General features: G+C 63.1%; 43 protein-coding genes (1 of these 43 cut by a window edge). 25 read left to right on the top strand and 18 right to left on the bottom strand.

The features are described from left to right. Nucleotides 1–453 precede the first annotated feature (453 nt). The 5 genes from istA to J2X42_RS20525 all read left to right on the top strand — a co-directional run bounded on the left by istA (nucleotide 454) and on the right by J2X42_RS20525 (nucleotide 5,777). Nucleotides 454–2,001: an IS21 family transposase gene (istA, locus tag J2X42_RS20545; RefSeq protein ID WP_310167769.1), complete on the top strand. Its 1,548-nt coding sequence runs from the start codon at nucleotides 454–456 to the stop codon at nucleotides 1,999–2,001. Then, nucleotides 1,998–2,789, top strand: coding sequence for an IS21-like element helper ATPase IstB (gene istB, locus J2X42_RS20540; protein WP_310167768.1), 792 nt, complete (start codon nucleotides 1,998–2,000; stop codon nucleotides 2,787–2,789). Before istA ends, istB begins: the two co-directional genes overlap by 4 nt. A gap of 151 nt (nucleotides 2,790–2,940) precedes the next feature. Next, complete coding sequence (locus J2X42_RS20535; RefSeq protein ID WP_310167767.1) at nucleotides 2,941–3,693, top strand: DDE-type integrase/transposase/recombinase; 753 nt, start codon at nucleotides 2,941–2,943, stop codon at nucleotides 3,691–3,693. Between the two features lie 341 nt (nucleotides 3,694–4,034). Beyond that, the gene (locus J2X42_RS20530) at nucleotides 4,035–5,177 is read left to right on the top strand and encodes a class I SAM-dependent methyltransferase (protein WP_310167766.1); all 1,143 of its coding nucleotides are present in this window, start codon (nucleotides 4,035–4,037) and stop codon (nucleotides 5,175–5,177) included. Between the two features lie 279 nt (nucleotides 5,178–5,456). Next, entirely contained in the window at nucleotides 5,457–5,777 is a 321-nt protein-coding gene (locus J2X42_RS20525) for a GYD domain-containing protein (RefSeq protein WP_310167765.1), read from the top strand. Nucleotides 5,778–5,846: 69 nt separating this feature from the next. On the opposite strand, the gene J2X42_RS20520 is transcribed toward J2X42_RS20525, so the two are convergent. The 7 genes from J2X42_RS20520 to J2X42_RS20490 form a co-directional block, all read right to left on the bottom strand. Further along, entirely contained in the window at nucleotides 5,847–6,803 is a 957-nt protein-coding gene (locus J2X42_RS20520; protein ID WP_310167764.1) for a lipid kinase, read from the bottom strand. Nucleotides 6,804–6,896: 93 nt separating this feature from the next. Then, the gene (locus tag J2X42_RS20515; protein ID WP_310167763.1) at nucleotides 6,897–8,147 is read right to left on the bottom strand and encodes an amidohydrolase family protein; all 1,251 of its coding nucleotides are present in this window, start codon (nucleotides 8,145–8,147) and stop codon (nucleotides 6,897–6,899) included. Continuing rightward, the gene (locus J2X42_RS20510; protein WP_310167762.1) at nucleotides 8,144–9,703 is read right to left on the bottom strand and encodes an ABC transporter substrate-binding protein; all 1,560 of its coding nucleotides are present in this window, start codon (nucleotides 9,701–9,703) and stop codon (nucleotides 8,144–8,146) included. Before J2X42_RS20510 ends, J2X42_RS20515 begins: the two co-directional genes overlap by 4 nt. Before the next feature lie 64 nt (nucleotides 9,704–9,767). After that, nucleotides 9,768–10,778, bottom strand: coding sequence for an oligopeptide/dipeptide ABC transporter ATP-binding protein (locus J2X42_RS20505; protein ID WP_310167759.1), 1,011 nt, complete (start codon nucleotides 10,776–10,778; stop codon nucleotides 9,768–9,770). Continuing rightward, a complete protein-coding gene (locus J2X42_RS20500; RefSeq protein WP_310167758.1) occupies nucleotides 10,775–11,830 on the bottom strand; it encodes an ABC transporter ATP-binding protein in 1,056 nt (351 codons plus the stop codon). Before J2X42_RS20500 ends, J2X42_RS20505 begins: the two co-directional genes overlap by 4 nt. Next, entirely contained in the window at nucleotides 11,827–12,780 is a 954-nt protein-coding gene (locus J2X42_RS20495; RefSeq protein WP_310167757.1) for an ABC transporter permease, read from the bottom strand. Before J2X42_RS20495 ends, J2X42_RS20500 begins: the two co-directional genes overlap by 4 nt. Then, nucleotides 12,777–13,694, bottom strand: coding sequence for an ABC transporter permease (locus J2X42_RS20490; RefSeq protein WP_310167756.1), 918 nt, complete (start codon nucleotides 13,692–13,694; stop codon nucleotides 12,777–12,779). The genes J2X42_RS20495 and J2X42_RS20490 overlap by 4 nt, the downstream gene beginning before the upstream one ends. 229 nt (nucleotides 13,695–13,923) lie before the next feature. Between J2X42_RS20490 and J2X42_RS20485 the strand changes: the two genes are divergently transcribed. Together J2X42_RS20485 and J2X42_RS20480 are read left to right on the top strand one after the other, a co-directional pair. Continuing rightward, nucleotides 13,924–14,628 carry a GntR family transcriptional regulator gene (locus tag J2X42_RS20485; RefSeq protein WP_310167755.1) on the top strand — a complete coding sequence of 235 codons (705 nt, stop codon included), beginning with the start codon at nucleotides 13,924–13,926 and terminating at the stop codon, nucleotides 14,626–14,628. Nucleotides 14,629–14,676: 48 nt separating this feature from the next. Next, a complete protein-coding gene (locus J2X42_RS20480; RefSeq protein ID WP_310167754.1) occupies nucleotides 14,677–15,663 on the top strand; it encodes an ornithine cyclodeaminase family protein in 987 nt (328 codons plus the stop codon). Nucleotides 15,664–15,686: 23 nt separating this feature from the next. Here J2X42_RS20480 and J2X42_RS20475 read toward each other — a convergent pair whose 3' ends face one another. Beyond that, entirely contained in the window at nucleotides 15,687–16,583 is an 897-nt protein-coding gene (locus tag J2X42_RS20475) for a 2-dehydropantoate 2-reductase (protein WP_310167753.1), read from the bottom strand. 239 nt (nucleotides 16,584–16,822) lie between these two features. Here J2X42_RS20475 and J2X42_RS20470 point away from each other — a divergent pair, with 239 nt between their 5' ends. Then, on the top strand, nucleotides 16,823–17,692 hold the full coding sequence (locus J2X42_RS20470; protein ID WP_310167752.1) for a DUF1295 domain-containing protein: 870 nt from the start codon (nucleotides 16,823–16,825) through the stop codon (nucleotides 17,690–17,692). Nucleotides 17,693–17,992: 300 nt separating this feature from the next. Further along, nucleotides 17,993–18,886: an ion channel gene (locus J2X42_RS20465; protein WP_310167750.1), complete on the top strand. Its 894-nt coding sequence runs from the start codon at nucleotides 17,993–17,995 to the stop codon at nucleotides 18,884–18,886. Nucleotides 18,887–19,118: 232 nt separating this feature from the next. On the opposite strand, the gene J2X42_RS20460 is transcribed toward J2X42_RS20465, so the two are convergent. After that, nucleotides 19,119–20,798, bottom strand: a complete 1,680-nt coding sequence (locus tag J2X42_RS20460; RefSeq protein WP_310167749.1) for a response regulator transcription factor — start codon at nucleotides 20,796–20,798, stop codon at nucleotides 19,119–19,121. Nucleotides 20,799–20,929: 131 nt separating this feature from the next. Between J2X42_RS20460 and J2X42_RS20455 the strand changes: the two genes are divergently transcribed. From J2X42_RS20455 to J2X42_RS20435, 5 genes are all read left to right on the top strand, one after another. Continuing rightward, nucleotides 20,930–21,316 carry a hypothetical protein gene (locus J2X42_RS20455; RefSeq protein WP_310167747.1) on the top strand — a complete coding sequence of 129 codons (387 nt, stop codon included), beginning with the start codon at nucleotides 20,930–20,932 and terminating at the stop codon, nucleotides 21,314–21,316. Between the two features lie 289 nt (nucleotides 21,317–21,605). After that, the gene (locus J2X42_RS20450) at nucleotides 21,606–23,159 is read left to right on the top strand and encodes a Re/Si-specific NAD(P)(+) transhydrogenase subunit alpha (RefSeq protein WP_310167746.1); all 1,554 of its coding nucleotides are present in this window, start codon (nucleotides 21,606–21,608) and stop codon (nucleotides 23,157–23,159) included. Continuing rightward, nucleotides 23,156–24,631, top strand: a complete 1,476-nt coding sequence (gene pntB, locus J2X42_RS20445; RefSeq protein ID WP_396134122.1) for a Re/Si-specific NAD(P)(+) transhydrogenase subunit beta — start codon at nucleotides 23,156–23,158, stop codon at nucleotides 24,629–24,631. Before J2X42_RS20450 ends, pntB begins: the two co-directional genes overlap by 4 nt. A gap of 196 nt (nucleotides 24,632–24,827) precedes the next feature. Beyond that, entirely contained in the window at nucleotides 24,828–25,775 is a 948-nt protein-coding gene (locus tag J2X42_RS20440; RefSeq protein ID WP_310167745.1) for an RNA polymerase sigma-70 factor, read from the top strand. A 50-nt stretch (nucleotides 25,776–25,825) separates the two neighbouring features. Continuing rightward, complete coding sequence (locus J2X42_RS20435) at nucleotides 25,826–26,581, top strand: SDR family oxidoreductase (protein WP_310167744.1); 756 nt, start codon at nucleotides 25,826–25,828, stop codon at nucleotides 26,579–26,581. Between the two features lie 156 nt (nucleotides 26,582–26,737). Here the strand turns inward: J2X42_RS20435 and J2X42_RS20430 are convergent, their stop codons facing one another. Then, nucleotides 26,738–28,396 carry a thiamine pyrophosphate-binding protein gene (locus J2X42_RS20430; protein WP_310167742.1) on the bottom strand — a complete coding sequence of 553 codons (1,659 nt, stop codon included), beginning with the start codon at nucleotides 28,394–28,396 and terminating at the stop codon, nucleotides 26,738–26,740. 519 nt (nucleotides 28,397–28,915) lie between these two features. Between J2X42_RS20430 and J2X42_RS20425 the strand changes: the two genes are divergently transcribed. Further along, nucleotides 28,916–29,350, top strand: a complete 435-nt coding sequence (locus tag J2X42_RS20425) for a hypothetical protein (protein ID WP_310167741.1) — start codon at nucleotides 28,916–28,918, stop codon at nucleotides 29,348–29,350. Between the two features lie 55 nt (nucleotides 29,351–29,405). Next, nucleotides 29,406–30,512, top strand: coding sequence for a DUF3039 domain-containing protein (locus tag J2X42_RS20420; protein ID WP_310167740.1), 1,107 nt, complete (start codon nucleotides 29,406–29,408; stop codon nucleotides 30,510–30,512). Here J2X42_RS20420 and J2X42_RS20415 read toward each other — a convergent pair. Further along, on the bottom strand, nucleotides 30,503–30,928 hold the full coding sequence (locus J2X42_RS20415; protein ID WP_310167739.1) for a helix-turn-helix domain-containing protein: 426 nt from the start codon (nucleotides 30,926–30,928) through the stop codon (nucleotides 30,503–30,505). The two genes, J2X42_RS20420 and J2X42_RS20415, sit on opposite strands and share 10 nt — an antisense overlap. A gap of 266 nt (nucleotides 30,929–31,194) precedes the next feature. Next, nucleotides 31,195–31,698 carry an Lrp/AsnC family transcriptional regulator gene (locus tag J2X42_RS20410; RefSeq protein ID WP_310167738.1) on the bottom strand — a complete coding sequence of 168 codons (504 nt, stop codon included), beginning with the start codon at nucleotides 31,696–31,698 and terminating at the stop codon, nucleotides 31,195–31,197. Between the two features lie 93 nt (nucleotides 31,699–31,791). Between J2X42_RS20410 and hisC the strand changes: the two genes are divergently transcribed. From hisC to J2X42_RS20390, 4 genes are all read left to right on the top strand, one after another. Continuing rightward, a complete protein-coding gene (hisC, locus tag J2X42_RS20405; RefSeq protein ID WP_310167736.1) occupies nucleotides 31,792–32,904 on the top strand; it encodes a histidinol-phosphate transaminase in 1,113 nt (370 codons plus the stop codon). 56 nt (nucleotides 32,905–32,960) lie between these two features. Further along, complete coding sequence (locus J2X42_RS20400) at nucleotides 32,961–34,373, top strand: amino acid permease (RefSeq protein WP_310167735.1); 1,413 nt, start codon at nucleotides 32,961–32,963, stop codon at nucleotides 34,371–34,373. A 318-nt stretch (nucleotides 34,374–34,691) separates the two neighbouring features. Next, on the top strand, nucleotides 34,692–34,901 hold the full coding sequence (locus J2X42_RS20395) for a hypothetical protein (protein WP_310167734.1): 210 nt from the start codon (nucleotides 34,692–34,694) through the stop codon (nucleotides 34,899–34,901). Nucleotides 34,902–35,081: 180 nt separating this feature from the next. After that, a complete protein-coding gene (locus J2X42_RS20390; RefSeq protein WP_310167733.1) occupies nucleotides 35,082–35,237 on the top strand; it encodes a hypothetical protein in 156 nt (51 codons plus the stop codon). A gap of 627 nt (nucleotides 35,238–35,864) precedes the next feature. Here the strand turns inward: J2X42_RS20390 and J2X42_RS20385 are convergent. Continuing rightward, complete coding sequence (locus J2X42_RS20385; protein WP_310167732.1) at nucleotides 35,865–36,818, bottom strand: hypothetical protein; 954 nt, start codon at nucleotides 36,816–36,818, stop codon at nucleotides 35,865–35,867. An 82-nt stretch (nucleotides 36,819–36,900) separates the two neighbouring features. Here J2X42_RS20385 and J2X42_RS20380 point away from each other — a divergent pair, with 82 nt between their 5' ends. Then, a complete protein-coding gene (locus J2X42_RS20380) occupies nucleotides 36,901–37,701 on the top strand; it encodes a hypothetical protein (protein ID WP_310167731.1) in 801 nt (266 codons plus the stop codon). A 692-nt stretch (nucleotides 37,702–38,393) separates the two neighbouring features. On the opposite strand, the gene mcrC is transcribed toward J2X42_RS20380, so the two are convergent. Next, nucleotides 38,394–39,443, bottom strand: coding sequence for a 5-methylcytosine-specific restriction endonuclease system specificity protein McrC (gene mcrC, locus J2X42_RS20375; protein ID WP_310167730.1), 1,050 nt, complete (start codon nucleotides 39,441–39,443; stop codon nucleotides 38,394–38,396). Continuing rightward, nucleotides 39,440–41,683: an AAA family ATPase gene (locus tag J2X42_RS20370; RefSeq protein ID WP_310167729.1), complete on the bottom strand. Its 2,244-nt coding sequence runs from the start codon at nucleotides 41,681–41,683 to the stop codon at nucleotides 39,440–39,442. Before J2X42_RS20370 ends, mcrC begins: the two co-directional genes overlap by 4 nt. Before the next feature lie 235 nt (nucleotides 41,684–41,918). Here J2X42_RS20370 and J2X42_RS20365 point away from each other — a divergent pair, with 235 nt between their 5' ends. Next, nucleotides 41,919–42,152: a hypothetical protein gene (locus J2X42_RS20365; RefSeq protein ID WP_310167728.1), complete on the top strand. Its 234-nt coding sequence runs from the start codon at nucleotides 41,919–41,921 to the stop codon at nucleotides 42,150–42,152. A 1,142-nt stretch (nucleotides 42,153–43,294) separates the two neighbouring features. Here the strand turns inward: J2X42_RS20365 and J2X42_RS20360 are convergent. Beyond that, entirely contained in the window at nucleotides 43,295–44,422 is a 1,128-nt protein-coding gene (locus J2X42_RS20360) for an XRE family transcriptional regulator (protein ID WP_310167727.1), read from the bottom strand. A gap of 370 nt (nucleotides 44,423–44,792) precedes the next feature. Beyond that, entirely contained in the window at nucleotides 44,793–45,452 is a 660-nt protein-coding gene (locus J2X42_RS20355; protein WP_310167726.1) for a helicase associated domain-containing protein, read from the bottom strand. A gap of 434 nt (nucleotides 45,453–45,886) precedes the next feature. Between J2X42_RS20355 and J2X42_RS20350 the strand changes: the two genes are divergently transcribed. Next, nucleotides 45,887–47,266 (top strand): DNA cytosine methyltransferase, encoded by a 1,380-nt coding sequence (locus J2X42_RS20350; protein WP_310167725.1) that lies wholly within the window; start codon nucleotides 45,887–45,889, stop codon nucleotides 47,264–47,266. A gap of 149 nt (nucleotides 47,267–47,415) precedes the next feature. Here the strand turns inward: J2X42_RS20350 and J2X42_RS20345 are convergent, their stop codons facing one another. Beyond that, complete coding sequence (locus J2X42_RS20345) at nucleotides 47,416–48,615, bottom strand: MvaI/BcnI family restriction endonuclease (RefSeq protein WP_310167724.1); 1,200 nt, start codon at nucleotides 48,613–48,615, stop codon at nucleotides 47,416–47,418. A gap of 186 nt (nucleotides 48,616–48,801) precedes the next feature. On the opposite strand from J2X42_RS20345, the gene J2X42_RS20340 reads away from it, so the two are divergent. After that, nucleotides 48,802–49,263, top strand: coding sequence for a very short patch repair endonuclease (locus J2X42_RS20340; RefSeq protein ID WP_310167723.1), 462 nt, complete (start codon nucleotides 48,802–48,804; stop codon nucleotides 49,261–49,263). Between the two features lie 789 nt (nucleotides 49,264–50,052). After that, on the top strand, nucleotides 50,053–53,308 hold the 5' portion of the coding sequence (locus J2X42_RS20335) for an ATP-dependent helicase (protein ID WP_310167722.1). Its footprint extends 32 nt past the window's final position; only the first 3,256 of its 3,288 coding nucleotides appear in the window; it begins with the start codon at nucleotides 50,053–50,055; the stop codon falls past the right edge of the window.

Raw genomic sequence — 53,308 nt, 5'->3', positions numbered from 1 at the left:
CGCGTTCGCCGGCGTATCACGCTCGACCTGGCACTACCGGCAGAGTCCCCGCGCACGGGTCCAGGACCCCCTCGGACAGTCTGAGCGCGCTTACCAGTCACGGATCAGCACCAATGATCGCGACCGGATTTGCGAATACATTCTGGAGGGCTGGACTGATCAGGTTTCCGTTGACCATTCCTACGCGGCTGCGTGGGATGCGGGAGTGATGTGTAAGCGGCAACTTTAAACTGACCGGAGACGGCAAAACTGATTGACCGTTCGCGGCAGTGGTTTTGACCAGCGGCGGCAAGCATTTTTGGACGGCAGCAGGCCACGGTGTGTGGCTTGGCGTGCTGGGATTCCCCTTTGTTCATCCCTCGTGTCGTTACGGGGAGAGCCCCTTCGTTCCGCGGTGAAATGGCGATGCCAATCGTCTGTATTTCACCTGTTGCGGGAAGGAAGGGGCTCGTTGTGAAGTCTCCAGGAGAGTTCATGGAAATTTTAGCTGCTTACGATTTGACCCGGTCATATCGGGATGCCGCGAAGATCTGCGGCGTCTCACACAACACGGTGCGTTCGTATGTGAAGGCCCGCCAGGACGGTGCGCAGGCGCCGGTGGCCCGGCAACGCGGCCGGATGACCGACCCGTTCCTGCCCCAGATGATTTCCTGGGTCGAGCAGTCCCGCGGGAAGATCCGCGGCGACGTGGTGCATGAAAAACTTGTAGCTTTGGGGTTCACCGGGTGTGAGCGGACGACCAGGACCACGCTGGCTGAAGTGAAGGCGAAATACCGGGCCCGGAACGTGCGCGTGCACCGGCCCTGGACTCCTGAGCCAGGTCTCTGGCTGCAGTATGACTACGGAGACGGGCCCGTCGTGGACGGGGTGAAGACGGTGCTGTTCGTGGCCTGGCTGGCCTTCTCCCGGTTCCGGATCGTGATCGCCTTGCGGGATAAGACCATGCCGAGCGTGTTCGCCGCCCTTGACCGGGCATTCAGGCTGATCGGCGGGGTCCCGACCTACATATTGACCGATAACGAGAAGACCGTCACGGTCGAGCACGTCGCCGGGATCCCGGTCCGCAATCACCAGATCGTGGCGTTCACCAAACACTACTCAACCTCGCTGCAGACCTGCCTGCCGGCAGACCCGGCCTCGAAGGGCGGGGTTGAGAACGCGGTGAAGATCGCCAAAGCCGACCTCGTCCCCAAAGAGACCAACCTGCTGCCCGAGTACCGGTCTTTCGGCGAATTGGAGGCGGCGTGCGAGGAATTCATGGAGGAGGTGAACTCGCGGGTGCATCGGGCCACGCTGGAAATCCCGAAGGACATGCTCCGGGTTCTCGAAGGGCCCAGGTTGCATCCGGTCCCGGCGACACCGGTGACGTCGAGTTTCGGCCACACCCGCCAGGTCCCTCCGAACATGCCTATGATCACGTTCCAGCAGTCCCGGTACTCCGTCCCGCACACCCTGATGGGTCAGATGGTCTGGGTGCGCGGGACCGAAACCGAAGTGATCATCGTCCACGTCGGGGACGCAGGCCCGGTCGAGGTCGCCCGGCACCAGCTCACCCGCCCCGGCACCCCCGCGATCATGGACGCCCACTTCCCCCCAGCCCCTGCCGGGGCCCTGGACCGGGTGATCCGCCCGACCAACAAGGCCGAGGAAGAGTTCCTGGCCCTCGGCGCCGGCGCCGCGCTCTGGCTCAAGGAAGCCGCCGCCGCCGGCACCGGAAAGATCCGGCACAAAATGGAACGAGCCGTCACCCTCGCCAAGGTCCTCGGCGCCGACGAGGTCGACAAGGGCCTTGGCTCCGCCGCGGTGCATCATCGCTTCACCCACGAAGACCTGCTCTCCATCGTCAACACCGCCAGCGGAACAGGCCACACAACCAGCACCACCCACACCGTCACCAACCAGGGCCAATGGCTGAGCCAAGGCACCAGCGGCTGGGCCAACTTTGGCATCACCCAGGCGGCCACCACCAGTGATGAGGACTTTGAAGGAGCCACCGAATGAGCGCGACAGCCCTTGCCCCCAGCACGCTATCGGACCCGGCGGTGGAGAACGTGATCGCACTGATGCGCACGACCCGGATGCCACACGCCCGCGCCGTCGTCGCCGACGTCCTGGCGACCGCGAAAGCCCAACGCTGGGACCCCACCGAAGTCATCCGCGTCCTGCTCGAAGCCGAAGCCACCGGCCGGAACGCCTCGATGCTCGCCACCCGGCGCAAACGCGCCGGATTCCCCACCGGTAAAACCTTCGACGTCTGGGACGAAGCCCTGTCCACCCTTCCCGCGGCAACAACATCCTTCCTGCGGACCCTGGAATGGGTGCGGCGGCGGGAGAACCTGATCGCCTGCGGGCCCTCCGGCACCGGCAAAACCCTGCTCCTGGAAGCACTCGGCCAACAAGCCATCGATCAGGGCATGTCCGTGTCCTGGCTGAGCATGGAAGACCTCGGTGCGCTCGTGCGACGGCACCGCATCGATGACAGCGTCAACAAAGCCATCACCCGCGCCACCAACGTGGATCTAATTTGTATTGACGATATAGGCCTCTTGCCGGTCTCCGCCGACGCGGCCGAGGGCTTCTACCGGGTCGTGGAAGCCTCCTACGAGAAACGGTCCCTGGCGATCAGCTCGAACATCCACCCCTCAGGGTTCGATGAGCTCATGCCCAAAACCATCGCCACCGCAACAGTGGACCGGCTCCTCCACCACGCCCACCTCTGCCAAACCAGCGGCGAGTCCGTCCGCCTCATGCAAGCCCAAAACGGGAAAGGAACCCGCCCCATGAGCTAAACCGAAACCCCCGGACGGGCGCCCCGAAACCCGGCACGCCCGGGGCGCCTGACCCTGTCCAAAAATACTTGCCGCGACCGGTCACTCACCTGCCGCCAACGGGCAAACCAAGATGCCGCCAGCGGTCATTTCTAAGTTGCCGTTGACAGTGATGCTCGCTTCCCGCCGTACCTGGTGGCGGGTCGCGGCCCAGATCGAGGACCAGATGCTCCGCCCCGCCATCCCGACCCGGAAAGGGAACAACCGGGCCCCACGGGAGAAACCCGTCGTGATAGCCACCGGCCCGGGACAGGTCTGGTCCTGGGACATCACCGATCTGTATTCACCATGGCGGGGAAAAGCATTCAAAGCCTACTCAGTCCTTGATATCTACTCCCGCCACATGGTTGCCTGGCGGGTCGAGGAACGGGAATCCGATCACCTGGCCGTGGAGATGTTCGAGACCGCTATCGCCCGGCACGGCGCCCCGCGTATCGTTCACGCTGACTCGGGACCGGCGATGCGCTCGAACCTGCTCCGCGACACCCTCACCAGCCACGGCGTCGAACTCTCCCACAACCGGCCCTACGTCTCGAACGACAACCCCTTCTCCGAGTCCGGGTTCCGGACCATGAAATACCGGCCCGGCTACCCGCGGGTGTTCACAGAAGTCGAAGCCGCCCGGGCCTACCTTGCCGACTACGTGCCCTGGTACAACACCCAACACAAACACTCAGGCATCGCGCTCTTCTCACCTGCTGAAGTCCACGACGGCTCATGGAAAGAGATCTGGAAAACACGGAACCACGCACTCCAGCGCTACTACGAAAAGAACCCCGCACGCTTCCACCAGCGCCCCACCACGCCAGCCCCCGCCGGCCATGCAGGAATCAACCTCCCAGCATCAAAAACAGCCCAACAGTAAACCCAGTGACTCCACACAGCTTGACAATCTGCGAACCCGCAGCAACCGCGAGAGCGTCCGCGAAAAACCCGCAACAACTGCGAGAGCGTCGATGAAAAACCCGCAGGAACTGCGAGAGGGTGGGCCCTGTATCCTGACAATGTAGGTTGAACGGCCCCAGCGGCAGTCGACCAAGCTCAGTTCGTGGCCGGATGACGGCCCGGAATCTTGGGCCGTGGCCTTGGACGTCGTGGAATCACCGCCGCAATCGTCAGTCGCCGATCGGCTCCTCTGACGCTTGGATCGGACCTCTTATCAGCACTGGCACACCAGCCCCCGTGGAAATCCCGACGCCGGCTCTCATGCCCTCGAGCGCAGCTGCGGTGGATGCTCCCGCCGTCGTGACGTGGATCGAGGCCGGCGTCAGCAGGACAGCGCGATGGCGGTCGGCGAACGGCAGACCGGCTCCGGCACGCGTCGAAGTGGTCACGGACTCCCTCACGGCCGATGAGGCGAACCGGATGGCGTCACAGGGGATCGCGATGCTCTGGCACGGCGACTTCCACAACGCCCGGCAGATCCTCAACGCCCTGGACCGGCGGATAGGAGCCGGAAAGAAAGAGGCTGCAGCAACTCCGGCCGATAAGTTCTACCGGCACCGCCAGTCAGCCTCGCACCGTGCACGCATTCTGGGCCTGCTGCTGATTCCCCTGGATCCGGGACCGGTGGTGCCGCTGCGCCGCGCACCGGATATCCGGCAGGCCGCCGCTGAAGCGTACGGTGACATCGGCGAATCGTCCGTTGTGTCCCTGCATGAGCTGGTGGGGGCCATTGGCGCCCACGAGTGGCGGAGGAACGGCGTCTACGTTGATGCCCTGCAGGACCGCATCCACCCGCACTACGGCACGTTCTTCCCCACCCGGAGTGAGTACGTGGATCTGGTGGCCGCCGCGCCGCTGCCCTCTGACACGCTGGCGTTCGACGTCGGAACCGGCACCGGGGTGCTCGCAGCCGTCCTCGCCCGCCGCGGCGTCCGCCGCGTGGTGGCCACGGACAATGAACCGCGTGCCATCGCCTGCGCCGGGGAGAATTTCCGGAACCTCGGCGTCGAGGACCGCGCCGAGGCCGTCCTGACCGACATGTTCCCGCCCGGGCGGGCACCGCTCATCGTGTGCAATCCGCCCTGGATTCCGGCCACGCCGCACTCCAGCCTGGACAGCGCCGTCTATGACCCCGGCAGCAGGATGCTGTTCCGCTTCCTGAACGAGCTCCCGGACCATCTGGAGCCCGGCGGTGAGGGCTGGCTTGTCCTCTCCGACCTGGCCGAGCACCTTGGCCTGCGGACCCGTGACGATCTGCTGGCCGTCATCACGGCAGCAGGGCTGACGGTGGTGGAACGGCTGGACACCAAGCCAACGCATCCGAAGGCATCGGACCGCGACGATCCTTTGTTCGAGGCGCGCGCGGCCGAGGTCACGTCCCTGTGGCGGCTCGTCAGCCGATAACCGCAGGCCTCCCCGCAGCGCCCGGCCGGCGCCCGGCCCGGAGAGTTATCCCGGTGTATTGACGGCCCGGAGCCCGAGGAATAGCGTCGGCGGTAGCGGGGTCATTCACCCCGTTTCCACGGGATAAGGGGCCGGATCTGGGCCGCTCCTGCACGGCCATGGAGCCAGGTGAGGAGGATTCAGTGTGGACGTCACCCTGCATCAAACCTACCCGGGTTCCGCGGATGCCTTCCGGATGGCCGCGGAACACCGTGACAGGGATCCAGGGAAGGAAAGACAATGCCGAAGTATCTGTTTGAAGCGACCTACGTGGGCCAGGGAATCAAGGGGCTCATGAAGGAAGGCGGCACCAGGCGGCGCGATGCTCTGACGGAGGCGCTCGGCTCCGTAGGCGGAACGCTGGAAAGCTTCTACTACGCCTTTGGCTACTACGACGTCCTCGGCGTCTTTGAGGCGCCGGACGACGCCAGCGCCGCAGCACTGTCGCTGCTGATCAATTCGTCGGGGAACGTCAACGTCCGCCTGAAGCCGCTCCTGACGGTGGAGGACATCGACGAAGCAGCCAAGAAGACGCCGTCCTACCGCGCCCCGGGACAATAGGCGCCCGGGACACAAGGGGAGTTCGGCACCCTGCCGGAGTGCCGCCGTCGTGAATTACGACGGCGGCACTCACCTGGGCGGCCAGCCCGCGGCGCCCGGCCCGTCGAACAGCGCGCTGGTGCTGCTCTGCGGCACCACCACATGGACGGCGTTGCGCTGGACGGTGAAGTCGGCCGGCGTGGTGGTGGCGATCTCGCCGTCGAGGTTCACCGGCAGCGGCTGGTCTGTGACCAGCCGGACGCGCCGGGTGGTCAGGTGGTACACCCGGTCGTGTTTGATGAAGCTTCCGTCCTTGAGTAGCCGCGCAATGCTCACGTGTTCCCGGAGCGGCCCCGCCAGGATGGCGTAGATATCCAGGGTGTGGTCGTCGATCCCTGCCGTGGGGGAGACCGTGTTGCCGCCGCCGTAGTGCCGGCCGTTGCCGACGGCCACCTGAAGCAGGTCCTCGAGCTCCATCGGCTCGTGGTCCCCGTCGGGGAACTCGAGGCGGGCCCGGAACGGCTTGTGCCGGGCATAAGCCGTGAGCGTGGCGATGCTGTACGCCAGCGGCCCGATGTACCGCTTCAGGCGGGGGCTGAGGGCTTCGGTGACCGCCACGGACAGGCCCACGGACGCGACATTGAGGAAGGGCTCACCGTTGGCCCGGCCAAGGTCGATGTCCACCACCTTCCCGTCGGCGACGGCGGCACACGCCTCGGCGAGATTGCTCGGGATCTCCAGCGTGCGGGCGAAGTCGTTGGCGGTGCCCAGGGGAAGAACGCCGAGCACCACGTTGGTGCCGGCAACCCGGCCGGCGGCGTAGGACACCGTCCCGTCGCCGCCGCCGACAACCACCAGGTCGTGCCCGTCCGCCAGCACCCGGTCAAGCGTCCCGGCCAGGTCCGCCCCAGAGTGCACAGGGTGCACGGCGGAGATGGGCACGCCTGCTTTTCGCATCGCGTCCACGGCAAGTTCGTGCGCGGCCCCTCGGCGCGAACCGGCGTTGATCACGACGGCGGCAGAGCGGGCGTCCCGGGCAGCCTTCATGTGGGCCATGTTAGGCCGTGGACCTGTGAATTCCTCTGGCGCCGGCACCGCAGCCGGCAGCCCGTTCGGGCAGGGTTGCGCCCGTCTCCGAGCTCAGACCAGCTGAAGCCCGTCCGCCACCACCCGGCCACGGTGGATCACGGTGCGGCCGGGAAGCCTGTCCATCACGGCCGCCGTCACGGTGTCACCCTCCACCAGCACCAGCTCGGCGGGGTCGCCCACCGACGTGCCCGGGCGGTCCGCCACCGAAGCCAGGCGCCGGGCCTGCGGATCGATGACGCTGGACCCGCCGATGGTGGCCACGGCCACGCAGTGTTCAATGAGCTCGTCGGCCCGGAACTTGCTGGTGAACGCCAGCTGCCAGGTCCGGTCCAGCATGTCCGCGTTCCCGTACGGGGACCAGTAGTCGCGCTGGCCGTCCTGGCCCAGTCCCACCCGGACACCGGCTGCGGCCAGCTGCTGCAGGGGGAGCGGGGCGCCGGCCGGTGCGATGGTTGCCATGGACACATCCAGCGCCGCCATCTGATCGATCAGCTCCTGCAGCTGCCCCGCGGGCAGGTCAGCCAGCCCATAGCCGTGCGAGATGGTCACCAGGCCCTGCATGCCCAGGGCCTTGGTGCGTTCCAGGATGAGCTGGGCGCTGAACAGCCCCAGCTGGCCCGGTTCGTGCAGGTGGATGTCCACCGGGAGGGTGTACTTTTCGGCGAGGCCAAACACGATGTCCAGGTGCCGGACGGGGTCGCGGTCCAGGGCACACGGGTCGATTCCGCCCACCACGTCGGCCCCCAGTTTGAGGGCTTCCTCCAGCACGTCGACGCTGCCCGCCTCCCGCAGCAGCCCGGCCTGCGGAAACGCGATGACCGCGACGTCCGCCCGGTCACTGTGCGCCTCGCGGGCCGCAAGGACGCCCTCGAAACGCTCCAGCCCGGCGTCGACATCCACCTGCGCGTAACTGCGCACCCGGGTGGTGCCGCGCTCGATCATGGCGCCCAGCGTGAGGGTGGCCCGCTCGGCCACACTGGCTTCTGCGCCGCGCCAGTTCTGCCGGTCGTTGAGCATCATGTTCCACACGCCCGGCGCGCCGGTGTGCGGGCGGAACGGCAGCCCCAGCAGGGTGGAGTCGAGGTGGACGTGGACGTCGGAGAAGGACGGCAGCAGGATGCGTCCGCGCCCCTCCACCACCTCGGCGCCGGCAGCAGGGCCGGAAGCAGGGCCGGCAGCAGCGCCTGCCGGAGCAGCCCCCGCCGCGGTGACGGGCCCGACGGCGGCGATCACCCCGCCGTCGAGCGTTACGTCAGCGGCGTCCCCGCCCCAGGGACGGACGTTGCGGAGTACCAGGGTCATTTCTTCAGTCCTGTCGTGGAGAAGTCGTAGAGGCCGTCGGCGCGCTGTGTCCAGTCCAGTTTCGTGTCCACGGCGAAGTTGTTGGCAGGCACGTATAGCGGGATGTAGTAGCCCTGGTCGTTGCTGAGGCCCAGCAGCTCCTCAAACACGGACAGTCGGTCCTGGCCCTCAACGCCGCGCTGCTTGACGGCAAGCTCGGCGGTGCGCGGATCCTGGGCGTAGTTGTTATTCCCGGCCTTCTCGTAGAAGTCGGTCAGCGGCAGATCGCCGTCCACGGTGGACGGTGCCCAGGTGTTCAAGTAGATGCCTTTCATCTGCCGGTTGCGGACTTTCAGTGTATGGCTGGCCTGGTCCGCGCCCACCAGGTTCACCTTGATCCCGGCGGTGGTGAGGTAGCCCTGGATGGCCTGGGCCACCTCGCCGCTGAGCGGGATCCGACCGTCCAGGGCGTACTCAAAGTCGACGCTTTCGCCGTTGTACCCCGCCTCCGCCAGCAGCTTCTTGGCCTCGTCCGGGTTGTAGCCGGCGTCGGACAGGCCGCTGACGAAGCCCTCAACAGCCGGGGCGAGCATCTGGGTCGCCGGTTCGCCGAGTCCTGAGAGCACGGTGTCCACGATGGCCTTCTTGTCGATGGCCATGCCAATGGCCTGGCGGATTTTCGGGTCGGCCAGGACGCCGGCCGTGGAGTTGACGCCGAGGAACACCACGCCGTTGGACAGCTCGGACTGGACGGTCGCCGCGCCGGAGCCCTTCACCGGTCCCACCTGGGCAGGGCTGATCTGGGCCACGTCCAGCGAACCGGAGAGGACGCCGTTGACCCGGGACTCGTCCGAGGCGACCGGCACCAGGCTGACCGCGTCCAGCTTGGCGGGTTCGCCCCAGTAGGACTCGTTGCGGACCAGGTCGTAGGCCACACCGCGCTGGATCTTCTCGAACTTGAACGGGCCGGACCCCACTGGCGCAGCCGCGAAGGCCTCCGGGCCCATCGCGGCGTAGGCCCGGTCCGGGACGATCGAAATCAGTGACGTGTTGCGGGGGAAAGCGGAGAACGGGGCCTTCATGGTGAAGCGGACGGTGAGTTCGTCCACCTTTTCCACCGAGGCCAGGGAGCTGAGGTAGCCGAAGTTCTCCGAGGTGGGGTCCTGGAGGATGCGGGTGAAGGAGAACACCACGTCATCGGCGGTGAGCGGTTCGGCGTTGGTGAAGGTGACGCCTTGGCGGAGCGTGAAGTCCCAGGTAGTCAGGTCCGCGTTGGGCGTCCATTTGGTGGCCAGCTTGGGTTCCAGCGAGCCGTCCGCGGTGATCTTGGTGAGCTGGTCGAAGGTGTTGAAGAAGACGGAGAGGACCACCAGGCTGCCGGTTTTGACCGGGTCCATGGAAGTGGGGTCCGTGGGCAGGGCAGCCACGATCCTGCCCCCGGTGCCGGCCTCGCCGGAGGAGTTCGAGCTGGATTCGAAGCCGCCGGCGCAGCCGGTGAGCATCAGCGCGGAGGCGAGGCCCACCGAGAGGGCCGGCAGGGCGCGGCGGAACGGGGAGCGGGCAGGGGACATCGGCATGGGTTCTCCTGAGGGTGTGGTTGGCCGGTGTGGCCGGGGGAGGGGTGGGTGGGGCTGCGGGTGACTAGGAGTGGACCAGCAGGCAGGCGGACTGGTGCGCCGGGCGGACGGGGAAGTCCGCCTGGACGGGCACCGGGGGAAGGAGCTGGGGTACGACGGCGGCGCAGGCGTCCGTGGCGATCGGGCAGCGGGTGCGGAAGGAGCAGCCGGACGGCAGGTTGGCGGCGTCCGGCAGGTCGCCGCGGAGCACGATCCGCTGCCGGGTTGCGGCGGCGGCCGGGTCTGCCACGGGTGCGGCGGACAGCAGCGCCTGGGTGTAGGGGTGCTTCGGGTTGGTGAAGACGTCGGCCACAGGCCCGGTTTCCACGATCCTGCCCATGTACATCACGGCCACGCGGTGGCTGATCTGCCGCACCACGGAGAGGTCGTGGGCGATGAACAGGTAGGACAGGCCCAGTCCGGCCTGCAGGTCCTGGAGCAGGTTGATCACCTGGGCCTGCACGGAGACGTCCAGGGCGGACACCGGTTCGTCCAGGATGAGCAGTTCGGGCTTCAGCGCCAGGGCCCGGGCGATGCCCACCCGCTGGCGCTGGCCGCCGGAGAACTCGGAGGGCCGGCGGCCGCCCATCGTTTCGGTGAGCCCCACCTGTTCGAGCAGCGCGTTCACCGCGGCGGCGGTGTACTGGCCGTTGATCCGCAGCGGCTCGGCGATGATGTCGTGCACGGTCATCCGCGGGTCCAGGGAGGAGTAGGGGTCCTGGAACACCATCTGCATCCGGGCACGTTCCTGCCGGCGGCGGCCGTTCAGCAGCCCGGCGAGGTTCCGGCCGCCCACCGCCACGGTGCCGGCGGTGGGTTTGTTGATGCCCAGGATGGTGCGGACCAGGGTGGATTTGCCGCAGCCGGATTCACCCACCAGGCCCAGGGTTTCGCCGGGCGCCACGTGCAGGGAGACGCCGTTGACCGCCTTGAGGGTGCGGCGGCTGAACAGCGGGCCGCGGGCCGGGAATTCGACCATCAGGTCCTGGACGGTCAGGACGTCCAGGAAGGGCGGGGCCGGGGTGTCGGTTCTCATGCCGGTTGTCCTTTCAGCAGGTGCAGGGTGCTTTCGCCGGCAAAATGGCAGGCGGCGGCGGGGTGTGCCGGGCCTTCGGCGCCGGAATTGGGAGTGGGCAGAAGCGTGAGCACCGGCCGGGCTGTGGTGCATTCGTCCCGGCCGCTGCCGAGGTGGCAGCGCGGCTGGAACGCGCAGCCGGCGGGCCGCTCGGCGGCGGCCGGGGGTGACCCCGGAATCGCGAAGGCGCGTCCGCCGGCGGTGCCTTCGCCCAGGATGCTGGCCAGGAGCCCGGCGGTGTACGGGTGGGCGGGGGAGGCGAACAGCCGGTGCACGTCAGCGGTTTCCACCACGCGGCCGCTGTACATCACAGCCACCCGGTCCGCGGCTTCGGCCACCAGCCCAAGGTCGTGCGTAATCAGGATCATCGCCGAGCCCGCCCGGCCCCGGGCTTCCGCCAGGACGTCCATCACCTGGGCCTGGACCGTGACGTCCAGTGCAGTGGTGGGTTCGTCGGCGATCAGCAGGGACGGATCGTGCGCCATGGCCATGGCGATCATGGCCCGCTGCCGCATCCCGCCGGACCACTGGTGCGGGTAGGCGGCGGCGCGTCCCCGGGGGTCGGGAACGCCGACGGCGGCCAGCAGGCTGTGCACCTTGTCCGCGGTCTGCTTGCGGTTCAGTCCGGAGGCGTGCAGCTTGACGGCTTCGGCCAGCTGGCGTCCCACGCGCTGCAGCGGATTCAGTGCGGACATGGGGTCCTGGAACACCATGGCCAGGTCCTTGCCGCGGAGGCGGCGCATCTCGGCCTCGGGCAATTGGGCGAGGTCCCGGCCGCGGAACAGGATCCGCCCGGAGGCGATCCGCACGCCGGGCGCCAGCAGGTCCATGATGGCCAGGACTGTCAGGCTTTTGCCGGACCCGGACTCGCCCACCAGGGCAAACACCTCGTCCTGGTGCACCTCGAAGGTGACGCCGTCCACCAGGGTGACAGGGCCGCCGTCGGACATTACTTCGATGCTGAGGTCCTGCACTGACAGCAGCGGGCCGGAGTAGGTGCCGGTGGTGCTCATGCTGTGCGTCCTTTCCGGAGGAGTGCGCCGCTGGTGCCTTCGGCGGTGAAGCGCTGGCTGGTGAACTGGGCGCCGGCCACGGTCAGGAACATCACGATGCCCGGCAGGACGGCCAGCCAGGGGTTGGTGCCCAGGTACTTCTGGCCTTCGAAGATCATGGATCCCCAGCTGGGAACGGGCGGCTGGACGCCCAGGCCCAGGTATTCGAGCGAGGATTCGATGAGGATGATGGTGGCGATGTCCGTGGCGGCGATGATCAGGGTCTGGGAGAAGACGTTGGGCAGGATGTGCTTGCGGATCACCCAGCCGTGCCCGCCGCCCTGGGTGAGCGGTGCCAGGACGAAGTCGCGGGTCCGCAGCGACCGGGCCAGGTTCCGGCTGACCCTGGCGTAGCCCACCCAGTAGGTCAGGCCCAGGGTGGCGATGGTGACCGTGGCGCTGGGGCCGGTGACGGCGGCGACGGCGATCAGCAGCAGCACCACGGGCATGGCCAGGTTCACGTCGGCCAGGGTGGTGATGGCGGAATCGAGCCGGCCGCCGAAGTAGCCGGCCGCCATGCCCAGCCCGGTGCCGATCACCGCATTCAGGATGACGACGGCGAGGGCTATGCCCAGCGTGACAAAGCTGGCCAGGGAGAGGCGGCTGAGCATGTCCCGGCCCAGGGAATCGGTCCCCAGCAGGTGGTCCGGATCGGTGAAGGGCTTGCGCATGGCGGCGGAGAGGTCCTGGCCGAAGGGGTCGTACCCCGGGAGCACGGCGCCGCCGATGGCGAGCAGGAGCACCAGGCCCAGCATCAGGCAGCCGGCCACGAAGGCGGGGGACGCGGCGCCGCGCTTGCCGCGGCCGGTGGCAGGCCGCCGTCGTGCTTTCCCCTGCTGGTCCGCTTGGGGAGTGTTGATTTCGCCGGCCGCGGGCGCTGCGGGGTCGGTGGGGAGCAGTTGCTGGGTCATGCGAGGCTCACTCTCGGATCGATCCTGGCGGCGAGCAGGTCCACGGCCAGGTTGACGGTGACGAAGATCAGGGCCACCACCAGCAGTCCGGCCTGGACGATGGGGAAGTCGCGCTGGCTGACGGCTTCAGTCAGCACCTGGCCCAGTCCGGGCCAGGCGAAGACGGCCTCGACGACGACGGTCCCGCCGAGGAGGGAGCCCAGGTTCAGGCCCGCCATGGTGAGCACCGGCAGCACGGAGTTGGGGAGCATGTGGGAGAACAGGACCCGTGCCCGGCTTTGGCCTTTGGAGAAAGCGGTGCGGACGTAGTCCTGCCCGGCCTGGTCGCTGAGGGCGGCGTCGATGAGCCGGACGTACAGGACAAACTGGCCGGTGGCGATGGTCAGGACGGGCAGCACCAGGCTTGCCGGGCTGGTCCGGCCGAGGGAGGGCAGCATGCCCAGCGCCACGGAGAAGAGGAGCACGGCCAGCAGGGCGAAGAAGAAGTCCGGGACCGAGTGGCGGAGCGAGCCGCCCCAGATGAAGAGGGAGCGGAGGGTCCGGCTGCCGGTCAGCTGGATGGCGGTGGCGGCCAGCACGGCCAGCAGGAGGCCGAGCAGGAAGGACCAGAAGGCGAGCTCGAACGTGGCGGGGAGCCGTTCGGCGATCAGTGCCAGCGCGGATTCGCGCTGGCGGTAGGAGATGCCAAAGTCGCCGCGGAGCACGTTGCCCAGGAAGGTCAGGTACTGCACGTGCAGGGGTTCGTTGAAGCCGAGGGCGCCGTTGAGGGCGTCCACCTCCGCGGCTGTGGCGTTGTCCGGCAGGAGCAGGCCGGCCGGTTTGCCCGTGGCCCGGCCCAGGATGAAGGCGAAGGTCAGCACGCAGAAGAGGGTGAAGACCGCTTGGCCTGTGCGTTTGATCAGGTACTGGGGCACTGTGCCCCCTCTCAGGAAGTTGTTGTTGCTTGCCCCTCAAGCAGGGGTTCCGATGACAGCGTAAGGGCGGTTTTTGGGCTTTCGGCCGAGTTGACCGGAACGTCATCGAGGTTAAACATGCCGGAAACTTTTGAATACCAAATAGCGCAATATTGGTGCTGGAAGACTCTAAAGTGCATGCTTGGAATACCAACTGGCATTTTCGACCCCTAATTGATGAGGAGTAGCCATGGCAAACCCAGAGCCTTCAGACGCCGGAGCCGGCCTGTCGGAGCAGGTGGCCGAGGCGCTGCGGGAACGCATTATTTCCGGGAGCCTTCCCGCAGGCAGCAAGCTCAACGAGCGGGAGCTGTCGGCGGAGCTGCAGGTTTCCCGGATTCCCCTCAGGGAGGCCCTGCCGCTGCTGGAGGCTGAGGGGTTCATCCACTCGGAAGCGCGGAGGGGCAGCGTTGTGCATACCTTCACGCTGCGGGATGCGGTGGAGGTTTTTGACCTTCGCCTGCGGCTGGAGCCGTTTGCGGCGCGGTGCGCGGCGCTTCGCGTGGCCGGGGGAGCCAGCCCGGAGGACCTGCTGGCGTCTTTGGAATATGCCCGGACCGGTGTGCCGGGGGAGCAGGCGTCCGGCCGCAACTCGGACCTGCACGAGGAGATTGTCCTCCTGGCGGACCACGACCTGCTGCGCCGGCTCTCCAGCCTGCTCAACGGCCGGGTCCGCTGGCTGTTCCGCTTGACACCGGAACGGGACACGCCCGGGATGTGGGAGGAGCACGCCGAGCTGGTGCACGCCATCGCGGAGGGCCGGCCCGCGCTGGCCGAGGCCCTGGCCGGTGCACATGTTGAGCGGGGGCGCCACGCCTCCCTGCCGCACCTGAGCGAGCGCCTGCCGAGCGTGCCCGTGCCCCGGCGTGGGCGCAAAACCCGCAGCCCGGCCTAGCTGCTTCTTTTCGGTCCACTTCTTCCCACGACCCGACCCGAGGTACTGATGACATTTGTGCTTACTGCTTCCGTTCTTGAAACCCTGGCCGACATGCCGGCCACGATTGCCGCCGTCGAGCAAGCCTTTGCCGCGATTGCCACGGGCGCGGCCTGCCAGCCTGCGCCCACGTCCCTGCACCTGCCCTCCTCGGACGGGCGCTTCATCCTGATGTCCGGCCTGGGCGATGCGCAGGGGCTGGCCGGGGTGAAGCTGCTGGCCGACATTCCGGGAAACCGCGACGCCGGGCTGCCCACCCAGCGGTCCAGCATCGTGCTGTCGGACCAGCAGACGGGGGAATGCCTGGCCCTGCTGGACGGGCGCGTGCCCACCCGGGTGCGCACCGCCGCCGCCAGTGCGGTGGCCAGCAGGCACCTTGCCCGGCCGAACAGCTCCACCCTGGGGCTGATCGGCGCCGGCGCGCTCGCGGTGGCGCATGTGGAAGCCATGCTGGCGGTGCTGCCCATCGACACGGTGGTGGTCTGGTCCCGCAGCGCCAACACAGTGGAGGCCTTCCGGGCGAAGATCAGCCACCTGCCGGTGAAGGTGGTGGCCGCCGGTGATGTCCGGGGCGTGGTGGAGGCAGCCGATGTGCTGTGTACGCTGACGCCGTCAGTGGAGCCGGTGGTGCGGGGCGAGTGGTTCCTGCCCGGCCTGCACGTGAACGCTGTGGGCGCCCGGCCGCGGCCCACGCACCGGGAGATCGACTCCGAGGGCATGGCCCGGTCCGGCCTGTTCGTGGACAGCATCGCGACCGTGACCGAGAAATCCGGCGACCTGCTGATGGCCGTCTCCGAAGGGGCAGTTTCCGTGGGCGACATCCGCGGCGAGCTGGGGCAGGTGGTGGCAGGCCAGGTCCCCGGCCGCAGGGACGAAACGGACATCACCCTGTTCAACTCCGTCGGCATCGGGATGCAGGATGTGGCGATCGGGCGGCTGCTGTACGACGCCGCCGTTGAGCGCGGGGTTGGGGTGCGGGTGGATATGGCGGGGTGAACGGGCCGCGCTGGTGGACTGGTTCAGGCCGGGAGGCCGGCCCTGATCTGGATGAGGGTGAGGTCCAGCAACGGCGTCGGAACGTTCAACTCCCGGGCCCGGCGGGCGAGGTCGCCAAGGATGTGCTCGGCCTCCGAGGGCAGACCGGCGCTCAGGTCCCGGTACAGGGAGGACGTGAAGGCCGATCCCGGGTCGGTGAGTATTCCGACCGCTTGTGCATGTCCGGCGTCGGAAACGGGATGCCCTGCCGCGGCGGCCACCGCTTCGGTTTCGCCGATGGCCTCGAGGATCCTGGACTCGCCGCCGGCGTCGATGATCCGTCCCACCGGCGCCTGGAACAGGCAATTGACGATCCCCGCGGCAGCGATGAATGCCCATTTATCCCATAGTGCGCCCACTATGTCGTCGACCACCGAGAAATCGACGCCGGGCACGTTCAGCGCCGTGGAAACTTCCGTGGGGACAGGGTTTCCGTTCAGCCCGCCCACCGTGAGGGACGTGAGGGGCATCTGCTGGCGGACCACATCGCCGTCGAGGGTGGCAACGATCCGGGCCAGGCCGCCGAGCACCCGCCCCGGGTACAGCTCCTCGAGCCTGTCCACATGGGCCATGCCGTTGAGGATGGGGATGATGCTGGTTCCGGGCCCCACGAAGGCGCCGATCTCACCGAGTACGCCTTCGAACGCGGTGGCTTTGACCGTGACGAGGATCAGATCGAACGTGTTATTGTCTTCAGCGGCTGTGATGGCCTTCACCGGGAGAGTCCGGTCAGCGGTGGAGGAGACGAAGCGTAACCCGTCCCGGCGGAGGGCCTCCTGCTTGCGCGGGCGCACCAGATAGGTGACGTCCCGTCCCGCTTCCTGCAGGAGCGTACCGAACGCCCCGCCTGTGGCTCCGGCTCCGACGACGAGTATCCGCATGGTCCATTCCTTTCCGGGGGTGGTGATCGGGGATTGATCTGGCTCCGGGGCGGGTGACAGCTGCCGCGCGGCGCATCCCATGATCCTATTCCCACCGCAGGTGCGGCCCCGCTCGAAGGTAAGTGGGAGCTCAGCATTGACCAAACGCTGGCGGCGGCAATACACAGCGGTCCCCGCTACGAAGACTGGATAGGGCAGGGACTGTGCCGCTGGTTTTTGGATGGAAAGGAAATGTCCTGATGAAGGATGCAGACCGTAAGGCGCTCATGATCTTGCTGATAGCGGCGGCGGTGGGGGTGCTCGTCGCTGTCGCGGGGAGCCAGGGCGGGGCTACCTTGGGCGGCTTTCCCTTGTTCGCCCTGGGGGTGGCGGCCGCGTTCCTCATCCAGTGGCTGGCGTTCGTCCCCGCATTCAGTGCGCAGACGGAGAAGTACTACGACCTCACCGGGGCCCTGACCTACATTTCCATCACAGTCTTCCTCGTGCTGCTCATCCCGGGCGTCGATGCCCGGGGGCTGCTGCTGGCGGCCATGGTGGTGGTGTGGGCCGGGAGGCTGGGGAGCTTCCTGTTCCGCCGCGTCAGCAAGCACGGCAAGGACGACAGGTTCGACGAGCTCAAGCCCTCGTTCTTCCGCTTCCTGAACACGTGGACGCTGCAGGGTCTCTGGGTAGTCCTTACCGCGACCGCCGCCTGGGTTGCGATTACCTCAGCCACCCGCGTGGCGCTGGACTGGTGGGCGCTGATCGGCTTTGTGGTGTGGGCTGCCGGATTCGGCATCGAGATGGTGGCGGACAGCCAGAAACGCCGCTTCAAGGCAGACCCTGCCAACAAGGGCAGGTTCATCTCCACCGGCCTGTGGGCGAAGTCCCGCCACCCCAACTACTTCGGTGAGATCGTGCTGTGGATCGGCGTCCTTCTGGTCGCCGTGCCGGTGCTGGAGGGATGGCAGTGGGTGGCCCTGCTGTCGCCGGTGTTCGTGGCGCTGTTGCTCGTCAAGGGCAGCGGTGTCCCGCCGCTGGAGAAAAAGGCCGACCAGACGTGGGGCGGCCAGGCGGACTACGAGGCGTACAAGGCGAACACTCCGGTGCTGGTGCCGACGCTTCGGTAGCCGCCTGGGCGGAAGCGTTAAGGTGCTATTCGCTACGATCAATGTCGGGGTACTGCTCCCTAAGCCACCCGGCCATCCGCCGCCCCCGCTTCTCGATGAAGTCTGGTCCGAGGCGGCGTCGCCGCCAAGGTTAGCTATCCCGCCACCGCAGCCTCCGCGGCCGCGCCCAGCCACAGGCCCGGACGCTGGACGTGATGCCGCAGCCGGCAGAGTGGGCGTCCCGGGCAGTCTTCATGGGGACATGGTAGGCCGCTACTGGGTCTGAGCATGAGCGTGACGGTGACGCCTCTAAGATGAGGCATGAACTTGGAAGACGTGCTCTGGACAGTAGTGGGGGCCGGGCTGATTCTGCTGATGCTGGCCGACGTCTTTCACACGCTCCTTTATCCGCACGGTTCCGGTCCTGTAGGCCGTACGATCATGCGCGGCTTCTGGCTGCTGTCGAAAAGACTGCGCGGCCGGGCTTCCACCATCGCCGCACCCTTGGCGATGGCTGCTGTCATCGGTGCTTGGGCAGGCTTGGCAGCCATCGGCTGGGCCCTGCTGTACTTGCCCCACCTTCCGGAGGGTTTTGTGTATGGAGTCGGCATTCCGCAGCGGGCTGACTTTGCCGAAGCGCTCTATATATCCCTGGTGACCCTTTCCACCGTGGGTTTCGGTGAAATCGTGGCAGCGCATCCGCTGCTGCGGCTGGTTGCCGCCTCCCAGGCCGTGACCGGTTTCGGTTTGCTGACCGCAACGGTCTCCTGGATCTTGCAGACTTACCCGGCCCTCAGCCGTCGCCGGGCCGTGGCCCACCAGCTGAACTTGTTCAGGGAGGCTGCAGGTCCAGCGGGCGTGGCGTCGCTGGATCCGAGGCACGCGGCCGGGCTCCTGGAATCAATTGCCAGAGCTGTGGCTTCCGTGAGCATTGACCTGCTGTCCTTCCACGAGACCTATTACTTCCACGAGGTGGAGAAGCGGGGTTCCCTACCGGCCACGGTTGCCTACGCCCACCACCTGGCGTCGGAGGCCCAGGGCAGCAAGAGCCCTGAACTGCAGTTCGCCGGACGGATGCTGCACGCAGCGCTGGACGACCTCGCGGAGGTCCTTCGCGGTAAATTCGGCCATTCAGGATCAACGTCGTCCGCGGTGTTCGACAGCTACGCGCTGCACCATAGACACCGTCAGCCGGGCGAACCGGACACGAAGTAGCCCCCGGACCGTTCTTCGGGGGCTGGATCGGTTCGCTTGCCCCCGAGTCAAGGCCTGTGGTCCTGGCGGTAGACATCGGGTACGCCGTCGTTGTCGGAGGCGATTTGCCTGCCCCAAAAAACCACCGGTATTTCTGGGCAAGGAACGCGTAGACACCGAGCGGGATCGTGGCCACCAGCAGTGGGACGGGGTGGTTCAGCCTGTCCGCCAGTATCTCCTGCTGGCTTTCCGGTCATGGGGTGATGCTGACGATCCCGCGGTCGATGGCATGCGTAGCCGCCTGCGTGCGGGAGTTCACGCCGAGCTTGTCGAAGATGTTGCTCACGTGGCGCTGGACGGTCCGCTCGCTGAGGAACAACTCCGCCCCGATTGCCCGGTTGGTCAGGCCCTGCACGATCAGCCGGAGCACTTCCACCTCGCGGGGTGAGAGTCCGTGCGGTGATGGAATGCCGGGGCGCAGGAGGATGCCGTCGACTACCTGCCGGTCGGGACGGGCGCCGAGGCGCGTGAATACCGCGCGCGCCGATTCGAGCTCAAGGTCCGCCGCCTCGTCGTCCCCCACACCCCGGTACGCGGTGGCCAGGAGCACGGAGCATTTCGCCGTCTCGTAGGGGACGTCAAGGTCCCGCCACAGTCCGGCGGCCCGCCGGAGCTCGGGAAGCGCCGTCGGCCACTCGTTACTGGCAAGAGCCAGTTCGCCAAGTGCCCGTGCGTGCGTGGCGCGCACGCTGTCGGACGCGAAATGCTCGGCGAGGCTGCCCAACTCGGCTGCAGCGGCCTCGGCTTCACCTGCAGCCTGTGCCGCCAACAGCACGGTCACTGCCGCAGGCAGCAGTTCCACGCGGGCAGCCGGCCCCACGGACTCGCCGAGCGCACGCCGGATCCCCGCTGCCGCCGCTGGCACGTCTCTCAGGGCGAGCCTGAGCAGGGCGAGCCCTGGCTGCGTGGGGCCTCCGGTGAACGCTGCCGTCCGGTAGGCTGCCACGGCCTCGGCGAAGTCGCCCAATAGGCGATGCGATTCACCGAGCTCGTAGCGCGCATGCCCTATGAAGCGGGTTCCTGAGCCCTCGGCCAGGCTACGGCATGCCTCTTCCAGTTGGGCAAGGGCAGCCGCCCATTCGCCTGCGAGCCGGAGGTGGACCGCGTGGTAAGTCAGGCAGTGGCCGTAGAAGGGCCCACCGAACGGAGGTACTTTCTTGAGCCACGATCCGAGGGCGGCGCTCCATTCCCGGATCCGCGCGACGTCGTGCACCTCCATTTCGCAGGTGCCGATCGCCGCGCAGTAGAGCAGGCTTGTGGTCCGTGGCGTTGTCTGGCCCGCCACTACGCGGAGCATCGAATTGTCGAGCCAGTCCAGCCCGTCCGCGAGGCGGCCGGACAGGACGAGGGCGCGGCCGGTGAGGAGCGTCGAGAAGGCGAGCTGATCGTCGTCGTGCGTCCTTGCGGCCCCGTCACGGGCGCGGGCGAGGAGCGTGACGGCGTCGTCATAGGCGCCGGCGCCCATCCGGTAGTAAGCCGTGGTGATGAGCAGCCAGCCGGGCTCTTCGCCGGCGTCGTCCGGGCCGAGTTCCCGGGCCCGTGCCAGCCAGCCGTTGGCCTGCGCGTCCTCGCCGTTGAGGCGGTAAGCCTGCCACAGCCAGAAAGCGGAGGCGACGGCGGGACGCACCTGGCCGTTCGCGGCCCGCTCCTCGTAGGCACGCACCAGCGCGGCAATCGCGTCGTCGCGGAACCCCACGATTTGTGCGCACTCGGCGAAGCACTCGACATCCTCCACCCCGAGGCCAGCGGGACCGCCGGCGGCGCGGAACTCGTCGCAGGCCTGCCGCCACGCATAGGACGCGTGGTAGGCCCGGGCGCGCGCGAGATGGTAGTCGTCGTCGGCCACTTCAACCTCCTGATCACTACTATGCATCGTTGGACTGGGCATAACTACCCAATGCCGGATGTCAACGCTGGCGCGGTTTGCCGATGCCTGCCTGGCGCCGCGGGCGGGATCCTGAGAGTGATCCGCAGGGTGCGGATTACCTGGTTCAGGAGGCCATCATGTACGAGCCGTTTGTCTATTTGGGCACCTACACCGTGCGCGCGGGGCATCTCGATGAAGCACTCGCGTCCTGCCGCGAGGTGGCCAGCCTTGTGGAGAGCCGTGAGCCGAAGATGCTCGTGTTCCAGTTCTTCGCTGATGAACAGGGCCGGCAGATCACCGTCCTTCAGGTCCACGCCGACGCCGAATCCATGGCCAACCACATGGGTGTGGTCAGCGAACACCTGGCACGGTCCGGATCGTGGATCGAATCGTTCAGCAACACGACGGTCCTGGGCCAGCCTCCGGCGGTCCTCTCGCAGTGGTATCAGGAGGCAGGCGAAGACCTGACAGAGTTCCCGCGGCACATTGCGGGGGTCATCCGGGTCGGGTCGCCTGTTGGGTGAGCGGGTCCAGCGGGAGCTTACGACGGCGGCGGGCTGGGTAGGTCTTGAAGGTTGCCGCCCGTCACTTTCAGAAGTCGCCTGCGCGTGGCCGCGATCTGTATCGGCGTCCGCTCGGCGTCGCCGTCCGTAATGGAAAACGTTTATCACCGGCACTAAGGCATACTGAACAGGAGTTTTGGGATCCGCCAGCTTCTTGGCTGACGGGTCCTTTCTGACGGAAATGAACCAACGTGGGTTCCCCCGGCCGCGGTATCGCGTGCCGGGATTTTTGTGTGGAAGAGGAGCGAACGTGACACGTATTGGCATTGTGGCCGAGTTAAGTCGCGAGAGCCGGGTGGCGGCGACGCCCACCACGGTGAAGCAATTGTTGGGGTTGGGTTATGAGGTTGTGGTCGAGAAGGGCGCGGGGGAGTCCGCGTCTTTCCGTGATGAGGACTATGCCGGGGCAGGTGCGCTGATTGTTGGTGCTGATGAGGCGTGGGGATCCGCGGTGGTGCTGCGGGTTAATCCGCCCACCGAGGAGGAAATCGGCCAGTTGGTTCCTGGTGCGACGCTGATCGGTTCGCTCAGCCCGGCTTTGCGGCCGGACCTTGTGGATGCGTTGGCTGCCCGTCCGATTACGGCGTTGGCTTTGGATGCGGTGCCGCGGATTTCGCGCGCGCAGTCGATGGATGTGCTCAGTTCGATGGCGAACATTGCCGGCTACCGGGCCGTGATCGAGGCGGCGCACGAATTCGGGTGGTTCTTTACCGGGCAGGTGACTGCTGCGGGCAAAGTTCCGCCGGCGAAGGTCCTGGTGGCCGGGGCCGGTGTTGCCGGCCTCGCGGCTATTGGGGCCGCGTCCAGCCTGGGTGCGATCGTGCGGGCGACGGATCCGCGGCCTGAGGTTGCTGATCAGGTGAAGTCGATCGGCGGGACCTACCTCAAGGTCGAGGTGGAGGAGGAGATGAAGTCCTCCGACGGGTACGCCAAGGCCACGTCCGAGGCGTACAACGCCCGGGCGGCCCAGATTTACTCGGAGCAGGCTGCGGATGTGGACATCATCATCACCACAGCGCTGATCCCGGGCCGGCCTGCTCCGAAGTTGCTCACGGCCGAGGACGTTGCGGCGATGAAGCCGGGCAGTGTGATCGTTGATATGGCTGCGGGCCAGGGCGGGAACGTGGAGGGCTCGGTCGCCGGGGAACGCGTGGTCACGGACAACGGCGTTGTCATCCTGGGCTACACCGACCTCCCCGGCCGGTTGCCGGCCCAGGCGTCCCAGCTGTACGGGACCAACATGGTGAACCTGCTCAAGCTCCTGACACCTGGCAAGGACGGCCAGCTGCAGATTGATTTCGACGACGTCGTGCAGCGCTCGGTGACGGTGGTGCGCGAGGGCGAGAAGACCTGGCCGCCGCCCCCGGTCCAGGTCTCCGCCGCACCCGCAGCCAAGACTCAGGTCCCGGCCGAGAGCACTGCGCCGAAGAAGAAGCAGGGCCTCAGTGCCGCCGGTAAGGCAGGCTTGTTTGCCGCCGGCATCGCCGCGCTGTTCCTGGTGAACACTGTTGCCCCGGCGCCGTTGCCGCAGCACTTCACGGTGCTGATGCTCTCAATCGTGGTCGGGTTCTATGTGATCGGGAAGGTCCACCACGCACTGCACACCCCGCTGATGTCCGTCACGAACGCGATCTCCGGGATCATCGTCGTCGGTGCGCTGCTGCAGGTCACCTCGGAGAACATCGTGATGCAGGTTCTTGCCGCGGTCGCGGTGCTGCTGGCCAGCATTAACATCTTCGGCGGCTTCGCCGTGACCCGGCGCATGCTTGCCATGTTCTCCCGTGGAGACGGGGCCCGTAAATGAGCGCCGTCACCGAAGCAACTGGAACTTATCTGAGGAGCCTTACCGTGTCTGACACCGTCTCCGGTCCGTTGACCGCCGACTCCATCGCGGGGGCTGCCTACATCGTCGCTGCCCTGCTGTTCATTCTCAGCCTTGCCGGGCTGAGCAAGCACGAGAAGGCCCGGGCCGGCGTCGTCTATGGCATCACCGGCATGGTCATCGCCCTGGCCGCGACCGTCTGGCTGACAGTGCAGGGTGCCTGGGGCACCGGCCCTGCCCTGACCGGCTTGGTGCTGCTGCTGGCCGCGGTGCTGGTTGGCGGGGCCATCGGGCTCTGGCGCGCCCGCGTGGTGGAAATGACCGGGATGCCCGAGCTGATCGCGCTGCTGCACAGCTTCGTGGGCCTCGCCGCTGTCCTGGTCGGCTGGAACGGCCACCTCGAAGCCCCCGCCCTGACCGGGGCCCTGAACGACGTCCACCATGCCGAGGTGTTCATCGGCGTGTTCATCGGTGCGGTGACCTTCACAGGCTCCATCGTGGCGTTCCTGAAACTGTCGGCCCGGATGAAGTCCTCACCGCTGATGCTGCCGGGCAAAAACGCGCTCAACCTCGGGGCCCTCGTTGTGTTCGTGGCCCTGACCGTCTGGTACGTCAACGACTCCCAGCTCTGGCTCCTGATCGTCGTGACCTTCCTTGCCCTCGGGCTGGGCTGGCACCTGGTGGCCTCGATCGGCGGCGGCGACATGCCCGTCGTCGTCTCCATGCTCAACAGCTACTCCGGCTGGGCCGCCGCCGCAGCAGGTTTCCTGCTGAACAACGACCTGCTCATCATCACCGGCGCCCTGGTCGGCTCCTCGGGTGCGTACCTGTCCTACATCATGTGCAAGGCCATGAACCGGTCCTTCATCTCCGTGATCGCCGGCGGCTTCGGCATCGCCGCCCCGACCACCGGCGGAGACGCGGACCAGGGAGAACACCGCGAAATCACGGCCGAAGCCACCGCGGAAATGCTGGCCAACGCCTCGTCCGTGGTCATCACCCCCGGCTACGGCATGGCCGTCGCCCAAGCCCAGTACCCCGTGGCCGAACTCGCACACCAGCTCCGCGAGAAGGGCGTCAATGTCAGGTTCGGCATCCACCCGGTCGCCGGGCGCCTGCCCGGACACATGAACGTGCTCCTCGCCGAAGCCAAAGTCCCGTATGACATCGTCCTGGAAATGGACGAAATCAACGACGACCTCGGCGACACCTCCGTGGTCCTGGTCATCGGCGCGAACGACACCGTCAACCCCTCAGCGGCCGAAGACCCGGGCAGCCCCATCGCCGGCATGCCCGTCCTCCGGGTTTGGGAAGCCGAGAACGTCATCGTGTTCAAACGCTCCATGGCCGCAGGCTACGCCGGCGTCCAAAACCCCCTCTTCTACCGGGACAACTCCCAGATGCTCTTCGGCGACGCCAAACAACGCGTCGAAGACATCCTTAAAGCGTTCTAGGTAAGACGCCTTCTGATAGACAAAGCGAGGGAAGCGGGCGACGGCGGCAACCAGCCGCCGTCGCCCGCTGCCTTGAACGGGCCTCTCGCGGCTTTCACCTGAAACTGTCCGCCGCCAAGCCCAGGAGATGGCTTAGATCGGCGTATGACGGGATCAAGGTTCGGGGTAGCATGCGGGTGGGAGTGCGGAGAACATCATGACGACGGAAAACGAAGCAGAGTCGACAGTCATTGATCCTGCCCACGGGAGCGATCTCGACGCTGCTGCTGCCCTCTTCAACAGGGTGCGACCGAGGCTGTTCGGCATCGCGTACCGGATGCTCGGCAGTGTCAACGACGCCGAAGACATCGTTCAGGATGCCTGGCTTCGCTGGCAGAGCTACGAGGATCGCGACGCTGTTCGGAACCCGGAAGCGTTCCTCGCAACGACGACGGCTCGGATCGCGATCAATCTGGCGCAATCAGCTCGGGCTCGTCACGAAACCTACGTGGGTCCTTGGCTGCCTGAACCGGTGGACACGAGCCAGGACCCTGCTTTGGGTGCGGAGCGGGCGGAAGCGCTTGAGTTTGCGGTACTGCTCATTCTGGAAAAGTTATCGCCGACCGAACGTGCCGCCTACGTTTTGCGTGAGGCGTTCGATTACCCGTACCCGCAGATCGCCGAAATTATCCAAGCCACGGAACCGACGGCTCGCCAACTGGTCAGCCGTGCTCGTAAACGCATTAAGGCGGAGCGCCGTAAGCCCGTTGCTAGCCAGGAGCAGCAGCGGCTGCTGGAAGCCTTTGTCGCGGCCGCCCGGAGCGGCGACTTCTCGGCTCTGGAGCGACTCTTCGTGGACGACGTTGTCAGCTACTCGGACGGTGGCGGAGTTGTGCGGGCTTCGCGGATCCCGGTTTTCGGCAGGGAGCGCGTGGCCAAGTACATATGTGCTTTTGCAGACCGGTTCTGGGAGGGTGTCAGGGTCAGCCAGATACAGGCCAACGGCCAGGCGTCGGTGGTGCTTTCGCGCAATGACGACGAGTTCCCCTTTGCGATTGTGACGGTGACGGTGTCACCGCGGGGAATCAACCAGGTGCTGTGGATGATGAATCCGGAAAAGCTGGGGGGAATTGCTGTCACAAATCCTGGGGCTGCTCGGTCTTAGTTGGTGACCGGATGGCATTCAGGCCACGGGCACAAAGCGAAAGGCTCATCATGAAGATCGTAGTAATCGGCGGCACGGGACTTATTGGCTCAAAGCTCATTGGAAAGTTGTCCGAGGATGGACATGAGGCTGTTGCCGCTTCCCCCAACTCCGGGGTCAATACCCTTACCGGTGAAGGACTTGCCGAGGTCTTGGTGGGTGCACAGGTAGTAGTGGATGTCTCCAACTCCCCATCCTGGGATGACGAAGCTGTGATGGACTTCTTCAGGACTTCGACCAGCAACCTTCTCGCGGCCGAAGCCGTCGCGGGCGTCGGACACCACGTTGCACTGTCTGTCGTTGGAACGGACCGTCTGTTGGAAAGCGGGTACTTCCGGGCGAAAAGCGCCCAGGAGAAGCTGATCAAGGAATCCGGCGTCCCTTACACCATCGTTCACGCGACCCAATTCTTCGAGTTCGTGATGAGCATCGCCGAGACCGGCGCCGTAGGTAACACGATTCGCATGTCGCCGGCCCTCATCCAGCCAATCTCAGCAGACGATGTCGCAAGTGCGATGGGACGTGCTGCCGTTAGCGAGCCGCTGAACGGCACTATCGAGGTTGCAGGTCCCGACCAGTTTGGCCTGGACGAACTCGTCCGCAAGGCCCTGAGGTTCCACAATGATCCACGGGAAGTCATCTCCGACCCGGATGCACGCTACTACAACTTCGTGCGGCTGACCGAACGCGAGCTCCTCCCAGGTGATGATGCCCGCATCTTCGAAACCCGATTCGAGGACTGGCTGCCTCAGACCGTGGCAAAGTAGCTGCCCTGCTGTGGTGGCCTCGATCGAATCTCCGTTCTTGGCCACCACGGCACTCCAGGGTGCAGGGCCTGGGGAGTGTTGCTAAAGAAACGCATCGCCTCCTTTGTTCACAACGCGGTCGCCTGGCATGCCTGATTCGTTCCCGGCTCGCCAGAGTCAGCCCGCCACCGCCGCCTTCGCCTCCTGCTTGGCCGCCATCCACTCGCTCATCCACGGGGCCCGGACGCTGGACGTGATCCGGCAGTCGGCCACGAAGGTTCCGTGGGCGCCGGCGTCGATCCAGTCCTGAAGTGCGGAAAGGTCCGCCAGTGAGCGGATGACCGCGGACTCAGCACCCAAAGCGCGGGCGATGCCGCTGAAGTCCACCTCGGGGATCAGCATGGGCTTTTCGGTCAGGCCCTGGGAGCCGTACTGGTGGATTTCGGCTCCGTAGGCGGCGTCGTTGTAGATCACCACGACGGCGCTCCTCGCCGTGCCAATCAGCGATTCGAGGTCGGACAGGCCCATCAGGAAACCGCCGTCGCCCGAGGCCAGCACCAGGGTGCGGCCGTCCTCCACCGCACGGGCTGCCCCGACGGCGCTCGCAAGTCCCAGCCCGATGGACTGGAAGGCGGTCCCCACCATCACCAGGTCCTGCGGCCGCGGGATCCGCCAGTACATGGGTGCCCAGCCGAGGAAGTGCCCGCCGTCCTGGACCACCGTGCGGCGCTCCGGCAGCACCGAGTCCAGGGTAGTGGCCAGGGCGCGCGGGTCCAGCCGGCCGTCCGCGGTCTCGTCGGTGCCGGGGTGATGGGCCGGTCCTTCGTCCACGCGCTTGCGGGCTTCCGCCCGCCATGCCCCTGCAGCATCCTCGCCTCCCAGCATCCGCAGGAGCTGTCCCGCAGCGGATTTCACGTCCGCGCTGACGAACGTGTCCACCCGGGGGTTGGTCGGCTGCAGGGCGGTGTCGATCTGGATGACCATGCTGTCCGGGCTAAGCAGGTGCCCGAACCGCATGGTGAAGGGGCTCAGGCTCGCCCCGGCCACGAGGACCACATCAGCCTCACCCATGAGCCCGGCCGCGGTGTCGGTGCCGAAACCGCCGGCGACGCCCAGGTACCCCTCGCCATTGAGGAGGTTGAGCGCCAGGGCGGTTCCGGCGGTCAGTGCGCCGATCCGGTCGGCGAGTTCGCGGAGGTCCGGGCCGGCGCCGGCGAGGTGCGCGCCGCGGCCGGCGAGGATCAGCGGCCGCTTCGCCCCGGCGAGCAGGCGGGCTACCTGCCCCAGGCCGCCGTCGACGTCGTCCGTCACCTGGGGTGCCAGCGGCGCCGGAAGTTCCTCGTCCGCCGCCTCGAGTGCCGCGAGGTCGTAGGGGATGGCAATCACGACGGCGGTGCGCCGGGTGAGTGCGTACTCCACCGCCTGCCGGGTGATGGCGCCCGCGGCGTCGCGGGTGACGGTGAAGGTGGCCGCGCCGAGGCCGGCGGCGATGGCCGCCTGGTCGACGTCCTGGGGCCGGGCGCCGCTGCTCGGAGCGTCCCCGGTGACCAGCACCACGGGGATCTGGGCCTGAACTGCCTCGGCAAGGGCGGTGAGCGCGTTGGTGTAGCCGGGGCCGTAGGTGGTGGTGCCCGCCGCGAGACGTCCCGACGCGCGGTAGTAGGCGTCGGCCGCGGCGATGGCGGCGCCCTCGTGCCGGACGGCGGAGAAGCGGAGGCCCAGCTTTTCCGCGGCGTCCAGGAAGTAGACATTTCCGTTGCCCATGACGCCGAAGACGTCGCTGAGGTAGCTGCTGAGAACCTGCGCCACGCGGCCTGAGACGGTAAGAGTAGTCATGCAGGAATCTTGTGTCCTGGCTCACGGATAGGCAAGAGACGGAGATGCCGTTGGGACTTTTGGCAGCAGTCGAGCCGAAGAACTGCCAAAACGCCCAGCTGTGCCCCGCATCACCAATCTACTTGTTCAGGGGGCCTCCGATTTGCGAGTGTTTTGCTCCGCGGCGATACCGGCTTGGTGTAGTGCGTCCTGCGTGTAAGAAGTCCGCATCTACTGCTCTGAGTCGCCTTTTGCCGCGTCGTAATACTTTTCATCGATCGTTCTCTATTCCCCGCTATCCAGGTCCGAAGTTCACGAGTCCAGGGAAATAGCCCAATCGCACTCAGAACTTCGCGGCGACCCGCGGAAGCAGCGCGGCGTGCTTGCACCCGTACAGATGCCGCTACTGGCTGCCGGCGTGAGCGCGCAGATGACTCTGAAACTTCCCAACGTGTAAACAAAATTCTCCATCGATGATGCGGTATGCTTTTGATGATGAGGCTTGACGGCAGGCCCAATAACAGAGGTGAGGTAGAGAATATGGGTTTCAAAGTTTTTGAGAAGGGCAGCGCTCCCGCCCCAACCATTCCTACCGTTACCATCCAGAAGCGAGGCATGTTTTCGTTGAACGAAGCAGCCTTCTTGATGATCGATGAGCCGGAAGCGGTTCAATTCCTGTGGGATGAAGAGAATCGCCTCATAGCGATTCAGGCGGCAAAGTTGACCGATCCGAACGCCTACCCGACCCGCCGGCAGGGACCAGCGGGTGCGCCGCAAAAGCGGGGCATCGTACTGATAGCCGGTTCAATGTTTACCAAGTTCATAGGCATCGATACATCCGTAGCCAAGAGGTGGGTTCCGGAGCGTGAAGCGGACATGCTGATCGTCAACCTAAATAAGCCCGCTCAAACGGTTGCGTCGAACCGAAAGAGCGGCGATGCGGCGGTTGAAAAGAAAGAGGAAGAGAGCGCGTGAAGGATGGCCTACGCAGACCTCAGAGTATTGATGTGACCCGAGAAGGACATGATCAATGAAGCCGACGAGACCCACTTTGCGCGTGCTCAATGTGCTACCTACAAATCCAAGCATCGCTGTGGCGCTGAGTGTCATCGCACGTGCAAAGGTTGCGGACCGCGCTACGGCGGCCCAAATCTTGCAGGAACTGCGACTCTACGAGGTCAAGAGCGCGCTGCTAGACGATGCGGACCGCGGGTTTGCAAACGGCGGCACGCCAAGTAGGCACGAGGCAGCGTCCTCGGTCTACGACGCGACCGTCTACGAGGTGCGTGATCATGAAGGGGCCGGATGGAGGGGCGCGGTCACCTTGGACGACGAGGGTAACCCTTGGCTTGTTTTCGCCGATCGTCACAATCAGTTCCACGCGACGGTCGCAAAGGCGCTCAAGCGCGATAAAGGCGAACTCAAAAGGACGGGCAACACCAAAGGGCCGGCCGCCTCCTATGAACCGACACAGCTCGATCATGTTGTGCGCGGTTACGAGGACAGCCGACTCCAAGACCTGAAATACCAGCGCGACTTGGTCACCCGACTGCGAAACGGTCTTCGGGAGGCGAACGACACCGCGTCGGTCGTATCCGTCAGAACACCGGATGATCCAGACTCTGCCCTGGACAAGTTTCTCGAATACACAGTCGAGGTGGCACACGATGAGCCTGCGGACACCGCTGAAGAGGCGAACCTTTCTACCAGCACGGTGACGCTCACTTTGCCCATGGATGTGGGCTCATACAGGGGGTACGAAACGGTCGTTTCGTGCGGCGCCATATACGTCCAGCCTGATGTCAACTACCACGAGTATGTCTACACGAACAGCAGCACGCTTCGCTTAGACCTGTGTGTCACGCACGCGAAGTTGGCCCAGATACTTTCAGACGCGGAGATTGACGATGCTGTTTTCCCGCCATCCCTAGTGCCACCCGACCGGCTGCATTGGGTGCACTCACCGCAGCACATCGAAGGCATCGTTACTGGCAGCGCTGTTCGGGGCCTGTGTGGTGGCTGGTTCGTCCCGGTGCTAAACGAGAGTGCGGAGTTACCCGTTTGCGACGGGTGCGAGTCGATCCTACCGCTAGCGCAAGAGATGCTCGACCAGCTGAGGCTACGCGCTCAGAGCTGACGGAGGTTCGTCATAGCCTCGTCGTCAAGAGCAGCCACATTGCGCTTGTCAGCGGCGGCGATCACCTCGGCTACATGCTTTGAGGCACGATCGCGACGATCAGCAAAGTCACGGAAATCACTGAACATAATGCGGTAGTGCTTGCCCACGGGGTGCGCGGACAGTACGCCTGCGTGGATCATCTTCATCACGTGTGGTCGGCTAACCTGCAAGAGTGAAGCCACCTCGTTGGGGCTCAGTTCCTTATCTTGCTCAACAAGCGAGACGCCTGCACCCCGGCTTACGGCGTCAAGTAATCCGGAAACAAAGTCGCGTAACGGGCTGTGTTCCGGAAGTTCTTCGACGGCGTGTGTAAGCTGCTTGACCTCATCGGCAGCAACGACAACATCCTGTCGGATCGTTGAAATATTCAACATCGCCTCCCTATCTGCAATAACTGTAACGGACGGTCTTCGTTTGAAGCAAAGGATGTAGTCAGTTCTCCGGAGACACATTGAGAAAGTCGTCGACAAACCTGGTTTCGGATACTAGCTCGAATCCCTTGGTGTTAGAGCAGAACGCGTCCTGCCGTATTCTGGACGCAAAGGCTCCCCGTGCATAAGAACGCTTGAGCATCAGTGGGACCAGAGGTCTCCAATAGCTAGCCAGCGCATGGACGCTCCGCTGGATAACGCCTAGAGGCTTAGGCCGAAGGACGCGCTTCCTGCTCGGAGAGCCGGCTGAGGAGGCCGTCGTAGCGGGGCGGCATGAGTTCCAGCACGGAAATGGCCGTGCTGGTGCGCTGGATCCCCTCGATTTCCAGGATCTCGTTGGTGATGCGGTAGAGATCGGCCGTGCTGCGTGCCACCACCTTGGCCATGAGGTCCGCGTCCCCGGTGGTGGCGTGAACTTCGATGACCTCCGGGATCGCGGCGAGCCCGTCCTCCACCGCACCTGTCCGCGTCTGGCTGATGGACAGGGAGAGGAAGGCCATGAGGTCGTAGCCCAGTGCGGCGGGGTCCAGCCTCCGGCTGAAGGAGCGGAGGGCGCCGCTGTGCTCGAGCCGTGCCAGCCGGGCGTGGACGGTGTTCCGTGCGACGCCGAGCGTCCGGGAGAGTGCCAGGGCGCTGGCTTCGGGATCCTTGTCGAGGGCAAGGATGATCCTGCCGTCGAGCGAATCGAGGGTGCGCGGGTTCGGGATGGTCATATTTTCACCACAGTCACTAGAAGTTGAGCAGAAGTCCCAATGGGTTGAGGGTATCTTGCATTGTGGGCCGGGTCACAACCATGATCGGTGCTCATGACCCCCGATCAACTCCTGACCGCACCGGCCACCGCGCTGCAGGACACCGTGCTCCCTGCCCTTCGTGGTGCTGTGGCCGGACTTCCGTCCTACGTCCCTGGCCGGCGCGGCGCCGGCCTGGACATCGCCGCCCTTGCCAGCAACGAAAGCCACTACGAACCGCTGCCCGCTGCAGCCGCTGCGGTGGCCGAAGCGGCCGGCACCATGAACCGCTACCCGGACAGCGCCGCCGTCGAACTCCGCGAACGGCTCTCCCGTCACCTGGGCGTCGCCTCCGGGGAGGTCGCGGTGGGGCCCGGCAGCGTGGGCGTCCTTCAGCAGATCATCACCGGACTGTGCGACGCCGGAGACGAGGTGATGTTCGCGTGGCGCTCCTTCGAGGCGTACCCCATCCTGGTTGAGCTGGCAGGCGCCCGGCCGGTCCGCATTCCGCTGGACGAGGCCGAAGGGCACGACCTTGACGCCATGGCCTCGGCCGTCACCGACCGCACCAAGGTCATCCTGCTCTGCACCCCCAACAACCCCACCGGCGTGCCGATCAGCCATGGCCGGATCGAGGCCTTCCTGCAGTCCGTCCGCCCGGACATCCTCGTGGTGATCGACGAGGCCTACGTGGAATACGCCGAAGCGGGCAGCGGCCCCGATTCCCTGGCGCTCTACCGGCAGTACCCGAACGTCTGCATCCTGCGCACCTTCTCGAAGGCCTACGGACTCGCCGGCCTGCGGGTGGGATACGCCGTGGCTGCGCCGGCCATCGCCGAGGGACTGCGCCGCACCGCCCTTCCCTTCGCCGTGAGCGCGCTGGCCCAGAAAGCGGCCGTCGCATCGCTCGACGCGGTCGAAGAGATGGAAGCGCGGGTCTCCGCGGTCCGGCTGGAGCGCGCACGGATGGCTGCGCAGCTCGAAGCCCAGGGCTGGAAACTGCAGCCGAGCCAGGGAAATTTCCTGTGGATCCGCGCCGATGACAGCCTCCGGGCGAGGCTGGTGGACGCCTTCGATGCCGCCGGCATCCTGGTCCGGGCGTATCAGGGCGACGGCGTGCGGATCACCGTTGCCGATCCCGCCTCCAACAACCGCGTGCTCCGGCTCCTCGCAGCCCACACGGCCTGACAACCGACTGACCTTTTACCCCCAACCCGTTCCACCTACACATAAGAGGAATCCCCATGGAACAACAGACAAAGACGTCTGGCCGCGCCCTCGGCGCCGCACTCAAACCCCGCCAGCTCACCATGATGGGCCTGGGCAGCGCCATCGGCGCGGGCCTGTTCATCGGCTCCGGCGCGGGCATCCAGGCTGCCGGTCCGGCGGTGCTGATCTCCTACCTCGTGGCTGGCACGCTCATCATCCTGGTGATGTGGGCGCTCGGCGAGATGGCCGCCGCCAACCCGGACAGCGGCGCCTTCTCCGTCTACACCGCCAAGGCCTACGGGCCGGTGGCCGGTGCCACCGTGGGCTGGCTCTGGTGGCTGCAGCTTGTGGTGGTCATCGCCGCCGAGGCGCTGGGTGCGGCAGGCCTGCTGGCCACCATCTTCCCGGCCCTGCCGGTGTGGCTGATGGCGTTTGTGTTCATCGTGGTGCTGACCGCCGTGAACCTCACCAGTGTGAAGAACTTCGGCGAGTTCGAGTTCTGGTTCGCCCTGCTCAAGGTGGCGGCCATCGTCGGGTTCCTGCTGGTGGGCGCTGCCCTGCTCTTCGGCTGGCTGCCGGGCGTGCAGTCGCCGGGGCTGTCCAACTTCACCGGCGCCGGGTTCGCGCCGAGTGGTTTCGCCGGTATTGCCACGGCACTCTTTGTGGTGGCGTTCGCTTTCGGCGGCACCGAGATCGTGTCGGTGGCGGCAGCTGAAACCGCTGAACCGGCCCGCAGCGTGAAGAAGGCAGTCCGGACCGTGCTGTGGCGCATCCTGGTCTTCTACATCGGTGCGATCTTCGTGATCGCCGCAGTGGTTCCCGTGGGTTCGGCCGGGCTGAAGAGCCCGTTCGCCGCGGTGCTGGACGCGGCCGGCATGCCGGGCGCAGCCACCGCTATCACCCTGGTGGCCGTGGCCGCACTGCTCTCCGCCCTCAACGCCAACCTCTACGGCGCCTCCCGCATGGCGTTCTCCCTCGCCGAGCGCGGCGAAGCACCGCGCTTCCTCGCTTCCGTGTCCAAGGCCCGGGTCCCGGTGGCCGCGGTCCTGGCCAGCGTTGCCTTCGGTGTTGTCACCGTTGTGCTGGAGCTGGCTTTTCCCGAGATGGTGCTTGGCGTCCTGCTCAACATCGTGGGCTCGACCTGCCTGCTGGTGTGGACGTCCGCGCTCCTGGCCCAGCTCGCGCTGCGCCTCCGCGCCGACCGGGAAGGAACGGAGCTTCCCCTGCGGATGCCCGGCTTCCCGTGGCTCACGGTGTTTGGTCTGGTCATCCTCGCGGCGATCTTCACGGTGGGCTTCATCGGCGAGGATTCCCGTCCGCAGCTCCTGAGCACCTTCGCGCTCGTGGCGCTGCTGGCGGTGGCGTGCTGGGTGCACCACCGGAACCGGAAGGTTTTGCCCGTTGTCGAAGATTCGGACGGCGCCAAGCAGTCGGTGCTCATCGACTGAATCAGCTGCCCGAACGGCTTCGTTGTTTGGGTAACACCAGGGGCGCGTCCGTTTTTGGCCGGGCGCGCCCCTTGCAGGATGTATGCCGTGCGCCTAGTTGGCCACCGATCCGCTGGTAGTTCTCGATGGCGCTGCAGCTTGACTTGCTGTCGTCACCAGACAACGGCGTAGGGCTGCGGCGTGATCCGCCTTCCGCCCATACGGCATCATTGACCCAGCAATCAAAGTCGAAAATGGAGAACCTCGATGAGTACCGACACCGAGCCGCTCGCTAACGGCGGAGTCCAATGAGCGCATATGAGGCGCAAACATTGGAGCATGCTCAACGAGCACTGGGAGCGCCGCGGTCTGCCAAACTGGGCGAATATTGCACTAAATCGCACCGGTGAGGTCGCGGCTGAAGCTGTGAACCGGGTTACCGACGCCGTGCCGGAGATGGTCAAAGAACCGATCCGCCGCGCTGGCGATGCGATCGCTAACACGAGCATGCGGCCGGGCTCAAAGGCGTGGTCTCGCTACTCGATTTAGTCAACGAGTGGGCGCTGGCGCTTAACGACCCGAAGGGTGTCGAGAAGCTAGCCCGCAAGCGAGGTTTTGAAATCAGCAGTTTCACCGAATTTGCGGCAGCAAGACCTCAAGGTCTGTGATCGGGTCCTAAAATTCAACACCCTCACGTGGCGCACTGCTGGCGTCTTGGAAGGCGGCACAATGGGTCTGCTGGCCACTGTCCCAGTCGCCGGACCCTTCGCAGCGATCACCGCGGACATTGTCATCATCCAAGGGCTGAGCACGGCTATCGCAACGCGCATTGCCTACTCCTACGGCTACGATGCCAAGGATCCACTTGAGCAGGTCTTCATCTAACGCTTGGTGCGCCGGTCCTTTATGGCTCAAGCGGCCAAAGTGGAGCCATTACGTGAGGCTGCCCGTGCTGCCGACGCGGTCAAGGGACGCGTAAAGTGGTCCAGCAAGCTTCACCACGACTACCGTCTTCTGGCCGCTCTTGAGAAGTTGATGCAGCAGGGAGGTAAGGCTGGCTCCCTGGTCCGAGTTCAAGACGTCGCCAAGGCTGTGCCTTACGTGGGGGGTCCTCATTGGCGCCAGCACGAACTCAATCATCCTCGGCAATGTGGCCGCCGACGCCCAGCGTTATTGTCAAACACGATTCCTGTGCGACAAGTATGGGCTTGCGCTTCCAGCGGCGCTGACGGTCGACCCGGACGAGGACCCCCAGACCGAGAGTGCGGACCCTCTCTAGACGGTGCCCAACACAGTGCTCTGACTACCCAGCTTCTCCAGCGTTGAAGGTCGTATTTTCAGGTAGAGGGAGGGCCGAAGGTAGCCCTTCTTCTTCCCGTCGTGACTGGCTCATCTTTGGCACGAAGGGTTACACGTTTTGAAACTGCTCAAAGCGGTCACTAGGACGGGGGAAGGGGTGAGCCCTGGTCTGCGCTGGGGTGCAAAAGGGACCAAATCAATTGCATGCAAATTTCACGTGGATATGAATCGGATCAGCCACCCTCCCGCATCCTTGTAGCCCCACCCGAAGATAAACTCGCGGTTAGCCCCATTGCTAACTGTGCAAAATCTTCTTATGCCCGAGTTGGACGGAAGATTTATATTCCCTAACGCATCTAACCTAAGGCTATCCAACAGGTGATCTGGAATTTCCGTAGAGTTTAGTAGGCCGTAGCACTGGACGGGGTGCAACGGTCCCTCTGCTGCACGCAATGCGCTTAGTTTGCGAACTTCATCAGCCTTGATATAAGTCTCAGCCGTCGCTTCATCCTCGCGGTTCAGCGCATCGAGAAAGGCGTTGAGGGCTGTCTCTTCGTTTTCAAGGCTAACCGAACCAGGTTTGAGAACTGAATCGACTAGTTCGAAACTGGTGGACGCAGCTACTGTCCCACAGCAAGCGGGGTCGCCCTCACCTTCCGCGGTCCAAGAAGCGTGAGGTCTGCCGTCAGAGATCTCCACTGCTTGAACCCGCTCCCGGCTTCCGTTTGTAATCGAATCGAGTGTTACATGCCCCAGCAACTGAGAAGCCCGACCGTAGACTGCAATAGTGTCGGGCCAGCCGACACCACCCTTGCTGCACGTCAGTGCGAGGACTGATACTGCTTCAGCATCATCGGGGCGCTCATCGACAGCTGCCAGAACGTCCCCAGCCGAGTCCTTCCTGACGTAGGTTCCGCCACCATCCGGATTTAGTAGTTCACCCCCAGCCAGCCGGCCAGAGGGCTGCCCACAGAGGGAGGGGACTTCAGCGGTAAGGGGGTCGAAGTCGACTGGTGCTACGACATCTTCGCTTGGCGTGTTTGCGCTTTGTCCAGATAAATGGCCGGTTAACAGGGCGGTCCAGCCGAAGGGATTGATCAATACGGCCAAGAGCGCAGCTAGACATAGGCCGATTAGAATGACCAGGATTTTTCGGCGTTCTCTCATGCCCCCGAACTTTATCGGATACCTGACAGCTAGGATACGAGGCACAACCACCGGTCGGATATCGCGTTGGAGGAGGATCGTCGTGGGCGGAAATAAGAGGTCAAAGGGGGGCAAGGAGCGCCTAGATTCCAGACGTGGCGTTCTGGAGCGCGGATCCGAGGCCCAATCCAAGAATGAAAAGGCACATAGCCGCCGCGACTTGCTTATAGCGATAATAGGCGGATTGGCAGGTGCTGCTGTCGGTGGGGCTGCTACGGTTGCTGCCCCCTTGCTATCGCGGCAAGAACGACTGGGAATAGCTACAAGTTGGAGCTATAGGAACCTTGCCGGAACTAACGCAACGCCCCTGCCAGTACTTGGCGAGGAATGGGATCCAGCTCCTTTTCTGGAGAAACGTGCTATGGCCTTCCGTGAAGGTACGCTTGTGCTTAGCTTGAATGCGGAGAAAGATAAAAGCTATATCATCACGGACATTACTGTGGCCGTCAAGGATTTCGCTCCAAATGAGGAAGCGTCTTGGTACTTCACCCCCATGCCGGCCGCGAGTGGTGGACCCTCAGTCCATATCTTGGACATAAGCTATGATCTTGATTCCAGGTCCTGGGTGAATGTGAGGGAACCGGAACGCGTGTTTGCCAATTCAAAATTTGATCCGTTTATCCTAGGGGCCGATAGTTCTGCAACTGTCAATATCTGGCTCAAGGGTAAGAAACGCGACTACGAATGCTCAGTAGTGGTACGTTACCAAGGGGCAGGTGACGACAAGATAGAAGAAACAGACGTTGGTAATTATGCCATCTACGCCGCGAGGGTAAGTGTCCCGGCCTTCACAACCAACAGAGAGAACGTCCTCATCCCTGCTACAACGGCGACACTACTTTAAGGTAGACGCAGGCCGACTACATTCTGGTTCAACGTCTGTAAAAAGCGCTAAGTCCCTGGCCTAATACCCACATACGTAACGCTCAAGGGGGCCGGCCCTTTGGCGACGTATCTAAGACACGGAAGCCCCTGCCTCCGGCGGGAGGCAGATGTGCTCATAACCTAGGAGTCACGCTTCCACGTGTCGGTGAAGGCGTGGTAGATGTGAAACTCAATCCTATTGGCCACGAACACAGCATGGTTTCCGGACAGAACTGAACATTCGACTCCGGTCGTGGCTTGGCTTTACTCAGCGTCCCTGTGTCGGCTGGGAAATAGGCAGTGTGTCTTACGGGCCTGGGCTAGTGGACATCACTGCTCGTGCCCCATTGCGTGCCGGCAAAACAATGACTCCGTCTTGGGGTAAGCCCAGAGCAACAGCGAGCGTAATTTTCTGGACAGCAGTACCCCGTTGACGCGGATTGGCAGTCCGGCTGCATCTTCCGCTTCGCGGATTCCCTTTAGGCACTGGTTTTCTGGGCGTGGTTACGGGTCCCAAATGATTTGGACTACGCATCATGGGTTGACACATACGTGGTCCAGTTCCAAGCCATTTGTGCACAGTCGTGAATTGATCGCGCTAGCTTGGGCTGAGCGCCAATCACGTCACGGGCCTTGAAAATCGCGGAAAGGCCTGCGAGCTAGACGAGCGCCTCAGTCTTCAAGCCATCCGACTATCTCTTCCAGCTGAGCGCTGACATACTCCCAGGGCCGGTTGAGGTCGAGGGTTCGCGCACCTATCCGATTACCTTGGACTACGACGTCCAGGTCGGGTTGTTCTACGGCATCGGTATGCGCGTAGAGGAGCAGTCCGCTGACGGAGCCGTCGCGCCGGGTGTCCTCGTTCTTCACATATGAAAACACTTGGTACAGATTCGTCGAATGGACGGTCGCCTTGCCCCATGCTCCGGTCTGCATCGTATGGCTGTAGTACTTCGCGTCGATGATGAGAATGCGCCCGCGGTTGCGGAGCGTGACGTCGGTACGCATCAAGGGCAGTTGCAAGCTTTGGCCGCTCGGCTCATCGAGGTCCCAATCAACGGTGGGTGCGCCGGGGGAGAGCTCGGGATGGTGGACGGTGTAGTACTCGCGCAGGAACCGCTCGTACAGCGTGCTCATCGCATCATCCGAAACCCACGACGTGAGCTTCGAGGCTCCGGAGTCCTGAGTGGGGAGGAGTCCGCGGACGATCAGCTCGCAGACACCGAGCAGCAGCCGGTAAGTGGCGTTAGCGCGGTGGTAGGTGAGCGTGTCCCAGCGGATGGACGTTGGTGCCACCAGCGTCACGGCGTCCAAGTAGGGCAGGAGCCGCCGCAGCGCATCTTTGCGCGCCACGGCGACATCGCTCTGGCGGATGAGGAGCACAATGACCGACTTCAGTGCACGGTTATGGGGCGTGTCTGGGTCGTACTCGTCGAACTCACACACCAGGCGCCCACGAGTAGTCGACCGGGTGGCAATAGTGCGAGTGACGTCGATCCGGCCGCGGACGGTGGCGATCTCGTCGCTGCGGTGAAGGTAATCTCGGTGAAGGCCGCGCTTGACCTGCGCGCCGACGCCACGCACAAGGATCTCCGCAAGCAGGTCGTGAAGGTGGTCGAATCGCTCGGCGGCAATCCTGTCGTTGCCATCGCTGCGGATCGCCCGGAACGCATACGCCATCATCACGTACACGTTGCGAATGATTATCGAGCCGTCGGTCATGCGACGGCGCTCCGGAGCCTGCCTGCCCACTCCTTGGCTTTGCTGGGCTCGTCGAACCAGTATTCGTGAAGGAGTGGAATGAGTTCGTCCTCGACGACGGAGTACAGCCAGGCGTCATCGGCGTCGCTGCCTGCAGGAGGTGTGAGGTAGCTGTGGCCGATCGCAAAGCCTTGGCCGAGAGCTGGGTCGTCGGTGATGGTCCTGTTGAGGTCGACGACGACGGTGATGAGGCGGTCGAGCGTGGGGCTGCCGGCCTCCAGCTTCCACCGGCTGAATCCGGCCGAGTCAAAACCTGGGGGCATCTCGAAAAACCCGAAGCGACGGCGCAGCGCGTAGTCGAGTACGGCGAGGCTACGATCTGCGGTATTCATCATGCCGATGATATGGACGTTCGCCGGGACAGCGAAGGTCTCGTTCTTGTAGACCAGACGTAGGTCTTGTCCGCGCTTGTCGGCTTCGATGAGCATGAGCAGTTCACCGAAGATCTTGGAAATGTTGCCGCGGTTGATCTCGTCGATGATAAAGAAGTAGGGCCGGTCATCGTCGTCGGCCCGGGCTTCCTCGCAGAACCGGTAAAACGCTCCCTCGGCGAGAGTGAACCCGCCTGTCTCGGTGGGTCGGTAGCCCATCATGAAATCTTCGTAGGAATAGCTCTGATGGAACTGAACCGTCTGGACCCTGCTGGGGTCCTTCACGCCCAGAATCGAGTATGCGAGGCGTTTGGCCGCGAAGGTCTTGCCGACGCCGGGCGGACCGGCGAGGATGACGTTCTTCTTTCGCAGCAGCAAGGAGTGCAGCCGATCATAGCCGGTCTCGGAGAGATAGACCTCGCTGAGAAACGCGGACTTGTCGTAGGACGGGAGCGGCGTCGCCGCGACAGGCGGCCCTGACTCGACGTCGCCGGTGACGAGAGCCTCAAGTTTCTCTAGGTAGTCGCGGTACGGCGTGATGTCGGTGAGCGTTTTGGTTGCCGCGTCACCGGGGTGCTCCCAGGACCCTCTGTGGGTCCAGTTCATCGAGCGGACGTGGCGGAATGAGGCACGGTCCGGTTCGAATCGGGCGTCGGACGTGACCTCGCCGCGACCGACGATCTCACGGCGGCCGCGTTTGGCGTAGACGATGTCGCCCACGGCGATCTCGTTCTGGAACTGCCACACCGCCAGAACGGCGTTCCTCATTGAACCGCCGCTCTCCTCGACGTCGAGGGCCTGACGGATCGCCTCCCGGCTCGGGTAGGCAGCGAGGTTGTCTAGCTCATCCCAGCCGATCGCCATGATGCCGTTGGTCGAGAACTCCTCCCACTCCGAGGCCTGTGCCCCGGGAGAGTAGAGCCAGTAATGGCGGGGACGAGGTTCGGCCAGCGTGGCGACATCGGTGGCAGCGGGGTCGGGTTCGCCGGCGGAGGAGTCCCAAAGCTCTTCCACGCCCGGGGTCCAGAAGTGGAATGGTCCCTCGACTGAGCGGGCCAGAGCGGTGCGAATAGCCAACAGGTCACGGTCGATCGATGCCGGGTCGCTGCCCGTGGCTCCGCCGATTCGATCCGCAAGCCCGTCGCGGATCTTCTGCTTCATTGCCGCGGAAGCGATTGGTTCGAAGATGTCGGAACGGGCGAGGAACTGCAGCGCATTTCGGATGTCGGAGCGGTCGTTACCAGAAGAGAGCATGGCTTGCTGTAGCTTCCACGGATCGGTCCGTGCGATCTCACGCTCACTCTCGGGTAGACCATCCCAGTAGCATACGAAGGAAGAGGTCCAGATGACGTGTCGCCACATCGCGCTGTTATACCAGGAGCCCGATTCGAATCCAGCGGCCCCGGTGGGGCGAGACAGCCACGTCGACATGTGCACCGGAACCGTTACGGGCGAGTCGAGCTGGGATAGAACCCGATCGACATGAGCTCGGCGCGTTTCAGGCAGGACCGAGCGCAGTGGATGCTCGCGCAGGAAGGTGATCTCGGCTGCAAGAAGCACAACCTCACGTGGCGCGCCCTGGAGCTGCTGGTCGAGCTTGTCCCATTGTCCCTGGGCCGCCCCGACGACCGGGTTTCCCCCGATCCTGGACCGAAGCTCCTCAGCTGCCTCAGCCGTCCAGATCGTCGCCGTGGGGTCGATCACGGACCGGCCGTCTCCGAGCATGTGAGTGATCACCTCGGCGGCCTCACGCGCTATCGCCAAGTCAGGGGCCGGTCGCGATGTGGCGGTGACCGCGTCATGATCGTTGTCGAACTGTTCGTTAGCCATGTCTGCATTATCCTTGTTCGCCGCGTCCTCGGCGGGTGATGTCTCTCGGGCTTGCCAGCATCGAGACACCATCTTTGCGCGGGCCCACGAGCCGACTGACGACGCAGGCGTGACTCCCGCCGAGACAAACGACGACCTGAATACATTTATGAGTGTAACGAAATCGTTGGGTGCCTCTTTGACAAGATCGTTGTTCACGTAGATACGACTTAGGAATTATCGCTAAGATCGGCTGATGACTGAACAGAACGAGCAAGAAGTAACCGACATTCCGGAGATGAACGAAGACCTCAAAAACAGTCCGGATGCGTTGTACCAGCTTCTCGGAGCCGTTGTGAACCAGCATCCGCATGGTCGTATCCAAGTCCCAGCAGCGGACACAAAGCTTCAATACAACTTGCGCATCGATCAGGGCGAAAACGGTACTCTGATTGTCGCGAACAAGGTTGTTGAAAAGTGGGCGGAATAGAACGCTGACCGCTAGGAGCACTCCCGGTGCAGTAACTAAATGAAGGAAAGCCCTGAGGTCCCCACGATCGCTGGGCATTTTCAGGGCTCTCACTCTGTGAAACGAAACCATCAATCTTCGGCGGTAAAGAAAAACTCCTACTTACAGCAGGACACATGGCATCCGATGAGTGTGGTCACATTGACCTCGGGTTGCAGCCTGACGTGCCCGGCAAAATGTATGAAACATTGAGCCCGTCTTTCTGAACGCATGGGGTAGCCGGCCTTTGGCTGGGAAGAGTAAGGGAGTCTGACTCCGCGGACCTCCCCAAGGCCTGCGAAGCTTGCCGTCGCCATGACGGTCCACGCGATGACAGGGATGCCGAGGTAATAGGTTTCGGCGATCATCTGCCGGCCGCCGGCGGCGCGCGGCCTTCAGCGAGGGTTTATTGCCGCCGGTAGTGGGGACTGCCATGGCGGGTCAGCCAATGAGGTAAGAGCGTGTTACGGCGGCTGTTACGGTAGGCAGGCATGGACGTCGGGCGTGTCAGGCATGGCTGTTCGAAAGCTCTGTGTCAACTTCGCCGACGCAGACCGGTTGGGGACGCAGCCCCGCCGGCATGGGAGGCCGGATGGGGGGCGGGTAGTTTAGGACAGGTTCACCCATGTCCTTTAGAAGTTGAGCGATACCGTCAGCCTCCGGCCAAGTAATGACCCCACGCGTGGCAACCGCCTCGAGCAACAGCCTCGTGGTAACGGTGTCGACACCTAGCCGCCGACACTCAGTAAGTACACCACCGTCTTCCGAAAGGACGAGAACCGTCTTTCCGGCGTAGCGATGCTGAATGACAGCCAGTGTCTCGCACTCCCCCCAGTGTTGAGATCTCGGATCGCCAGGCTTAGCTAGCCTTCGACGGATACCTTCGCCAGTCATCATCTCTTCAGCTCTGGCAACGTGTGGTTCCTCAGGCATGAAGCCGAATACTTGAGTCAGCGGTTGGTACTTGGTCTCCAGCGACCACCTTTGGACCTCGTCACGGATCGCCTCAGTCCACGAACCACGTCCCTCCACGATCGCACTGACAAGATCAACTCGATTGACTGCGGCAAAGTTCATGAGCAAGCTCGTATCTGGGAATATGAACTCGACCTGAGCGCCGCCGCTCACAGGGCAGAAAGCAATCGCTCGACTGTCATCGACGGCCGAGGGCTCCATGCGGGGTCGACGTCTTCTACCGGGACGCCTAGCATCCATGCGAGGGTCTGGCCGTTGGCACGCCCCTCGGCAACGGCGACCTGATGAGCCTGGATGATACGAATTGGGAATCGCGGGCTGCGGTAGGCGTCCTCTAGTGGGGCAACCCAGAATGGAGAGTGGACGGCTTGTAGAAGGCGTGGCGTCTTCCAGAGGAGTGCTTCCGACAATGTTGCACTAGGGGTTATGCCCAGACTTTTGACACGGTTGGCCATTGCAGCCGTCGACACGCGATGGTTTACGACGAACTCACCCAGGTCTTTGACGCTGCCCTTCGCCCAGTCGAAGGCTTGCATGTCCGTCTCGGGCAGCAGGAGTTCGGCTGCGAAGTTGTTTGCCCACCACTCGTCAGCCCGAACCATGCGCTCCTCATCGCTGTATGCGAGGTCGCTGTGCAATATGTGGCCGAACTCGTGAGCGACATTAAAGACGGCGCGCCACCAGGCGCCCGTGGTCTTCTGGACTATGAACTTGGCCCCGTTTGCTTCGGCCGAGTACGCATCGAACTCCTTGTCATAGTCGATAACGAACACGTCGATGCCGAACACTCGCTCTATCACATCGGCAAGATGATCAGCGAGAACTGCTCCCGCGGGTAGGCCCGCCACGAGGTATTCGCGTGCCCATTGGGCAGCATCGTTCGGTGTGCAGCCTTCACCCACGGTGGTCGGATTCCCGGCTGGCCCCACATCTGCTTGGTGATAAATGCCGGCAACGTCATTACCGACTCGCTTGGCCGTCTTCCAATCGTGCGGGTGGTCGGCTCTGGAGCCAGGGTCCCACTGATGTCGGGCAGACAGCTTGACCTCATACGGGTCACGCTCACCAGTCACGAGCCAGTGGATAGAGGTGTTCAGATGGTCAGCTAGAGCTGCCATCTCCACCAGCTTGAAATTGCGCTGCCCCCTCAGAGAGCGAGACAAGGCGTCAGGCGTCATGTTTATTGCGGTTGCGACGTCGGCATGCTTCATCTGCAGAGATTCGATCCGCTGCAATGCGCGGGCCCCTGCGTCAACCGGCTGAGTCTCGTTCCCCATATTCCCTCCGGTGTCCGGCTACGCCCCTAGGTGATATACGTCCTATAGACAGGGATCAAATTAACAGTACAGCCGAGTTGGGATTTTCCCAAGACGAATATGGCGCCCCACCTGTATTCGGGACCCGATTTCGGTCGATGGTGTGTGCCCGCGGTCGATTTTCGTTAGGCGCCCGGCATACGTCGAATAATAGCTGTCTAACGAGCGTTGGAGTCACGCCACAACCGTCTGAAGGAAAGCGTCCACCACCCGCCGAGGGGAGGAAACCGATACACCGAGGGGTCAGGGGGATTTCTATGGCTGCTACGACTTTGCCGCTATGCACTCAGAAGCAACACTTGACCCCGCCGTAGGAGATTCGGCTTCAGGTTCAATCTTTGGCAGCGGGCTTCCTACCTCGTGTTCGGCCCGTTCTCCATCCAGGAACCGCTGAATCCAGTGCCTTTATTTTCGCAGGGTCGAGCTCCCCGCGCCGTGACTTGAATCGCTGGGTGTGGAGCCAGACGCCCAGATCATGCTCTTCGTCGGTGATGAGACCTCTATGGCGTGGCCAGTCTTGCCCCATCGCACGAGACTCTGCAAGCGCCCTGAGCCGGTCTTGCCATCTCCTCTCGTCGGTAGCCTTCCTCGTTTTGCCCTCCCAGTCGGGCAAAACCTTCAGTCCGTCGTGGATCACGGACGCAAGCCTTCCCTCGGCGGCCTCCCGATGCCGCCGGTTCAGCCATACAGCCAGAGTTCTCTCGAGCAAGAGATCCGAGCTGCTGGAAGGGTACTTACCAGTCTGCTGCACAAATGTGATGAGTTGGCGCATTCGCGTCATTCCCTGCGGGGTGACCTTGGCGGCCCTCGGATTCGCTGTCACGTGCTCGGTCAGCAGCTCACGGTCAAGGGTTCGCGCGATTTCAAGGTGGTAGCCCACTGTCGCTGGGGGAGCACCCGTTAGAGATGCTATCTTGCCTCGCGTTAGACCTTTCCGGTACATAAGCACCCACTCCTGGTATGGAGCGGCGCGCCTTGAAGTAGGTGCCACGGTTCGATCCTCCCAGCTATGGCCTTCGAGCCATTCGCATCGGCCAGTCCACGTACAGGATGTATCGAACCTATTCGACGTTCAAGGTGAAATCACCGTCAAGGCCCGTTTAGTTTTTTGGGCGCCCCGGGAGGGCATCTCCGACGTGCCCACTGTCACAGAACTCCTTACGATTCCGTGATCGAGTTGAACCGGTCGTTTCACCGGACCGGTTGCCCCGACACAAGGGCTTGGCACGTAAGACCATTTCAGTCCCGTCTAGCGCCGGAGCGCTGTTGTTTCAGCCCACCACCGGTCTACCGCCCGGCACCCACTGGTAAGGCTGGCTATGAGCCTACGCAACGGAGCGTATGCGCCTATTTGTCATCGGGCGCGCCTGCGGACACCCGTCTGGTCCTGGAAATGTCGGACTCATACGGCACAATAAGGGGGTGATGAAATACGTAGACCTCTTTGCTGGATGTGGCGGACTGTCCCTTGGAATCGAACGGGCCGGGGGCGAACTTGTCGTAGCCGTGGAGAAGTCGGACATGGCGGCTAGGACTTTCTTCCACAATCTAATAGACGATGCATCCGACTTACGGGAGTGGATGCGGTACGTCGACTCTCCTGTTTCGGAACAGGTCCAGCGCGGGGTTCTCGTGCGCGAGTTGAACTCACTCTTGTCCGAAAGCGACCTGATGTCTGATCTGGCTCAGGAGAGCATAGATTTAGTTGTGGGAGGTCCGCCGTGCCAAGGGTTCTCTTTGGCCGGCCGTCGCAACCGGGACGACGTACGGAACAAGCTTCCGTGGGAGTATCTGGAGTTCGTTGGCCGAACGAAGCCCAAAGCCGTCGTAATTGAAAATGTTGTAGGCATGAACCAGCGGTTTGCCCCCGATGAAGAATCGTCGTTCGTCCAGCTTCAGCAAGCTCTCGCTGAAACCGATCCGGGGTACACGGTGCAGGGAGTAATGGTCAACGCCATGCACTATGGAGCGCCCCAGCACAGGCCGAGACTGATGATCATTGGGCTTCGCTCAGATATTGCTGATGCTCGTGGTATTACATCGACAGGGACGCTCTGGAAGTCAGGCTTCATAGATCAAGTAGCAGGTCCCCTGCCGCATCTTGCTCCGGCTCCCACGATCAAGAGCACTGACGTTCGTACTGTGGAAGATGCGGTCGCCGATCTCTCCCCGCATGCCCCTAACGGCCAGAAGCCGAAGAACCGCGAGTATGTTCGAGAAATGCGCCAGCTTGACTGGAAAGTACGGCCTAAACCGGGGAAAGCGGAGCACAACCACGTGCCCCGAAAGCACTCGGCGCGAACGATTGAACGCTTTCGGCTGTATCAATTTCTGGCAGGTGCGGGACTAGAACAGCGTGTGGTTAGCCGTGCTGCTGCCCTGCCTGAATCTGACGCCATGCTTTACGTCAAAACCCAGCTGATCGATGCTGAACTGCCTGCCGTTGCACCTGACGGTACTGTGCTGGCGTCAACGCTGGACGAGCTTTGCCACCTTGTGATCAAACTGGCAACCAAAAAACACTCACAGAAGGTGTTGGGATGGAACAAGCCAGCGAGAACGGTTGTGACTTTGCCTGACGACTATGTTCACCCGGTTGAGCCCCGCATCTTTACGGTCCGGGAAATGGCCCGCTTCCAGGGTTTCCCGGCACGGTTTGAGTTTCTCGGCAAGGAAACAACGGGTGCGCACAGGCGGAGAGTCGAGGTTCCGCAGTACTCACAGGTGGGCAATGCCGTCTCGCCTTGGTTGTCTCTAGCGGTCGGAAGAATGGTCTCTGGAATCCTTAATCAACCTGGCCTCTAGACGCAGGCCGACGGAAGGTCCGTGTCCGGCTACGCCTACTCAAATTCTGGGAAAGCGCTGACCAACCTGTTCTTGTATGGCAGCCGACCGCTTAGAGTTCGACCCAGACGGCGAACCCGCGAAGATGACCTCGAGGCGGGGATGGAAGCTTAGTCTCCGCCAAGCCGCAATTTGAGTCTTTGTAGCTGATGAACCTCTATTCGAGGGAAAAGAACGTCGAAGTTTTGGGCGGAAACCTTGAACAACGGCCCTTGCTCTTTAACCGTTTTTCCGGGCTTTTTTGAAATCAAATGGTCCACTGTGATCCCCCCTGAAGTCAAAAGGGGAACCACCTGATTTAGCACCGGTTTGCTCGTGTGCACGACCGAGTCGAAGCGGACGTATTCACCGTCACTGCGCCGCTCTGACGTCGCCTTCACCCAGAATGTTTCCTCATGTTTGCGCTTCAGACTTGTTCTTAGAGATTCCATGGTCCAGCGCAATGAGAGTGCTGAGTTTGAACTCTCGCAGAATTCCTCGAGAATCGATTCGTCTGAGGAAAGTCTGAGTCTGAGCCCCTGTGAGTTGGCCCGTCTCGCTCCGACCTCGCAGTTTAACTCGGGAAAGCCGCGTCTATTGTATCCGAATAGGGAAAGAAATTCGGCCGTACTAGAGGGTGTGCTTATCTTCCAGTCAGGGACTTTTGCAAACATGGTATGACGGCTCTGTTTTTTCGCGCGCGTGGATTTTATCTCAATTCCTTTAAAGTCGGGCGCCTTACTTGAATTTGCTGAAATTCCTAGTTCTGTTTCCAGAAGGTGCCCGACTGCCGTGTCTCCCGCCCTGTGGGTCCTAATGAAACCGCGCTCTGCTACGCCTAAAATCATCTGAAGCAGTTCCTCCGATGCCGACATTCGCTGCTTCGCAATATTCCCTAGGAGATCCCCTAGTATTCCACGCCGTCCAACTTCGGTCTCGAAGTCAGACTCGTCAAGTCGCACAATATAGAGCTCTTTAGAGAGTAGAAACACGACAGCGATATCGCCACTCGTGCATATATTCTTGATTTTTGAGATTCGGAAGCGCGGATCGCCTTTTTTTGTTACTGGGCGGTACATAGCGACCTCCGAGGGCAGAGCTTCGCCCCGAATAATTACTGTCGCCTTGCGGACCGCTTTATGTGCTGGTCCCTGAGGCTGTTGGGCGTAGTTATGGACATCCGCGGCGACTAAAAACTCACGAAACTCCTGCGTGGCGTCCGAATATGCCTTTCCCAATGTCGTGTTGGTCTGCTCTAGCAACCCGAAGGGCACATCTAGACGTACCAAAAACTCGACGTTGAGCCGCTCAAGGTCCGACAGCTCTCTCACTCCACGCTCCTGCAAATTTTTTGGCGCTTTATACTTTCAAGTCCACCCTATATCGGTCAGTGAAAGAACGGACGGAGCTGGACGGGGACGTAGTCCAGCTTTCTTCGAGCTACGAAGTGACTTCCTATCGATGGAAAGAGGCGAAGGTCGTGCCTGTGGTGACTGCCACGGAAATAGACTTAATGCGTGGCAGATTTCATGAGCCCAGAACAGCGAAGCGCGCACATGGCTAAGATTCGCTCCAAGAACACGAAACCGGAGGTTCGTCTGAGAAGCCTTCTTCATACGGCTGGCTATCGTTTTAGACTCCACGCACGTGATCTTCCAGGCAAGCCGGACCTCGTGTTCGCCAGTCGGCGGAAGGTGATCTTTGTCAATGGCTGCTTTTGGCATGGACACGACTGTCCGGTCGGTGCCCGTCTGCCGAAGTCGAATACCGAGTTTTGGGCACAAAAAAGGAAGAACAACGAGGTACGTGACGCAGCTCAGCGCGCGAAGCTGGCCTCCCTCGGCTGGAACGTCTTCACAGTGTGGGAATGCGAAATTCCTAGCAATACAGCGGCTATCGCATCCGTGATTGATTTCCTTGGTCCTCCTGGTCGCGCTGCGGCAGCCGCGGCTAGGATGCGCGCGGTCGAGAAGCCCTAACCGCTGAAACTGGCGTGCTTCGCTGCCGGCCCCCGTTCGCTGTGCCGGTTGAAACGACACGCAGGAGAAGCAACTTGTTAGATTCAGGGCGACGCCTGTGAGGTTGCTAGTGTATTGCTAATCTTGAATCTGGGGGAACGGTGCTGTGCTGCGAATCTAGTGGGTCACTTATTCACAAGTGGTGTCACTCGGGGTGTCTGTGACACCGCGGCCGTTCATATCGTATTCGATTTTGGAGCTCGAGCGCCTTGTGGCATCCGGAGATCTAGATTCCGAAACTCTGGAACTCTTGCGGGATGAACTAGGCCATCGGAACAAGTCCCGAGCCGGGCGCCTTCGCCTCCGACTAGAACGAATGATCGGGCCCGAAGCTAAGCCCAGTACCACACCTGCTCGCGCGTCTCCGTTGAGGTCAGTTGGTCTAGAGTCTGCCCGCTCCGTTTCTCAAGACAATGAGCTCCCGTCAGCTCCTCGAACCTCGATCAAAGAGTATGAGTCACTGCGCGGGCGCTACGAGTCCCTTCGGACGACATTCACCGTTGAAGCTGAATTGCTTGCTAGGTGGGGGATGACTCCTTCAATGCCATACGACTTGCAGGAGCTAGTATTCGGTGAATGGTGTAAGCGAACCTCGGCCGCGTCGACCGCGGACTCTCTTGGTAGATCCGCCGAGTCCCTCGCAAATGACCGACGCCGGATCGCCGGCGAGCGAGGCGTACTTGGGGAAGATACCCACTCGTCCGAGTTTTTACATGGACAATAACGAAGTTCCAAGACGAGAGAAGCTCAATGACACCTCAACTCGACGATGAGAATGCGGCATGGCGGCGGTGCGAACTGGCGTGGTCAGCGTGGCTCCAGGCCAGCTCGTATGCCGTAACCCATTTGGGGGAAGCCGTCGGCAATTCGAACGGGACGAGAGCTCCCTTGATAGCAATTGCCGGCAAACGGCTTAGGGCTCCGGATATGCAGACAGTGAAGTCCGGCATGAGTGAGTATTGGGAGGTAAAGTTCAGGGCCCGGCCAGATGTTGACTTGCTGACCGGTGAACGTGAGCATTGGGTTGCCTTCGCTGCCTTTAGTGACTACGTTGCAGTTTCAAAGTCGACGGGTTGCACCGTATGGATCGTTCTGTTTGAGGCACCCACTGCCACCTCACCGGGGCGCTGGCTGCGTGCTGACGTGAATCAGCTCTCTCGACGAGGGCGAAAGACAGTACGCTTTGGCCAGGGTGGGGAAGAAGTGGATGCATGGGTTTGGCCGGCATCGGCCATGGACGTGGTCACGGGCCCACCAGTAGATCTAAGTTCGGCTGCCGTTGGACTCCTTCCACCTGAGGGCGAAAACGACGTGCTAGATCCGGTGCGTCTTGAAGCAATCGAGCGTCAGCTTAGGAAGAACGCCTTGGCGGACGTCGCAGAGCTGGCGGTTGCTGCCGATGCGGCTAGCACGGTCCTTGCGGCCGACCCCTCCGTGGCGCTGGATGTCCTTTGCAGGTCGTTAGGGCTTCCTGCGTTGCCTCGCTACTCTGTCCTAAGGGTCGGCATCGGTGGTATAGACGTCGATGAGGTGCTGGGAATGCTGCACTACGGCATCCGTGTCTTCCTTATTACCGAAGCCACGCGTGAAACCTCCCTAGATCCGACAGAATTGCAGGCCTTTAGAGACAGTCGCCTGCTCGAATGGGCGGTAGTGGGAGAAGGCAATGACGGCGACGGAGGCCACTGGGTCATTGACGGTGCCGTTCCCGCCGAGCTTTCGGACAGTGTGCAAAAAGCCTTAAAAGCCGCTGACGGTGTTGGGGGAATGAACGTCCAGCAGTACGAGATTGTTCATGCTCCTGCTAATTCTGATTTGTTGATTTCGGCTGGCGCGGGGACCGGCAAGACCGAGACAATGTCAGAACGCGTAATCTTCTTGTTGGCGACGTGCAGGGGCGTGGACAAAGGGCAGCCCGACATCCAAACAAGACCGTATGATCTTAGAGCCGACGACATCGTTTTGGTCACTTTCACCCGGGACGCTGCTCTAGAGATGCGACAGCGAATCAGCCGGACCTTGGTTCTTCGGCAGAGGCTTTGCCGCCGCTGCGTACTACCAACTCTTGCGTGGATGATGCAGCTTAGTGGTGCTGAAATCACGACTATTCACTCCTATGCAAAGGGGATCGTGAGGTCCGGCGGTGCTATTCTCGGTCTGGCTCCAGAGTTTGCAGTCGGCCTACAGACAATGGCGTTCCGAGCCATCTTGCATGATGCCCTATCGCCCCACCTCACAGAGATGATCGAAAGGCGCGGCGGAGAGGTGCCACCTTCTCACCTCTGGCAGCGGCACATTCGGTCTGTCTGGGAGGCTTTGGAGAATAATGGCGTGGAATTAATGTCGGTGGTGAACAGCACCGTGATTCCTGACTTGGACTGGGGAAGCGCCGAGTCGACAGGGATTCACGCCGCCGTAGAGGCGACCACTCGTTCGGTAATTGATGAGACTGCGGGCAGATTCCGGGCTTTCTGTCTGGAGAATCAATCCATACCTACCTCACAACTGGTTCCGTTTGCTCTCCGTTCCTTGTGTGGAGAGGAACAGGACGTCAGGGTTAAACCGCCACGTTATCTTTTCGTTGATGAATTTCAGGACACCGATGCCCTGCAAATGGACCTCATCCTGCAGATAAAGGCACGACTTGGATCAAACTTTTTCGTCGTCGGAGATTCAAAGCAAGGGATCTATCGTTTTAGGGGTGCTGAAGGAAATGCATTCAAGGAGCTCCACTCTCGCGTTGTAGCCCGTCAATTGGCGGCCGTAAGTGCCTATCCTCTTACGCGAAACTTCCGCTCAGGTGCGCGCCTCCTTGAGTCACTGCATCCACATTTCGCTAATTGGGAATCGAAAAACCTTCTCGACTACCCCGAGAAAGAAAAACTCCGTCCCCAGGTTGTAGATGTCGATGGAAGCAGCGAAATCACGTTTACAAAGGTGCAGACCCAGAACTTCGCATCCCTTGCCGCCGTAGACGTAATAAAATGGCGTGCAGAGGATCCCGACGCAACGATCGCCATTCTTTGCCGGCAGAATTGGCAAGCACTACGAGTGCGCTCAGAAGTTCTTGATGCTGGGGAACCATGTGAACTGCTCGTTGGTGGTCGATTCTTCCTGTCTCCCGCGGTTAGGGAGCTCGATGTTCTGCTCCGAACTATTGCTAACCCCTCTGACGACGCCGCGCTCCTTCAACTGCTGGAAACACGGTGGGCAGCCGGCATTCTTCAAGGGCAACCGCCCTTCGGGATTTCGAGTAGTGGGTGGGGAGAAGATGTCTCGCCTCCCAGAGGATGGAATGACAGGATTGGGACGCTCGCACATGCTGACTCATATGACAGGTCTGACCTCGAGCCCTTGAGGCGTCGTCTCGCATCCCTGGCCGCTCTGATGAACAAGATGCCCGTAGTGGCTTTGGTTGTTGAGTGTTCGCGTGCGTTTATACCCGAGGCCGTTCAGGTAACGCCCGAGAACGATGATTCTGAGCGGCGGCGCTATGCCCGCTGTTTCGATCATTTGATTACCCTCCTAGACACTAACCTGCAGGAAGGGCCAACTAGTCTTGATCGCATCGTATCTTGGCTTCAGTTGCAGATAGCAACAAATCGCTCAGAGGATGAACCGATCGAATGGGACGCTCTCAGAGGAAGAACGGTCGCCCTTACGGTGCATAAGGCCAAGGGACTTGAATTCGACCGAGTGCTAGTCCCGCATACGTGGGCGGAATTCGGACCACCGAAGAATCTGCAAACTCGCGCTGCAGTCTTGCGGGGCGCGAGCGGGCCGCCCCGGCTCGTTTGGCAATGGAGCGGTGGAACAAACACACGAACGAAGTTCACGAACGTTGGTTCGGGGGACCAACAGCTTTGGGCGTCGGATGATCGGGAGACCGCACGTGAAGAGGCACGCCTCCTCTATGTGGCACTCACGCGTGCGAAAGAACAATTGCTTGTATACCTACCGGCGAGAAGGACCCGAGCAAATGGGAGGCTCTCGTCGTGGGCTGATT

Origin of the sequence: Arthrobacter sp. BE255, from assembly GCF_031457335.1 — a bacterium.
GTDB lineage: Bacteria > Actinomycetota > Actinomycetes > Actinomycetales > Micrococcaceae > Arthrobacter.
Note: the sequence above shows the minus strand (reverse complement) of the source record. Positions and strands in the feature narration are given on the sequence as shown.

What these genes read in the sequence shown, in the direction of transcription:
- J2X42_RS20390 (WP_310167733.1), top strand. Translation starts at nt 35,082, where the DNA reads ATGGGTCTGCTGGCCACTGTCCCAGTCGCCGGACCCTTCGCAGCGATC.
- hisC (WP_310167736.1), top strand. Translation starts at nt 31,792, where the DNA reads ATGACCCCCGATCAACTCCTGACCGCACCGGCCACCGCGCTGCAGGAC.
- J2X42_RS20485 (WP_310167755.1), top strand. Translation starts at nt 13,924, where the DNA reads ATGGCAAACCCAGAGCCTTCAGACGCCGGAGCCGGCCTGTCGGAGCAG.
- J2X42_RS20395 (WP_310167734.1), top strand. Translation starts at nt 34,692, where the DNA reads ATGCTCAACGAGCACTGGGAGCGCCGCGGTCTGCCAAACTGGGCGAAT.
- J2X42_RS20420 (WP_310167740.1), top strand. Translation starts at nt 29,406, where the DNA reads ATGAAGCCGACGAGACCCACTTTGCGCGTGCTCAATGTGCTACCTACA.
- J2X42_RS20435 (WP_310167744.1), top strand. Translation starts at nt 25,826, where the DNA reads ATGAAGATCGTAGTAATCGGCGGCACGGGACTTATTGGCTCAAAGCTC.
- J2X42_RS20360 (WP_310167727.1), bottom strand. Translation starts at nt 44,422, where the DNA reads ATGGGGAACGAGACTCAGCCGGTTGACGCAGGGGCCCGCGCATTGCAG.
- J2X42_RS20520 (WP_310167764.1), bottom strand. Translation starts at nt 6,803, where the DNA reads ATGAAGGCTGCCCGGGACGCCCGCTCTGCCGCCGTCGTGATCAACGCC.
- J2X42_RS20465 (WP_310167750.1), top strand. Translation starts at nt 17,993, where the DNA reads ATGAACTTGGAAGACGTGCTCTGGACAGTAGTGGGGGCCGGGCTGATT.
- J2X42_RS20400 (WP_310167735.1), top strand. Translation starts at nt 32,961, where the DNA reads ATGGAACAACAGACAAAGACGTCTGGCCGCGCCCTCGGCGCCGCACTC.
- J2X42_RS20515 (WP_310167763.1), bottom strand. Translation starts at nt 8,147, where the DNA reads ATGACCCTGGTACTCCGCAACGTCCGTCCCTGGGGCGGGGACGCCGCT.
- J2X42_RS20415 (WP_310167739.1), bottom strand. Translation starts at nt 30,928, where the DNA reads ATGTTGAATATTTCAACGATCCGACAGGATGTTGTCGTTGCTGCCGAT.
- J2X42_RS20365 (WP_310167728.1), top strand. Translation starts at nt 41,919, where the DNA reads ATGACTGAACAGAACGAGCAAGAAGTAACCGACATTCCGGAGATGAAC.
- J2X42_RS20505 (WP_310167759.1), bottom strand. Translation starts at nt 10,778, where the DNA reads ATGAGAACCGACACCCCGGCCCCGCCCTTCCTGGACGTCCTGACCGTC.
- J2X42_RS20410 (WP_310167738.1), bottom strand. Translation starts at nt 31,698, where the DNA reads ATGACCATCCCGAACCCGCGCACCCTCGATTCGCTCGACGGCAGGATC.
- J2X42_RS20425 (WP_310167741.1), top strand. Translation starts at nt 28,916, where the DNA reads ATGGGTTTCAAAGTTTTTGAGAAGGGCAGCGCTCCCGCCCCAACCATT.
- pntB (WP_396134122.1), top strand. Translation starts at nt 23,156, where the DNA reads ATGAGCGCCGTCACCGAAGCAACTGGAACTTATCTGAGGAGCCTTACC.
- J2X42_RS20495 (WP_310167757.1), bottom strand. Translation starts at nt 12,780, where the DNA reads ATGACCCAGCAACTGCTCCCCACCGACCCCGCAGCGCCCGCGGCCGGC.
- J2X42_RS20350 (WP_310167725.1), top strand. Translation starts at nt 45,887, where the DNA reads ATGAAATACGTAGACCTCTTTGCTGGATGTGGCGGACTGTCCCTTGGA.
- J2X42_RS20460 (WP_310167749.1), bottom strand. Translation starts at nt 20,798, where the DNA reads ATGCATAGTAGTGATCAGGAGGTTGAAGTGGCCGACGACGACTACCAT.
- J2X42_RS20440 (WP_310167745.1), top strand. Translation starts at nt 24,828, where the DNA reads ATGACGACGGAAAACGAAGCAGAGTCGACAGTCATTGATCCTGCCCAC.
- mcrC (WP_310167730.1), bottom strand. Translation starts at nt 39,443, where the DNA reads ATGACCGACGGCTCGATAATCATTCGCAACGTGTACGTGATGATGGCG.
- J2X42_RS20535 (WP_310167767.1), top strand. Translation starts at nt 2,941, where the DNA reads ATGCTCGCTTCCCGCCGTACCTGGTGGCGGGTCGCGGCCCAGATCGAG.
- J2X42_RS20430 (WP_310167742.1), bottom strand. Translation starts at nt 28,396, where the DNA reads ATGACTACTCTTACCGTCTCAGGCCGCGTGGCGCAGGTTCTCAGCAGC.
- J2X42_RS20530 (WP_310167766.1), top strand. Translation starts at nt 4,035, where the DNA reads ATGCCCTCGAGCGCAGCTGCGGTGGATGCTCCCGCCGTCGTGACGTGG.
- J2X42_RS20500 (WP_310167758.1), bottom strand. Translation starts at nt 11,830, where the DNA reads ATGAGCACCACCGGCACCTACTCCGGCCCGCTGCTGTCAGTGCAGGAC.
- J2X42_RS20455 (WP_310167747.1), top strand. Translation starts at nt 20,930, where the DNA reads ATGTACGAGCCGTTTGTCTATTTGGGCACCTACACCGTGCGCGCGGGG.
- J2X42_RS20510 (WP_310167762.1), bottom strand. Translation starts at nt 9,703, where the DNA reads ATGCCGATGTCCCCTGCCCGCTCCCCGTTCCGCCGCGCCCTGCCGGCC.
- J2X42_RS20475 (WP_310167753.1), bottom strand. Translation starts at nt 16,583, where the DNA reads ATGCGGATACTCGTCGTCGGAGCCGGAGCCACAGGCGGGGCGTTCGGT.
- J2X42_RS20480 (WP_310167754.1), top strand. Translation starts at nt 14,677, where the DNA reads ATGACATTTGTGCTTACTGCTTCCGTTCTTGAAACCCTGGCCGACATG.
- J2X42_RS20370 (WP_310167729.1), bottom strand. Translation starts at nt 41,683, where the DNA reads ATGGCTAACGAACAGTTCGACAACGATCATGACGCGGTCACCGCCACA.
- J2X42_RS20470 (WP_310167752.1), top strand. Translation starts at nt 16,823, where the DNA reads ATGAAGGATGCAGACCGTAAGGCGCTCATGATCTTGCTGATAGCGGCG.
- J2X42_RS20385 (WP_310167732.1), bottom strand. Translation starts at nt 36,818, where the DNA reads ATGAGAGAACGCCGAAAAATCCTGGTCATTCTAATCGGCCTATGTCTA.
- J2X42_RS20525 (WP_310167765.1), top strand. Translation starts at nt 5,457, where the DNA reads ATGCCGAAGTATCTGTTTGAAGCGACCTACGTGGGCCAGGGAATCAAG.
- istB (WP_310167768.1), top strand. Translation starts at nt 1,998, where the DNA reads ATGAGCGCGACAGCCCTTGCCCCCAGCACGCTATCGGACCCGGCGGTG.